Origin of the sequence: Pantoea sp. 1B4 (assembly GCF_016925765.1) — a bacterium.
Classification (GTDB): domain Bacteria; phylum Pseudomonadota; class Gammaproteobacteria; order Enterobacterales; family Enterobacteriaceae; genus Pantoea; species Pantoea agglomerans.
Genome location: NZ_JAEUWZ010000001.1, coordinates 3,171,083 through 3,228,753 on the forward strand (window position 1 = coordinate 3,171,083; position 57,671 = coordinate 3,228,753).

39 protein-coding genes, 3 tRNA genes and 11 pseudogenes (2 of these 53 running past the window's edge) are annotated in these 57,671 nt (G+C 56.8%); 17 read left to right on the plus strand and 36 right to left on the minus strand.

What is annotated here, in order from left to right; genetic code table 11:
- On the minus strand, positions 1 to 418 hold the 5' portion of the coding sequence (rlmD, locus tag JNO11_RS15225) for a 23S rRNA (uracil(1939)-C(5))-methyltransferase RlmD (protein WP_325177468.1). The gene continues 899 nt to the left of window position 1, outside the view; 418 of the gene's 1,317 nt are visible here — the first part of the coding sequence; it begins with the start codon at positions 416 to 418; its stop codon lies off the left edge, out of view.
- A gap of 94 nt (positions 419 to 512) precedes the next feature.
- Between rlmD and barA the strand changes: the two genes are divergently transcribed.
- A complete protein-coding gene (barA, locus tag JNO11_RS15230) occupies positions 513 to 3,242 on the plus strand; it encodes a two-component sensor histidine kinase BarA (protein ID WP_010248580.1) in 2,730 nt (909 codons plus the stop codon).
- A gap of 54 nt (positions 3,243 to 3,296) precedes the next feature.
- On the opposite strand, the pseudogene JNO11_RS15235 reads toward barA, so the two are convergent.
- The 6 genes and pseudogenes from JNO11_RS15235 to JNO11_RS15260 all read right to left on the minus strand — a co-directional run bounded on the left by JNO11_RS15235 (position 3,297) and on the right by JNO11_RS15260 (position 10,279).
- Positions 3,297 to 4,437, minus strand: a pseudogene (locus JNO11_RS15235) (glycerate kinase).
- A gap of 75 nt (positions 4,438 to 4,512) precedes the next feature.
- Positions 4,513 to 5,397 carry a 2-hydroxy-3-oxopropionate reductase gene (gene garR, locus JNO11_RS15240; protein ID WP_060680910.1) on the minus strand — a complete coding sequence of 295 codons (885 nt, stop codon included), beginning with the start codon at positions 5,395 to 5,397 and terminating at the stop codon, positions 4,513 to 4,515.
- Positions 5,398 to 5,416: 19 nt separating this feature from the next.
- Positions 5,417 to 6,187 carry a 2-dehydro-3-deoxyglucarate aldolase gene (gene garL, locus JNO11_RS15245; protein WP_010248585.1) on the minus strand — a complete coding sequence of 257 codons (771 nt, stop codon included), beginning with the start codon at positions 6,185 to 6,187 and terminating at the stop codon, positions 5,417 to 5,419.
- A gap of 45 nt (positions 6,188 to 6,232) precedes the next feature.
- Complete coding sequence (gudD, locus tag JNO11_RS15250) at positions 6,233 to 7,564, minus strand: glucarate dehydratase (protein ID WP_325177469.1); 1,332 nt, start codon at positions 7,562 to 7,564, stop codon at positions 6,233 to 6,235.
- 10 nt (positions 7,565 to 7,574) lie between these two features.
- Positions 7,575 to 8,921 carry an enolase C-terminal domain-like protein gene (locus tag JNO11_RS15255; RefSeq protein ID WP_111535032.1) on the minus strand — a complete coding sequence of 449 codons (1,347 nt, stop codon included), beginning with the start codon at positions 8,919 to 8,921 and terminating at the stop codon, positions 7,575 to 7,577.
- Positions 8,918 to 10,279, minus strand: a complete 1,362-nt coding sequence (locus tag JNO11_RS15260; protein ID WP_010248591.1) for an MFS transporter — start codon at positions 10,277 to 10,279, stop codon at positions 8,918 to 8,920. The genes JNO11_RS15255 and JNO11_RS15260 overlap by 4 nt, the downstream gene beginning before the upstream one ends.
- Before the next feature lie 574 nt (positions 10,280 to 10,853).
- Here JNO11_RS15260 and garD point away from each other — a divergent pair.
- Positions 10,854 to 12,413: a galactarate dehydratase gene (gene garD / locus JNO11_RS15265; protein ID WP_010672140.1), complete on the plus strand. Its 1,560-nt coding sequence runs from the start codon at positions 10,854 to 10,856 to the stop codon at positions 12,411 to 12,413.
- A gap of 77 nt (positions 12,414 to 12,490) precedes the next feature.
- Here the strand turns inward: garD and JNO11_RS15270 are convergent, their stop codons facing one another.
- From JNO11_RS15270 to syd, 4 genes and pseudogenes are all read right to left on the minus strand, one after another.
- Positions 12,491 to 12,937, minus strand: a complete 447-nt coding sequence (locus JNO11_RS15270) for a flavodoxin (protein ID WP_010248594.1) — start codon at positions 12,935 to 12,937, stop codon at positions 12,491 to 12,493.
- A 12-nt stretch (positions 12,938 to 12,949) separates the two neighbouring features.
- Positions 12,950 to 13,729 carry a tRNA pseudouridine(65) synthase TruC gene (truC, locus tag JNO11_RS15275; protein ID WP_325177470.1) on the minus strand — a complete coding sequence of 260 codons (780 nt, stop codon included), beginning with the start codon at positions 13,727 to 13,729 and terminating at the stop codon, positions 12,950 to 12,952.
- A pseudogene (locus tag JNO11_RS15280) lies at positions 13,729 to 14,060 on the minus strand (YqcC family protein). Before JNO11_RS15280 ends, truC begins: the two are co-directional and overlap by 1 nt.
- Positions 14,061 to 14,648: 588 nt before the next feature.
- A complete protein-coding gene (gene syd, locus JNO11_RS15285; protein WP_010672142.1) occupies positions 14,649 to 15,197 on the minus strand; it encodes a SecY-interacting protein in 549 nt (182 codons plus the stop codon).
- Between the two features lie 62 nt (positions 15,198 to 15,259).
- On the opposite strand from syd, the gene queF reads away from it, so the two are divergent.
- The 3 genes from queF (at position 15,260) to xni (ending at position 18,429) form a co-directional block, all read left to right on the plus strand.
- The gene (queF, locus tag JNO11_RS15290; RefSeq protein WP_061901167.1) at positions 15,260 to 16,105 is read left to right on the plus strand and encodes an NADPH-dependent 7-cyano-7-deazaguanine reductase QueF; all 846 of its coding nucleotides are present in this window, start codon (positions 15,260 to 15,262) and stop codon (positions 16,103 to 16,105) included.
- 169 nt (positions 16,106 to 16,274) lie between these two features.
- Positions 16,275 to 17,639, plus strand: a complete 1,365-nt coding sequence (gene ppnN / locus JNO11_RS15295; RefSeq protein WP_010672144.1) for a nucleotide 5'-monophosphate nucleosidase PpnN — start codon at positions 16,275 to 16,277, stop codon at positions 17,637 to 17,639.
- Between the two features lie 34 nt (positions 17,640 to 17,673).
- Positions 17,674 to 18,429: a flap endonuclease Xni gene (gene xni / locus JNO11_RS15300; protein ID WP_031594509.1), complete on the plus strand. Its 756-nt coding sequence runs from the start codon at positions 17,674 to 17,676 to the stop codon at positions 18,427 to 18,429.
- A gap of 24 nt (positions 18,430 to 18,453) precedes the next feature.
- Here xni and rlmM read toward each other — a convergent pair whose 3' ends face one another.
- From rlmM to JNO11_RS15320, 4 genes and pseudogenes are all read right to left on the minus strand, one after another.
- Positions 18,454 to 19,554 carry a 23S rRNA (cytidine(2498)-2'-O)-methyltransferase RlmM gene (gene rlmM / locus JNO11_RS15305; protein ID WP_325177471.1) on the minus strand — a complete coding sequence of 367 codons (1,101 nt, stop codon included), beginning with the start codon at positions 19,552 to 19,554 and terminating at the stop codon, positions 18,454 to 18,456.
- Positions 19,547 to 19,944: pseudogene (locus JNO11_RS15310) on the minus strand (DUF423 domain-containing protein). Before JNO11_RS15310 ends, rlmM begins: the two are co-directional and overlap by 8 nt.
- Before the next feature lie 50 nt (positions 19,945 to 19,994).
- A complete protein-coding gene (locus JNO11_RS15315) occupies positions 19,995 to 20,912 on the minus strand; it encodes a transcriptional regulator GcvA (RefSeq protein WP_325177472.1) in 918 nt (305 codons plus the stop codon).
- 334 nt (positions 20,913 to 21,246) lie between these two features.
- Positions 21,247 to 21,471 (minus strand): YgdI/YgdR family lipoprotein, encoded by a 225-nt coding sequence (locus tag JNO11_RS15320; protein WP_010248613.1) that lies wholly within the window; start codon positions 21,469 to 21,471, stop codon positions 21,247 to 21,249.
- A gap of 209 nt (positions 21,472 to 21,680) precedes the next feature.
- Between JNO11_RS15320 and csdA the strand changes: the two are divergent.
- Together csdA and csdE are read left to right on the plus strand one after the other, a co-directional pair.
- Positions 21,681 to 22,890 (plus strand): annotated as a pseudogene (gene csdA, locus JNO11_RS15325) (cysteine desulfurase CsdA).
- Between the two features lie 2 nt (positions 22,891 to 22,892).
- Positions 22,893 to 23,348 carry a cysteine desulfurase sulfur acceptor subunit CsdE gene (gene csdE, locus JNO11_RS15330; protein WP_045139661.1) on the plus strand — a complete coding sequence of 152 codons (456 nt, stop codon included), beginning with the start codon at positions 22,893 to 22,895 and terminating at the stop codon, positions 23,346 to 23,348.
- Here csdE and tcdA read toward each other — a convergent pair.
- Positions 23,327 to 24,139 carry a tRNA cyclic N6-threonylcarbamoyladenosine(37) synthase TcdA gene (gene tcdA, locus JNO11_RS15335; protein ID WP_010248618.1) on the minus strand — a complete coding sequence of 271 codons (813 nt, stop codon included), beginning with the start codon at positions 24,137 to 24,139 and terminating at the stop codon, positions 23,327 to 23,329. The two genes, csdE and tcdA, sit on opposite strands and share 22 nt — an antisense overlap.
- 48 nt (positions 24,140 to 24,187) lie before the next feature.
- Positions 24,188 to 25,336: a murein transglycosylase A gene (gene mltA, locus JNO11_RS15340; protein WP_010248620.1), complete on the minus strand. Its 1,149-nt coding sequence runs from the start codon at positions 25,334 to 25,336 to the stop codon at positions 24,188 to 24,190.
- A gap of 204 nt (positions 25,337 to 25,540) precedes the next feature.
- On the opposite strand from mltA, the gene JNO11_RS15345 reads away from it, so the two are divergent.
- From JNO11_RS15345 to JNO11_RS15355, 3 genes are all read left to right on the plus strand, one after another.
- Positions 25,541 to 25,617: transfer RNA gene (locus JNO11_RS15345), tRNA-Met, on the plus strand.
- 65 nt (positions 25,618 to 25,682) lie between these two features.
- Positions 25,683 to 25,759, plus strand: a tRNA-Met gene (locus JNO11_RS15350).
- A gap of 54 nt (positions 25,760 to 25,813) precedes the next feature.
- Positions 25,814 to 25,890 (plus strand) — tRNA-Met (locus JNO11_RS15355).
- 111 nt (positions 25,891 to 26,001) lie between these two features.
- On the opposite strand, the gene amiC is transcribed toward JNO11_RS15355, so the two are convergent.
- Positions 26,002 to 27,246, minus strand: coding sequence for an N-acetylmuramoyl-L-alanine amidase AmiC (gene amiC, locus JNO11_RS15360; protein ID WP_010248623.1), 1,245 nt, complete (start codon positions 27,244 to 27,246; stop codon positions 26,002 to 26,004).
- 232 nt (positions 27,247 to 27,478) lie between these two features.
- Here amiC and argA point away from each other — a divergent pair, with 232 nt between their 5' ends.
- Entirely contained in the window at positions 27,479 to 28,807 is a 1,329-nt protein-coding gene (gene argA, locus JNO11_RS15365; protein ID WP_010248624.1) for an amino-acid N-acetyltransferase, read from the plus strand.
- Here the strand turns inward: argA and recD are convergent.
- The 12 genes and pseudogenes from recD to rppH all read right to left on the minus strand — a co-directional run bounded on the left by recD (position 28,768) and on the right by rppH (position 47,376).
- A complete protein-coding gene (gene recD, locus JNO11_RS15370; RefSeq protein ID WP_325177473.1) occupies positions 28,768 to 30,702 on the minus strand; it encodes an exodeoxyribonuclease V subunit alpha in 1,935 nt (644 codons plus the stop codon). The genes argA and recD overlap by 40 nt on opposite strands.
- A pseudogene (recB, locus tag JNO11_RS15375) lies at positions 30,699 to 34,243 on the minus strand (exodeoxyribonuclease V subunit beta). Before recB ends, recD begins: the two are co-directional and overlap by 4 nt.
- A pseudogene (gene ptrA / locus JNO11_RS15380) lies at positions 34,240 to 37,132 on the minus strand (pitrilysin). The pseudogenes recB and ptrA overlap by 4 nt, the downstream one beginning before the upstream one ends.
- 108 nt (positions 37,133 to 37,240) lie before the next feature.
- Positions 37,241 to 40,620: pseudogene (gene recC / locus JNO11_RS15385) on the minus strand (exodeoxyribonuclease V subunit gamma).
- 101 nt (positions 40,621 to 40,721) lie between these two features.
- Positions 40,722 to 41,048: a prepilin-type N-terminal cleavage/methylation domain-containing protein gene (locus JNO11_RS15390; protein ID WP_325177474.1), complete on the minus strand. Its 327-nt coding sequence runs from the start codon at positions 41,046 to 41,048 to the stop codon at positions 40,722 to 40,724.
- Positions 41,008 to 41,412: a DUF2509 family protein gene (locus JNO11_RS15395; protein WP_033769930.1), complete on the minus strand. Its 405-nt coding sequence runs from the start codon at positions 41,410 to 41,412 to the stop codon at positions 41,008 to 41,010. Before JNO11_RS15395 ends, JNO11_RS15390 begins: the two co-directional genes overlap by 41 nt.
- Positions 41,409 to 41,936 (minus strand): prepilin peptidase-dependent protein, encoded by a 528-nt coding sequence (locus JNO11_RS15400; RefSeq protein WP_325177475.1) that lies wholly within the window; start codon positions 41,934 to 41,936, stop codon positions 41,409 to 41,411. Before JNO11_RS15400 ends, JNO11_RS15395 begins: the two co-directional genes overlap by 4 nt.
- On the minus strand, positions 41,933 to 42,403 hold the full coding sequence (locus JNO11_RS15405) for a prepilin-type N-terminal cleavage/methylation domain-containing protein (RefSeq protein WP_010248641.1): 471 nt from the start codon (positions 42,401 to 42,403) through the stop codon (positions 41,933 to 41,935). Before JNO11_RS15405 ends, JNO11_RS15400 begins: the two co-directional genes overlap by 4 nt.
- Before the next feature lie 187 nt (positions 42,404 to 42,590).
- A complete protein-coding gene (thyA, locus tag JNO11_RS15410; RefSeq protein ID WP_033772525.1) occupies positions 42,591 to 43,385 on the minus strand; it encodes a thymidylate synthase in 795 nt (264 codons plus the stop codon).
- Positions 43,382 to 44,263, minus strand: a complete 882-nt coding sequence (gene lgt, locus JNO11_RS15415) for a prolipoprotein diacylglyceryl transferase (RefSeq protein ID WP_010248645.1) — start codon at positions 44,261 to 44,263, stop codon at positions 43,382 to 43,384. Before lgt ends, thyA begins: the two co-directional genes overlap by 4 nt.
- Before the next feature lie 326 nt (positions 44,264 to 44,589).
- Positions 44,590 to 46,836, minus strand: coding sequence for a phosphoenolpyruvate--protein phosphotransferase (gene ptsP, locus JNO11_RS15420; protein ID WP_010248647.1), 2,247 nt, complete (start codon positions 46,834 to 46,836; stop codon positions 44,590 to 44,592).
- A gap of 12 nt (positions 46,837 to 46,848) precedes the next feature.
- Positions 46,849 to 47,376, minus strand: coding sequence for an RNA pyrophosphohydrolase (gene rppH / locus JNO11_RS15425; protein WP_009087042.1), 528 nt, complete (start codon positions 47,374 to 47,376; stop codon positions 46,849 to 46,851).
- Positions 47,377 to 48,063: 687 nt separating this feature from the next.
- Here rppH and mutH point away from each other — a divergent pair.
- The 4 genes and pseudogenes from mutH (at position 48,064) to JNO11_RS15445 (ending at position 51,070) form a co-directional block, all read left to right on the plus strand.
- Positions 48,064 to 48,741, plus strand: a complete 678-nt coding sequence (gene mutH / locus JNO11_RS15430; protein WP_050680486.1) for a DNA mismatch repair endonuclease MutH — start codon at positions 48,064 to 48,066, stop codon at positions 48,739 to 48,741.
- Positions 48,742 to 48,840: 99 nt separating this feature from the next.
- Entirely contained in the window at positions 48,841 to 49,551 is a 711-nt protein-coding gene (locus JNO11_RS15435) for a TerC family protein (RefSeq protein WP_010248654.1), read from the plus strand.
- 118 nt (positions 49,552 to 49,669) lie between these two features.
- Positions 49,670 to 49,888 (plus strand): YgdI/YgdR family lipoprotein, encoded by a 219-nt coding sequence (locus tag JNO11_RS15440; RefSeq protein ID WP_003853956.1) that lies wholly within the window; start codon positions 49,670 to 49,672, stop codon positions 49,886 to 49,888.
- A gap of 140 nt (positions 49,889 to 50,028) precedes the next feature.
- Positions 50,029 to 51,070 (plus strand): annotated as a pseudogene (locus JNO11_RS15445) (NADP(H)-dependent aldo-keto reductase).
- A gap of 40 nt (positions 51,071 to 51,110) precedes the next feature.
- Here JNO11_RS15445 and JNO11_RS15450 read toward each other — a convergent pair.
- The 5 genes and pseudogenes from JNO11_RS15450 to JNO11_RS15470 all read right to left on the minus strand — a co-directional run bounded on the left by JNO11_RS15450 (position 51,111) and on the right by JNO11_RS15470 (position 55,544).
- Positions 51,111 to 51,563, minus strand: coding sequence for a GNAT family N-acetyltransferase (locus JNO11_RS15450; protein WP_325177476.1), 453 nt, complete (start codon positions 51,561 to 51,563; stop codon positions 51,111 to 51,113).
- Positions 51,560 to 52,288: an FCD domain-containing protein gene (locus JNO11_RS15455; RefSeq protein ID WP_325177678.1), complete on the minus strand. Its 729-nt coding sequence runs from the start codon at positions 52,286 to 52,288 to the stop codon at positions 51,560 to 51,562. Before JNO11_RS15455 ends, JNO11_RS15450 begins: the two co-directional genes overlap by 4 nt.
- 140 nt (positions 52,289 to 52,428) lie before the next feature.
- Positions 52,429 to 52,746 (minus strand): PTS sugar transporter subunit IIB, encoded by a 318-nt coding sequence (locus tag JNO11_RS15460; RefSeq protein ID WP_010248665.1) that lies wholly within the window; start codon positions 52,744 to 52,746, stop codon positions 52,429 to 52,431.
- 15 nt (positions 52,747 to 52,761) lie between these two features.
- Positions 52,762 to 54,188, minus strand: a pseudogene (locus JNO11_RS15465) (glycoside hydrolase family 1 protein).
- Positions 54,185 to 55,544, minus strand: a pseudogene (locus JNO11_RS15470) (PTS transporter subunit EIIC). The pseudogenes JNO11_RS15465 and JNO11_RS15470 overlap by 4 nt, the downstream one beginning before the upstream one ends.
- Before the next feature lie 178 nt (positions 55,545 to 55,722).
- On the opposite strand from JNO11_RS15470, the gene JNO11_RS15475 reads away from it, so the two are divergent.
- Positions 55,723 to 56,031 (plus strand): PTS lactose/cellobiose transporter subunit IIA, encoded by a 309-nt coding sequence (locus JNO11_RS15475; protein ID WP_010671044.1) that lies wholly within the window; start codon positions 55,723 to 55,725, stop codon positions 56,029 to 56,031.
- A gap of 32 nt (positions 56,032 to 56,063) precedes the next feature.
- On the opposite strand, the gene lysA is transcribed toward JNO11_RS15475, so the two are convergent.
- On the minus strand, positions 56,064 to 57,320 hold the full coding sequence (lysA, locus tag JNO11_RS15480) for a diaminopimelate decarboxylase (protein ID WP_010248673.1): 1,257 nt from the start codon (positions 57,318 to 57,320) through the stop codon (positions 56,064 to 56,066).
- 102 nt (positions 57,321 to 57,422) lie between these two features.
- Here lysA and JNO11_RS15485 point away from each other — a divergent pair.
- Positions 57,423 to 57,671, plus strand: a pseudogene (locus JNO11_RS15485) (LysR family transcriptional regulator) (it continues 673 nt past the right edge of the window).

The window sequence follows — 57,671 nt, forward strand, 5'->3', positions numbered from 1 at the left end:
CCAGACGGGCGCGACGACGATAGCCCCAGGGCTGACCGGCGATTACCTCATCCACCGCCACGTCTTGTGCGGCGGCCTGGCGCAGCATCCGGCTCAGCGCCTGGGCTTTGCTCTGCTGTTGCAGCGCCACATCGGCATGCTGCTGCTGGCAGCCGCCGCAGCGTTCATAATGTGGGCAGCGCGGCGTGACGCGCGCCGGACTGCGGCTAATCAGTCGTGTCACTTTCGCCCGGGCAAATTGACGTTTATCCTCTGTCAGCATGACCTCCGCCTGTTCCCCAGGCAGGGCACCGGCGACAAAAAGGGTTTTGCCCTTGTGACGCGCCACCCCTTGTCCGAACGGATCGAGCGCCTCAATGGTGACGGTGATCCGTTGTTGCGTCGTCACGCGCTGTTTTGCAACGTAAAATTGCGCCATAGTGTTATTAATTCTCTTTATCGAAAACGACCTGCATTGTTTTTGTCGACAGCATGCACAGGGACGTTAATGCCGGAGTAGCCAGGCGACTATTATGACCAAATACAGCCTGCGGGCGCGAATGATGATTTTAATTCTGGCACCCACGCTGATGGTTGGCCTGCTGCTCAGCTCATTTTTTGTGGTGCACCGCTACAATGAACTGCAGCGCCAGGTTATCGATGCCGGAGCCAATATCATTGAACCGCTGGCGATCTCCAGCGAATACAGCATGACCTGGCACAATCGTGACGCCATGCGTGAACTGGTCAGCCTGCTGCACCGCCGCCATTCGGGCATCGTCCGGGCGATCTCGGTGTTTGATAATCACAACCAACTCTACGTCACCTCCAATCACAAGCAGAACCTCAGCCTGCTGCAACAGGATGATATCCGCGCCCTGCCCGACGATGTCTCCATGGAACGTCACGGTAACGTATTGATTCTGCGCACACCGATCACCACAGAGCGTTACGATGTGGATGAATTGCCGGACGAAGATGCCAAGCCGTCGGGCAATCCGCTGGGCTACGTGGCGATAGAGCTGGATCTGCAGTCGGTGCGCCTGCAGCAATATAAAGAGGTGTTTGTCGCCACGCTGATGCTGCTCTTCTGTCTCTGCCTGGCCATGCTGTTTGCCTATCGTCTGATGCGTGATGTCACCGGCCCTATCCGCAATATGGTCACCACCGTTGACCGCATCCGTCGTGGCCAGCTCGACAGCCGCGTTGAGGGATACATGCTGGGTGAGCTCAGCATTCTGAAAAACGGGATTAATGCGATGGCGATGTCGCTGACCGCCTATCACGAAGAGATGCAGCACAATATCGATCAGGCGACCTACGATCTGCGAGAGACGCTGGAACAGCTGGAGATTCAGAACGTTGAGCTGGATTTGGCGAAGAAACGCGCCCAGGAAGCGGCGCGCATCAAATCTGAGTTTCTGGCCAATATGTCGCATGAGCTGCGTACGCCGCTTAATGGCGTGCTGGGCTTTACCCGGCAGATGCTGAAAACCCAGCTGCGCACCACCCAGCGCGACTATATGCAGACCATTGAACGTTCAGCCAATAACCTGCTCAGTATTATCAATGACGTGCTCGATTTCTCGAAGCTGGAAGCGGGCAAACTGATGCTGGAGGCGATCCCCTTCCCGCTGCGTGCCACACTGGATGAAACGCTGGTGCTGCTGGCCCCGTCGGCGCATGACAAAGGGCTGGAGCTGACGGTGGTGTGTGACAGCAGCGTGCCGGACAACGTGATTGGCGATGCGCTGCGCCTGCAACAGATTCTGATTAACCTGATCGGTAACGCCATCAAGTTTACCGAGAAAGGGTATATCGGCCTGCGCGTCGGACAGCGGGTGATTACGCAGTCGCGCGTCGAGCTGGAGATCCAGGTTGAAGATAGCGGCATCGGCATCTCTGAGCAGCAACAGACACAGCTGTTCCAGGCGTTCCGTCAGGCTGACGCCAGCATTTCGCGCCGTCATGGCGGCACCGGGCTGGGGCTGGTGATCACCCAGAAACTGGTGCGGGAGATGGGCGGCGAAATCACCTTCAGCAGTCAGCCGGACAAGGGCTCCACCTTTGTGATTCGCGTGCAGCTGGATCTCAATCCCAATGCGCCCGGCATGCCACGCGTGCTCGATGCGCTTTCACATGCGCGCATTGCCTATGTGGAAGCGGATGCTAACGTTGCCAGCGCAGCACTGGAGATGTTGAGCGCCACACCATTGCAGATCGATTACAGCGAAACGCTGGAGGGTTTAAAAGCGTCTCACTATCCGCTGCTGCTGATGGCGATGCCGGTCGACATCAGTCAGCCCGAGCTGCTCAATGAACGCATGATTAATGCGCTGCTGGATCGGGCCGACAACGTGCTGATGGCGCTCCCCAGCCCGATGATGTTGCTGGCGGATGAACTGAAGGTACGCGGCATTGACGGTTGCATCGCTAAACCGATCTCCCTGACGCGACTCCTGCCGATGTTACTGGATCTGCATACCCGTCAGATCAGTGAACTGCCGCTTTCACCCCGGCTGCCGCTGACGGTGATGGCGGTGGATGATAATCCCGCCAACCTCAAGCTGATTGGCGCGCTGCTGGAGGAGCAGGTGCAGAACATCCTGCTGTGCAGCAGCGCCGAACACGCCATCCGTGAGGCACGTCAGCAGTCGCTGGATGTGATTCTGATGGATATTCAGATGCCGGATATCGATGGCATTCGCGCCAGCGAAATTATCCGCAGCATGCCGCATCATGCCAGTACACCGATTGTGGCGGTCACCGCCCATGCGATTGATGGCGAGCGTGAACAATTGATCAAGGCGGGCATGAATGACTATCTTGCCAAACCGATTGATGAGAGCAAGTTAAGACAGCTGCTGGCGCGCTATACGCCACCACCGGTGGTCACCGTGCCGGAACTGCTGCCAATATTACCCACGCTGGACTGGCAACTGGCGCTGCGACAGGCGGCGAACAAAGCCGATCTGGCGCGCGATCTGCTGCGGATGCTGCTGGAATTTTTACCGGAAGTGCATGCGAAGATGGCGCAGTTTATGTCGACCAATGAGGTCAACGCCCTGCGTGAGATTATTCACAAGCTGCACGGCAGTGCCAGCTACAGCGGCGTGCCGCGCATGAAGCAACTCTGCCATCAGCTGGAAAGAGAGCTGCTGGAGGCCAGCGATATCGCTGCGCTGGAGCCGGAACTGCTGGAGCTGCAGGATGAGATGGAGAACGTCGCCCGAGAAGCCCGCCAGCTGTTAGGGATTGGATAAGGCTGGCGGTTAGCTGAACCCGGCCGATGTGGAGTGGCCGGGTAATGCTGGTGGTTAGTTAAACCCGGCCAGCTTTAACGTGGCTGCCACATTACGCGCCGTCATCTCAACATTTTTTCCGGCGCTGGCGAGTGCCTCATCCAGGGTACAGATGCTGTAGAGCACGCTGAATACCGCATCGATCCCGTGCTGATGCACCACGCCGACATCGGCCGTCAGGCTTCCGGCGATGCCAATCACCGGCTTATTAAAGCGCTTTGCCACGCTGGCGACGCCGATCGGCACCTTGCCACTAATACTCTGGCTGTCGATACGCCCTTCACCGGTAATTACCAGGTCCGCATCTTTTACCTCTTCCGCCAGCCCCAGCGCTTCAGTAACAATCTCAATGCCGCGCCGCAGCTCCGCATGACAGAAGGCGTGCAGCGCCGCCCCCATACCGCCCGCGGCGCCGCCGCCCGGAATATGCAGCACATCAATATCGAGATCGCGGTGAATAATCGCGGCGTAATGGGCCAGCGCCTGATCGAGCTGCTGCACCAGCGCCGGTGTCGCCCCTTTCTGCGGGCCGAAAATGGCCGATGCACCCTCTTTGCCCGTCAGCGGATTCGTGACGTCACAGGCCACTTCAATGCGGCACTGATGAATGCGGGCGTCCAGCGCGTCAATATCGATGCTGGCAAGATCGGCGAGTGCACCGCCACCGTGACCGATCTCGCAGCCCTGGTCGTCCAGCAGCCGGGCGCCCAGCGCCTGCATCATGCCGGCTCCGCCATCATTGGTGGCGCTGCCGCCGATACCAATGATGATGTGGCCGACCCCCCTTATCCAGCGCATGTCTGATCAACTCGCCGGTGCCAAATGAGGTCGTTATCAGCGGGTCACGCTGGGATGCAGGCACCCGCTCCAGTCCACTGGCCGCGGCCATTTCAATATAGGCGGTGGACTCATCGCCGGACAGGCCATAGAAGGCGTCGACCTCTGTTCCCAGCGGCCCCGTCACCTTCAGCCTGACGATTTTTCCCTTCGTCGCCGCCACCATCGCTTCTACCGTTCCTTCACCGCCGTCGGCGACCGGTATTTTCACGTAATGCGCATCGGGAAAGATGTCACGGAAACCCGCTTCAATCGCCGATGCCACATCCAGGGCGGATAAACTCTCTTTATATGAATCCGGTGCGATTACGATTTTCATAGGCAATCCGAGCGCAGTTGAGTAATTGAAACGGCTCTGAACCAGTCCGGTTTCCGCAGAGACCGACACCGGGTTTTAGCGGGCGATTTCAACCTTCGCTAACTTCTCATAATAGCAGGCCAGCGCGCTGTGGTCGGCGCTACCCTGTCCGTCGTTACGCAGCGCCTGCATCATCTCCATCACCGCCGCCGTCAGCGGCAGATGCGCGCCGATGCTGTGCGAGGTATCCAGCGCGTTCGCCAGATCTTTGATATGCAGGTCAATGCGGAAGCCGGGTTTGAAGTTGCGATCCATCACCATGGGCGCTTTGGCATCCAGTACCGTACTGCCGGCCAGGCCGCCACGAATCGCCTGATAGACCAGATCCGGATTCACACCCGCTTTGGTCGCCAGTGATAACGCCTCGGACATCGCCGCAATATTCAGCGCCACAATCACCTGGTTGGCCAGCTTAGTCACGTTACCCGCACCGATGTCGCCGGTATGCACCACCGATCCCGCCATCGATTTCATGATGTCGTAGCAGGCATCGAACACCGCTTTATCACCGCCGACCATCACAGAGAGCGTGCCTTCGATCGCTTTGGGTTCACCGCCACTGACCGGCGCATCCAGCATTTTGATCCCTTTTTCTGCCAGCGCATCGTGGACTTCACGGCTCGCCAGCGGCGCAATGGAGCTCATGTCGATGACCACCAGGCCTGGCTTCGCCCCTTCGATAATGCCATTTTTACCCAGACAGACTTCAATGACCTGCGGCGAGTTGGGCACCATGGTAATCACCACATCGCACTGCTCAGCCACCTCTTTTGGCGATTTCGCCACGGTCGCGCCCAGTTCAGTCAGTTCCGCTTCGTTGTCAGCGTTATGATCGCGCACCACCAGCGAATAACCGGCTTTCACCAGATTTTTACTCATTGGTTTGCCCATAATACCCAGGCCGATAAATCCAATTTTCATTGCGTTTCCCCTTGATTGATTAGCGCTTAAATTTGTCGCATAACGCCTGAGAGGCGTTGCGGAACATACCGACATCGCTGCCGACGGCGACAAAAGTGGCACCCCACTCCAGATAACGACGCGCGTCCGCTTCCACCGGTGCCAGAATGCCGCTCGGCTTACCGGCAGCTTTGGCGCGTTCAAAAATGTGTTTAATCACTTTCAGCACTTCAGGATGGGCGGGCTGACCGAGATAGCCCAGCGCAGCAGAGAGATCGCCCGGCCCGACAAAAATACCGTCGACACCGTCCACCGCCGCGATGGCGTCAATGTTGTCGACCGCCTGCTGGGTTTCGATCTGCACCAGCACCGTGATGTTGTCATTGATGGTGCTGTTGTAATCCGGCAGGGTGCCGTACATGTTGCTGCGGTGCGAAACCGAGACACCGCGAATGCCGGCTGGCGGATAGCGGGTTGAGGCGACGGCACGCACTGCTTCCTCTTCGGTCTCGACAAATGGCACCAGGAAGTTGTTAAACCCGATATCCAGCAGACGCTTAATAATCACCGGCTCGTTGCAGGGCGGACGTACCACGGGCGCACTGTGGCTGCCTTTAAGCGCCATCAGCTGCGGCACAAACGTGGTGATATCGTTGGGCGCGTGTTCGCCATCCAGGACCAGCCAGTCAAAACCGGCCAGCCCTAAAATCTCGGTAGAGATCGGGCTGGCAAGCGCACACCAGCTGCCGATCAGGGTTTCACCCGCTAACAAACGACGACGAAATCCATTTGGCCAGGCTGCATTACTCATGGTTAAACTCCTGTGACGATGGCTCCCCGTGGGGAGCCGAAAAGGTTAACGTACCAGGCAGGGACGTTTGTTGTCGTAGGTCCATCCCGGCACTAAAAATTGCATCGCTTCGGCATCGTCACGCGCGCCCAGCCCCTGCTTCTGATAGAGCGCGTTGGCCTGCATCACCTGATCCATATCCAGCTCGACGCCGAGACCGGGCTTCTGCGGTACCTGCACCATGCCGCCTTTGATCTGGAATGGCTCTTTGGTCAGGCGCTGATTGCCCTCCTGCCAGATCCAGTGGGTATCAATGGCGGTGATCGCGCCCGGCGCGGCAGCGGCGACGTGGGTGAACATCGCCAGCGAAATGTCGAAGTGGTTATTGGAGTGCGAGCCCCAGGTCAGGCCGAAGTCGTGACACATCTGTGCTACCCGCACCGAACCCTGCATGGTCCAGAAGTGCGGATCCGCCAGCGGAATGTCCACCGACTGCAGCGACAGGGTATGGCCCATCTGACGCCAGTCGGTGGCGATCATATTGGTGGCGGTTGGCATGCCGGTGGCGCGACGGAACTCCGCCATCACTTCACGGCCGGAGTAGCCCTGCTCCGCGCCACAGGGATCTTCTGCGTAGGCGAGCACATCTTTGAGCTGTTTGCCGAGCATGATCGCCTCGTTGAGCGACCAGGCCCCGTTGGGATCAAGGGTGATACGAGCTTCAGGAAAACGCTTAGCCAGCGCTGTGACCGCTTCGGCCTCTTCGCCGCCGCGCAATACGCCACCTTTGAGTTTGAAATCGTTGAAGCCATATTTCTCATACGCCGCTTCCGCCAGCCGCACCACCGTCTCCGGGGTTAGCGCCTCTTCGTGGCGCAGGCGATACCAGTCGCAGGGATCGCTATCCTGGCTCTGGTAAGAGAGGGACGTTTTGCGGCGGTCGCCGATGTAGAACAGATAGCCGAGCATCTCAACGCGGTCGCGCTGCTGTCCGTCGCCCAGCAGCGAGGCCACATTAACTTCCAGATGCTGACCCAGCAGGTCGAGCAGCGCCGCTTCAATGCCGGTCACCACATGAATAGTGGTGCGCAGATCGAAGGTCTGGGTGCCGCGCCCGCTGGCATCGCGGTCGGCGAAGGTGCTGCGCACCAGGCTGAGAATGTTTTTGTATTCGCCCACGGTTTTGCCAATCACCAGCGACGCCGCATCTTCCAGCGTCTGGCGGATTTTTTCGCCGCCCGGGATTTCGCCGACGCCGGTGTGTCCGGCGTTATCTTTGATAATCACAATGTTGCGGGTAAAGAATGGCGAGTGAGCGCCGCTGAGGTTCAGCAGCATGCTGTCGTAGCCTGCGACCGGAATAACCTGCATGGCGGTGACTTTCGGTGTTGAACTCATCTCCTGCTCCTTATGCTGTTGCACGGCCAAATGCCGGGCGTTTGCGATCAAATGTCCAGCCGGGGACCAGATATTGCATCGCCGTAGCGTCGTTACGCGCACCGGCGGGCAGTGACTGATAAAGCTGATTGGCTTTGTTTACCTGCTCCCAGTCGAGCTCAATGCCCAGACCCGGCGCATCCGGTACCGCAATTTTCCCGTTGCGGATTTGCAGCGGATTTTTCGTCAGGCGCTGATCGCCCTCCTGCCAGATCCAGTGGGTATCAATCGCGGTAGGATTACCTGGCGCCGCCGCACCCACATGGGTGAACATCGCCAGCGAAATATCGAAGTGGTTATTGGAGTGGCAGCCCCAGGTGAGGCCCCACTCATCGCAGAGCTGCGCGACCCGCACGGCACCGCTCAGCGTCCAGAAGTGAGGATCCGCCAGCGGAATATCGACCGCATTGAGCATCACCGCGTGATTCATCTCGCGCCAGTTGGTGGCGATCATATTGGTGGCCACCGGTAAGCCGGTTGCGCGCCGGAACTCGGCCATCACTTCACGTCCCGAATAGCCCTGCTCCGCGCCGCACGGATCTTCAGCGTAGCTCAGCACATCCTGCATCCCTTTACACAGCGCTATCGCCTCGTCCAGCAGCCAGGCGCCGTTCGGGTCGACCGTAATGCGGGCGTCGGGAAAGCGCTGCTTCAGCGCCGCCGCGGTGGCAATCTCCTGCTCGCCCGGCAACACGCCGCCTTTGAGCTTAAAATCTTTGAAGCCATATTTATCCGCAGCCGCCTCAGCCAGCCGTACCACGGCATCGCTGGTCAGCGCTTCCTGATGACGCAGGTGATACCAGTCGTGGCTGGCCTGCTCACCACTCAGATAGGGCAGATCGGTCTTGCGGCGGTCACCGAGATAGAACAGATAGCCCAGCACCGTCACTTCATCACGCTGTTTACCTGGCCCCAGCAGTTCAGCCACCGGTACGCCCAGACACTGTCCCAGCAGATCAAGCAGCGCCGCTTCCAGCGCAGCTACCGCGTTGACCCGCAACTCAAAAGTCCAGGCACCGTTGCCGAAGGTGGTGAAGTCAGCCAACTGATTGCCTTTGTGCACCTGTTGTACCAGACGGTTCATTCGCGCAATCTGCTGGCCTTTCACCTGCGGAATCGCCTCTACCAGCGTCTGATAGATGGTGTCGCCGCCGGGGGCTTCACCGACGCCGGTGTGACCGGCGCTGTCAGTGAGAACCACAATATTGCGGGTAAAACAGGCGTTGTGCGCACCGCCAATATTGAGCAGCATGCTGTCATAACCGGCGACCGGGATAACCTGCATCTCAGTAATCACCGGCGAACTTTGCGTATTCATAATGCATCCTTACCGGGCCAGGTTTTCAGTTCGACACGTTTGATATCGCCCGCGATCACCAGGAAGCTGAATGCGGCGACAAAGGCGTGAATACCGACATAGATCAGCGCGCCTTCAAAGGAGCCGCTGGTGGCGATGATGTAACCGATGGCGATAGGCGTCACGATGCCAGAGAAGTTACCGAACATGTTGAACAGACCGCCGCTCAGGCCACTGATCTCTTTCGGCGCAGTATCTGCCATCACCGCCCAGCCCAGCGCACCGATGCCTTTACCAAAGAACGCCAGTGCCATGAAGAACACCACCACCCATTCGGTATCGGTGTAGTTACACATCACCATCGAAATAGAGAGCAGCATGCCGAGCACGATCGGTGTTTTACGCGCGATATTCAGCGAGCCGGTTTTACGCATCAGCCAGTCGGAGATCACCCCGCCCAGTACGCCGCCGAGGAAGCCGCACACCGCCGGAATCGAGGCAATAAAGCCCGCTTTGAGAATCGACATGCCGCGCGCCTGTACCAGATAGACCGGGAACCAGGTGATAAAAAAGTAGGTTAAGGCGTTAACGCAGTACTGACCGAGGTAGATACCCAGCATCATACGTGACGTCAGCAGCTGTTTGATCTGGAACCACTTCTCGCTCCAGCTCACTTTGCGGCTATCCTTTTTGACATCCATGTTGATCAGCGCACCGCCCTGCTCCATGTACTCCAGTTCGGCTTTATTCACGCCAGGGTGATCGGTGGGATCGTGGATCACTTTCAGCCAGATGAAGCTGAGGATGATGCCCAGGCCGCCCATAAACCAGAACACGTGCGCCCAGCCCACGGAAGAGACCAGCCAGCCCATGATGGGCGCGAAGATAACGGTGGCGAAGTATTGGGCCGAGTTGAAGATCGCCACGGCCGTGCCGCGCTCCTGCGCCGGAAACCAGGCCGCGACGATGCGGCTGTTGCCAGGGAAAGAGGGCGCTTCGGCCAGTCCCACCAGGAAGCGCAGAATAAACAGCGACATGATGATGCCGAAGCCGCTGAACAGATCGACGAACCCTTGCAAAAAGGTAAAGAGCGACCAGGTAAAGATGCTCCAGAAATAGACGCGTTTTGAGCCGAAGCGGTCAAGCAGCCAGCCGCCCGGAATCTGACCAATAACATACGCCCATGAGAAGGCTGAGAAGATATAGCCGAGTCCGACCGAATCGAGGCCAATATCTTTTGACATCGCCGAACCGGCAATCGAAATCGTTGCGCGGTCACCGTAGTTGAATGAGGTGACGATAAATAACATCACCACAATCCAGTAACGGGCATTGGTGCGTTTCTGCACCGTTTCCGCGGTCTGGCTGAAACTATTCATGATGCACTCCTGAAATATAGCGTGAGCTACATTCGCTCTGACTGCATACACATCGCGTTGGGTATCAGAGAGAAGTTGGGTTAAACACGGCGATCTTTTTGTTTTGGCAAACTTTATTTATCCATCCGGCGTCTGGCAGCCGCGGCCGGTAATAACTCCAGGCAACCTCTTTCGGATGAATAATACGTCGTGACAGATAACCTGACTTTGGCTAACGGAACTCAGTATAAGAACAGCCTGAGGCGATCACATTGGCGCATCGCCCTGGAATAATCGCCTTATTGAAGTGATTGTCTGGCGAATGCACAAAAGCCTGCGGTATAGCTCACGAAAGTGGCAAATACCCGTGCAAAATCCGCCCCGGATAACGCTTTCCCCCGCTGTTTGTGAGGGTCTTCACTTGCTTTTGGATAATCGACCCAAAACAGCGAGAAGAATTGCCTTAATGGTGGTCATTTGCACAATGCGCGACCCGCCCCGCCTCCCTATACTGAAGCTGGCAAACAAGGGCGTGACAGGTCAGATCATTACAGCGTGCCGCACAAGTACGGTACGACAGACGGGAAGGTGAGCGATGAACCCAAAAACAGATGAACAACCGCTCTATATCAAAGTCCATGAGCACGACAATGTGGCGATTGTGGTTAACAGCCTCGGTCTGCCAGCCGGTACGCAGTTTGCGGATGGCCTGACCCTCACAGAGCATGTGCCGCAGGGCCACAAAGTGGCGCTGAGCGCGATTAATCAGGGTGCAGAGATCGTGCGTTATGGCGAAGTCATTGGCTATGCATTGCGGGATATTGCCCAAGGCAGCTGGATTGATGAATCACTGGTTGCGCTGCCGGAAGCCCCTCCGCTGGAGAGTCTGCCGTTAGCCACTCAGGTTCCGCCTGATTTGCCGCCGCTGGAGGGCTATACCTTTGAAGGTTACCGCAATGCGGATGGCAGCGTAGGCACGCGTAACCTGCTCGGCATCACCACCAGCGTCCACTGCGTGGCCGGTGTGGTGGATCATGTCGTACAGATCATTGAACGGGATTTACTGCCGCGCTATCCGAACGTGGATGGTGTGGTTGCCCTGAACCACCTTTATGGCTGTGGTGTGGCGATCAACGCACCGGCGGCGGTCGTGCCGATTCGCACCATTCATAACCTGGCGCTGAATGCGAATTTCGGCGGCGAAGTGATGATCGTCAGCCTCGGCTGTGAAAAGTTACAGCCAGAGCGTCTGCTGACTGGCACCCCCGACGTGCAGGCGATTTCGCTGGACGATCATGACATCGTACGTCTGCAGGATGAAAAGCTGGTGGGCTTTGGCGCGATGGTCAATGAGATTCTGCAGGTGGCGGAGCGTCATCTCCAGCGGCTGAATCAGCGCCAGCGCGAAACCTGCTCCGCAGCAGAACTGATTGTCGGCATGCAGTGTGGTGGCAGCGATGCGTTTTCGGGCGTGACGGCAAATCCGGCAGTGGGCTTCGCCTCTGATCTGCTGGTGCGTTGCGGTGCCACCGTGATGTTCTCGGAAGTCACTGAAGTGCGTGATGCGATTCACCTGCTGACGCCGCGGGTGATTAATCAGGAAGTCGGTAAGCGCTTACTGGAGGAGATGGCCTGGTATGATAATTACCTCGACCAGGGCCAGACCGATCGCAGCGCTAACCCGTCGCCGGGCAATAAAAAAGGCGGGCTGGCGAACGTAGTGGAAAAAGCGCTTGGCTCGATCGCAAAATCGGGACGCAGCGCCATTGTTGAAGTGCTCTCGCCCGGCCAGCGGCCCACGCGACGCGGATTGATCTACGCAGCCACGCCCGCCAGCGATTTTGTCTGCGGTACGCAGCAGCTGGCATCCGGTATCACCCTGCAGGTGTTTACTACTGGTCGCGGTACGCCTTACGGTCTGGCCGCAATTCCGGTGATCAAGATGGCGACGCGTAATGCGCTGGCAGAGCGCTGGCACGATCTGATGGACATCAATGCCGGGACGATTGCTACCGGTGAAGAGAGTATTGAGCAGGTGGGCTGGCGACTGTTTGAGTTGATTCTGGATATCGCCAGTGGCAGGAAGCAGACCTGGTCCGATCGCTGGGGCATTCGTAATCAGCTGGCGGTGTTTAACCCGGCGCCTGTCACCTGACAGTGCACTCAACGGATATCGCCGTGCGCACACTACAGGCTTATCTCTGTAAGGCAGAGATAAGCCTGGCCTTGCAATCAGAGCTGCGCGCCCCAGGCTTCAACCCACGGCGAGGTTACCGCCTCCGGTTCCGGATTTTCAGTGGCATCAACCAGTAACACCTCACCAACCCGCTGAGCGCCCTGCTCCTGCAGCAGCGCGTCAAAGGTTTTACCCGCGCCACAGAAATGGTCATAGCTGCTGTCACCCAGCGCAATCACGCCATAGCGCAGCGCGGGCTGATGACCGAGCTGATCTTTAATCGCATGGAACAGACCTGAAATCGTGTCGGGAAAATCGCCATGCCCGGTAGTAGAAGTGACAATTAACGCCACGTCGCTGGCATAGTTTTGCCAGTCAGCCAGCGTCGGATCGTCAAACACCGTTACGCTGTGCCCCTGCTGCTGCAGAATGGGCTCTGCTTCTTCCGCGACCAGTAGCGCATTGCCATATACCGTACCTACAAAAATGCCAATCTTTGCCATCTGCTTTCTCCCTTATTCTGAAACGTTATCCTGTCCTGGCGCTGCGTCAAACTCAACCCGCGGCACCTCAGGAATGCGATCCTGCCAGCCAAACTGGTTCATCAGATTCTGCCAGACGCCATCCAGTCCGGCGCGAAGCAGCAACGGTTCACCGGTCACCGGGTGAGTTAATGCCAGGCTGCTGGCGTGCAGCATCAGGCGGTTAGCGCCAAAATGTTCGGCAGCACCCCGGTTCTGACGCAGATCGCCGTGCGCCGAATCGCCAATAATCGGATGACGCAGGTGTGACATATGACGACGCAGCTGATGCTTGCGACCGGTTTTAGGAGCCAGTTCAACCAGGCTATAACGCGAAGTGGGATAACGGCCAATGCCGACCGGCATCTCGACCGTTGCCAGTGACTGATAATCGGTGACCGCGGGCTGTGCGGTGCGCGCTTCCGTGGCGTGTTTATCGGCAATCTTATCCAGCTCTTCCAGCAGCGGATAATCGAGCGTCCCGCTGCTCTCCAGCCAGCCGCGAACCACAGTGTGGTAGGTTTTCTGCATCTGGTGCTGTTCAAACTGCTGGGAAAGCAGACGTCCGACTTCACTGGAGAGCCCCATCAGCAGTACCCCTGACGTGGGCTTGTCGAGACGATGCGCCGTAAACACATGCTGCCCAATCTGATCACGAACGGTCTGCATCACAAACACCGTTTCATGGCGATCCAGCCAGCTGCGATGAACCAGCCAGCCGCTGGGCTTGTTGACGGCAACCAGCCACTCATCCTGATAGAGTATCTCCAGCATCAGTGGGCAGCATCCGTGATTAACGCATCAAGTTGACGCAGGGTCAGTAACAGCGGCGCAATACCCGGCTGGTCAGGCACCAGAGCCACCTCATAATAGGGGGGCCACGGCAAAATTTTGTGGTAACGGATGTCGGGCCGCAATCAGGGCATGCATCCGCGGGACTAACACCCACTGGAGCCACTGCAGCGGCTCCAGCGTATCCAGGCAAAAGGGTTCGCGGCTCTCGAGCGCCCCCCTCGGCCGGCGGGGTACTCTGCCAGAGATGATGCTCACGCATCACCGCTTCCAGTTGTTCCAGCCGTTGCGTAATCAATTGTTCAGGCGTCATGCGCCACCTCCGCGAGCAGTCAAAAATGGGCGGCAAGCATATCACTTGTTGGCACAGGCACAAAAAAAGGGAGCACTGTATAAACAGTGCTCCCGGTTCGTTTGCAGCCATCCCGCCACGTTAATGCTCCCTGCTCTTCCATGACAACTTGTCCAGTGCGAACTCCTGTCGCGCATCGTCCTGATGTATCCTTAGCATCCTGGCCCACCACCTCTTCTGAGGGGGGTTCTCATTCTCCATCCTGGAGGTGTCCCTTGCTCAATCCTGAGCGATCCTGTTTCGTCCTGAAACCTTCCGTGTGTCGTAAGCTCCGTTACGTTCCTGCCTCATGGCTTATCATCATCCTGACGATATCTTTTTCCTGAGCTTCCTGCAGTGCGAAACATTTTGACAGAACTCGTTACGCGCACAAGGTACTCACAGCAGAACTTTACGAAATGTGCGGCGTAAATTCAGATAAACGCCATTAAGTTGATGATTCACAATATTTTTACATCTCAGCCTTCCGGAAGGCTCACCTGTTATATAGCGATCTCTCACAGCAAATGTAAGAGATGTCTCACAAGGTCAGAGGCAAATCACTGCAACTCAGATGATAACCGGTTGTAATGACTTAAGAAATATCTCAAGCGTTTCCGCTAATTTCACACGCTGTTTACCGCCAGGCTGCTCCAGAATCACTTCGCCGCTGAGATTAGAAAGCGAGATGATCTCCTGTTCTGACTCGGTGGTGGCGATAAACAGCGTAGGCGACTGTTTAAGGCGGCGCTGCATCACCAGATGCCCGATCAGATTCTCCTGTAAACGCAGGAAATCATCCTCACTCCAGACCTGTAAGAGTGTCAGCTGATTCTCACCAAAACTGGCCTGCATATCGCCGGCAAACTGCGTGGTATAGAAAGCCGTGATCTGCGGCTGGAGCTGGATGTCGATCGCCCGCTCAACTGCATCCAGCGTCTGTGGCAGAGTAAAAGGCTGCGGCTGCCAGACGACTCGCTGATCGCGATCCTCCAGGGCACAGGGCGAAGGTACGCCAAAGAGATCGCTGCTGGCCGGCGCATGCCCGGCCTGCTGAAGCCAGTGCTGGCAGTATCGGGTGGTAAAGTCGCGCAACGCGGCGGCAGTTTGCTGCATCATTCATATTCTCACTTCTGATGGGTTACACTTAGCCACTTTGATTAATTTTGGTGGTAACCGCAATGACTACTCACGAACAGGATCAGGCACTCAGCAACCTGACGCTGGGCAAACCCACAGCCTATCACGATCATTATGACAACAGCTTACTGCAGGCGGTGCCGCGCAGCCTGAATCGTGAACCCCTTGGCCTGTTTCCCGACAGTCTGCCCTTTACCGGCAGTGATATCTGGACCCTGTATGAACTCTCGTGGCTCAACAGCAAAGGTCTGCCACAGGTTGCCGTTGGCGAAGTGGTGCTCGATGCACAGAGCCGCAACCTTATCGAGTCAAAAAGCTTCAAGCTCTACCTTAACAGTTTCAACCAGACCCGCTTTGCCGACTGGGGCGAGGTTCGTCAGACGCTGGAGCGGGACCTGAGTGCCTGTGCTGAAGGTGAAGCGCGGGTCGCGCTGTTCCGTCTCAATGAAGTGGAAGGTCAGCCCATCGGCCATTTTGAGGGGGTTTGTATTGATGAGCAGGATATCGCCATAGAGGATTACCGCTTCAATGCTGACTATCTGGCCGATGCGGCGGGCAGCGAAATCGTTGAAGAGACGCTGGTCAGCCACCTGCTCAAGTCAAACTGTCTGATTACCAATCAGCCCGACTGGGGCTCCGTGATGATTCGTTATAAAGGCCCGCGTATCGACCGTGAAGCGCTGCTGCGCTATCTGGTCTCATTCCGCCAGCACAACGAATTTCACGAGCAGTGTGTCGAACGTATTTTTAATGATTTGATGCGTTTCTGCCATCCGGAAGCGCTGACGGTGTATGCACGCTACACCCGTCGTGGCGGGCTGGATATCAATCCATGGCGCACTAATGTGCCCTTCTCGCCCGGTTTTTCGCGGCTGGTCCGTCAGTAGTTTGCGAGACTTCTCGCAGGCTGCGTGCACTAAGCGCAGTTCCGCTTGAGCTGTGCGGGCCGACAAGGCTACTCTGGTGATGAAGGCTACCTGCGGGTGGCCGACCAGGGATTTTCGTCACTGCCGTTGCAGTGCCAACACGCACCCAGGCGGGTGTAAAGGAGTTCATTTGATTACCCATATCAGCCCTCTTGGCTCAATGGATCTGCTTTCACAGCTGGAAGTCGATATGCTCAAGCGCACAGCCAGCAGCGACCTCTACCAGCTGTTTCGCAACTGCTCTCTTGCCGTGCTTAACTCCGGCAGCCAGACTGACAGCAGCCAGGAGCTGCTCTCCCGCTTTGAAAATTTCGACATCAATGTGTTGCGCCGTGAGCGCGGCGTCAAACTGGAGCTGATCAATCCACCGGAAGAGGCGTTTGTGGATGGCCGCATCATCCGTTCACTGCAGGCTAACCTGTTTGCGGTGCTGCGTGACATCCTGTTTGTCAGCGGTCAGCTCAACATGCCGGGTCGGTTCACTGCGGCTGAAGAAAATGACTCCGCCACTATCACCAACACCGTGTTTTCCATTCTGCGTAACGCGCGGGCACTGCACATCGGCGAGTATCCCAACACCGTGGTCTGCTGGGGCGGTCACTCGATCAACGCCGTTGAGTACCAGTATTGCCGCAATGTCGGAACTCAGCTTGGACTGCGTGAACTGAACATCTGTACCGGCTGCGGGCCGGGCGTGATGGAAGCGCCAATGAAAGGGGCTGCCGTAGGCCATGCTCAGCAGCGCTATCGTGACAGCCGCTTTATCGGCCTGACCGAACCCTCCATCATTGCAGCTGAACCGCCGAATCCGCTGGTGAATGAGTTGATCATCATGCCGGACATCGAAAAACGTCTGGAAGCTTTTGTGCGCATTGCCCATGGCATTATCATTTTCCCGGGCGGCGTAGGGACCGCAGAAGAGTTGCTCTATCTGCTGGGCATCCTGATGAATCCGCAGAACAGCGATCAGGTATTACCGCTGATCCTGACCGGGCCGGAAGAGAGCGCCGACTACTTCCGCGTGCTGGATGATTTCATCGTTAACACCCTGGGCGAACAGGCGCGTAAGCATTATCAGATCATCATCAACGATGCAGCCGAAGTAGCGCGTCTGATGAAGAAAGCGATGCCGCAGGTAAAAGAGAATCGTCGCGAAACCGGCGATGCTTACAGCTTTAACTGGTCGATTCGCATTGAACCCGATCTGCAGGTGCCGTTCCTGCCAACCCATGAAAACATGGCGAATCTCAATCTCTACACCAATCAGCCACCCGAAAAGCTGGCTGCTGACCTGCGCCGCGCCTTCTCAGGTATCGTAGCCGGTAACGTCAAAGAGATGGGCATCCGCGAAATCCGTGAGAAGGGACGCTACAAACTGCATGGCGACCCCGACATCATGCACCGCATGGATGAGCTGCTTCAGGGATTCGTTGCACAGCAACGCATGAAACTGCCAGGCACCGCCTACATTCCCTGCTACGAAATTATCAAATAAACCAGGAGGCAGCCCCCGGGCTGCCCATACTCTCATGGCTCTTCATCTTGTTATTGTTGACGCGTTGAATCTGATTCGCCGTCTGCATGCGGTACAGGGCTCACCCTGTGTCGAAGGCTGCTTGGCCGCGCTGCGCCAGATACTGGGTCACGCCCATCCGACTCATGCGGTGGCGGTATTTGATGGCGAAGCGCGTCATCAGGGCTGGCGTCATCAGCTGCTACCCGATTACAAAAGCGGTCGCCCGCCGATGCCAGACGATTTACAGGCAGAGATGCCGGCGTTACAGGAGGCCTTTCGCGCCGCAGGCGTAAGCTGCTGGATAGCGGGCGAGGATGAGGCGGATGATTTAGCGGCGACGCTGGCGGTGAAAATGGCTCAGGCCGGACATCAGGCCACCATTGTTTCAACCGACAAAGGCTACTGTCAGCTGCTGGCACCCGAGATCCGCATCCGCGACTACTTCCAGAAACGCTGGCTTGATCTGCCTTTTATCGAGGCTGAATTTGGTGTGGCGCCACAGCGGTTACCCGACTACTGGGGGTTGTGCGGCATCAGCAGCAGTAAAATTCCGGGCATCACCGGCATCGGTCCGAAAAGCGCGAAACAGCTGCTGACAGAGTTTCACACGCTTGAGGGGATCTATCAGCAACTGGATCAGGTGCCGGCCAGATGGCGGGAGAAGCTCGCTGAGGGTCAGCAGATGGCAGAGATCAGCCGTCAGGTCGCAACTCTGAAGCGGGATCTGGTGTTGCAGGGGAATCTGAATACGCTGCGTTATACCGGCTGAGTGCCCTTGCACTCAGCCCGGCGATTAACGTTCGTCGCGACGACCACCGGCAGCCGCCCAGATTCGGCGCACATGTACGGTCACCTCTTCGCGGTCATGGTAAAGCTGACGAGCGCGAATCTGCACGTTAATACCATTATCATCAAATCGTTCCTGCATCATGGCCAGATTCTGCGTCACCTCTTCATAGCGCTTTTTCATGGGCAACTTAAGGTTGAAGATCGCTTCACGGCACCAGCCGTTGACCAGCCAGTCGGTCATCAGGTTAGCCACGCGCACCGGCTTCTCCACCATGTCACACACCAGCCAGCTGATGTTGGTGCGTGGCGGACGGAATTTAAAGCCATCCGCTTTCTCGTGCATCACCTGGCCCGTATCCATCAGGCTCGGTGCCATCGGTCCGTTGTCCACCGCATATACCATCATGCTGCGCTGCACCAGCTGATAAGTCCAGCCGCCCGGACAGGCACCGAGATCCACGGCGTACATGCCGCTGGCTAAACGCTCATCCCACTCATCCGCAGGGATAAAGACGTGAAACGCCTCCTCCAGCTTAAGGGTGGAACGGCTTGGCGCATCGGAGGGGAACTTAAGGCGTGGAATACCCATGTAAAACGGCGAGCTGTTTTCCCGGATGGAGTAGCCGACGTAGCAGGTGCCCGGCGCGATGAAAAACACATGCAGGACCGGGCGTTTCGGGCTCTCATAATTCAACAGGATTTTGCTTTCACGCAGTGCCGAGCGCAGCGGCACGGTGAACTTGCGGCAGAACTTAGTCAGCTCCTTGGCTTCGTTGGTGTCTGGCACTTCAACACGCAGTTCGCCGCCCTTTTCCACTACGCCGGTCAGCATGCCGACAATCGGGGTAATGCGATCTTCCTGCGGCAGGTCACGCAGCATTTCGCCGACGACCAGCATCTGACGGGCAAAAATCAGCTCGTCAAATGGCAACTCACGTGCCAGCCGCTCGGCATCTTCAAACTGATAGCACTCAAACAGCACGTAGCCAGAGTCATCTTTAACCCGTGGAAAGCCGTAGATTTCACGTTCAGCCGCTTTGGCGCTGATTTCCGCCGCACACTCTTTTTCAAAACCGGGACGACAATAGAGTAAAACTTTATTCATGGCGTTCTGCCTTTCGTTTAAGACGCAGCGCGCCAATCAACATCAATACCCAACCGGCGAGGAAACAGACCCCGCCCACGGGGGGGTGATAAAAACCCAAAACTTCAGATGTGACAGCGCCAGACAATAGAGGCTGCCACTAAACAGCACGGTGCCGAGCGCCATCAGCGCACTGCTCCAGTAAAACCAGATATTGGCGCGGCGTAACATCGCAGCACCCAGCCCCATCACCGCTAAGGTGTGATAAGCCTGATATTCCAGCCCGGTATGAATCCAGGCCATTTCAGCCGCACCAAGCGACTGACTCAAAACGTGGGCACCAAATGCGCCAAAAGCCACCAGCAGAAATCCGCTGATAGCCGAAAAAACAAACATGGCACGACTGGACATTAACCGATCCTCAGAGTCCTTTTGCATCTGAATGCAAATAAATCAATACGTTATTGTTGATAGCGAAAGCGGAATTTTTCTTGTTCGGTTGCAGCTTTTTCCAGGATCCACTGCCGGAAGGCGGCTATTTTACCCAGTTCTGCCTGACTGTCATGACAAACCAGATAAAAAGCGTTTTTACTGACTAATACATCATTGAACGGGCAGATTAATCGCCCGGCTTCTATTTCGCTCTGCGCCATGACGTTATTCGCCAGCGCCACGCCCTGACCATGAATCGCCGCCTGCAATACCATGGCGCTGTGGCTGAAGATTGGCCCCTGCTGCACATTGATATGCTGCAGGCCCAGTTGCCGGATATAAGATTGCCAGTCCCGACGGGAAGCATCATGCAGCAGAGTAAAACGCGACAGATCCATCGGCGTTTTCAGCGGATTATCCCCGGTCATCAGCGACGGTGAACAGACCGGCAGCAGATATTCGGCGTAGAGTTTTTCAACCCGCAGGCCGGGCCAGTTACCCCGGCCGTAAAAAATCGCCACGTCGACATCGTCGGCCAGTTTCTCTTCGTCGCGGTCAACCGCCTGGATACGCACGTCGATTCCCGGATAAGCCATATTAAAGCTGGAGAGGCGGGGAACCAGCCACTGAATGGCAAAGCTCGGCAGTAAACTAACGGTCAGCGCACCCTTGGCACTGCGCGCCTGCAGTTTGCGGGTCGCTTCGTTGATTGCCGAGAAAATCTCTTTGATATCGAGATAGTAGCTTTGTCCTTCTTCGGTCAGTAATAGCGAACGATTCCTCCGGCGAAATAGCTTTAACCCCAGAAAATCTTCCAGAGATTTAATCTGATGGCTTACAGCAGCCTGGGTGACAAACAGCTCTTCTGCGGCTTTGGTAAAGCTTAAATGGCGTGCAACTGCATCAAAAACACGCAGTGCGTTGAGAGGAGGAAGGCGTTTCGACATGGTTTTCCGTATCCGGATCGGCAAAAAATACGCTGGCTTATACAAAGCGTTTACGTATTAGAATTTTTAATCCGAGGCATTATAATTTGTCCGTTGAGGAACCTCCAGCAAATACCTATAGTTGCCGCACTTCCTGAGCCGGAACGAAAAGTTTTTAGATTTGTGAGTGAGTTCGCAGATTTTCTGAAAGCTTTTGGCTTGTGGTCGTGATGTTGTGTTTGCAATTTTTGATCCGACGATTGCGGATCGAACTCTTAATTCCTGTAGATTTACCCTGTCTGTCCATAGTGATTTTTAAATAGCACCGCAAATTGCGGTGCTTTTTTTTTGCTGCTTAGTTGCCAGACTCTACCATCTCTTTGACATCAGAGCGGTTGATTTGCTGCTCGTTGCCATTCGCATCTTTATAGCTGATCATGCCGGTATCGTTATCGACTTTAGGCTTGCCGGCAGCCACAATGGTGCGACCATCATTGGTATGCATCACGTAATTGCTTGAACAGGCACTCAGGGTAAAAGCCAGGGTACACACGGCCAGTACTGCGGTTAATTTTTTCATCTGCTATCTCCTTGTAGATTGATTGCATCAAACCACCCGCGTTACGCTAACCAGAGGCAGCCGATAAGTGAGATCGACTAGTAAACGTCCGATCGTTATGCGGGTTTGGTTCAAACCTTGCAATATTCAGCATAACGCGCTTTTCCAGCTTTGCCAGACGCAGACCATTCTTTCAGTGTGGTCCTAATTTTTCTTATCATGGACCAGGCATGACCGCATTTAATCCCACCGCATTTCGCCAGCAGTTTCCCGCACTCGCCGACGCAGGCGTTTATCTCGACAGCGCAGCGACCACGCTGAAGCCGCAGGCCGTCATTGACAGCACGCAGCAGTTTTACAGCCTCAGCGCGGGTACAGTCCATCGCAGCCAGTTTGCCGCCGCCCAGGCCTTAACCCATCGCTATGAGCAGGCGCGCAACCAGGTTGCCCGCTGGCTTAACGCCGCTGACGATCGTGAGATTGTCTGGACGCGCGGTACCACCGAAGCGATAAACCTGGTGGCGAACAGCTGGCTGCGCCCGCGCTTACAGCCTGGTGATGAGATTGTGGTCAGCGAGGCAGAACACCACGCCAACCTGGTGCCCTGGCTGATGGCTGCGCAGGCGTGCGGTGCCCGCGTCGTAAAATGGCCGTTAGGCGCGGATCGCCTGCCGGATATCAGCCAGCTGCCCGCCCTGCTCAACAGCCGTACCCGCCTGCTGGCGGTCGGACAGATGTCGAACGTCACCGGCGGATGTCCCGCACTCGCTCAGGCGATCCCGCTCGCTCACGCCGTGGGCGCGAAAGTGATGGTCGATGGCGCACAGGGCGTGGTGCATTGTCCGCCTGACGTACAGGCGCTGGATATCGACTTTTACGCCTTTTCCGGACATAAGATTTACGGCCCGATGGGCATTGGCGCGTTATATGGCAAAGCGGAACTGCTGGAGGCGATGGAGCCCTGGCAGGGCGGCGGTAAGATGATAACGGATGTCGATTTCAGCGGATTCACGCCGCAGCCGGTGCCGTGGCGTTTTGAGGCTGGCACCCCGAATGTGGCGGGCGTGGTGGGCCTGAGTGCAGCACTGAGCTGGCTGGCGCAGTACGATCTGCCCGAAGCGGAGCTCTGGAGTCAGCATCTTGCGACGCTGGCGGAAGAGCAGCTGGCGGAATTACCCGGTTTCCGCAGCTTCCGCTGTTCAAATGCCAGCCTGCTGGCATTTGAATTCGCTGGCCTGCATCACAGCGATCTGGTGACGCTGCTGGCTGAGCAGGGAATCGCCCTGCGCGCTGGCCAGCACTGCGCGCAGCCGTTGCTGGCGGCGCTGGGCGTCAGCGGCACGCTGCGGGCCTCTTTTTGCACCCTATAATAATCTGCAGGATGTTGATGCGCTGGTGCGCGCTATGAAGAGCGCCATCTCGCTGTTATCGGAGTTTTGATTATGCATTCATCGCCGTTAGCGCCACACCCGTTTGGCGAAGAGATTACCGTTGCCAGCCTGAAAGAGAGCTTTGGCCGCTTTCATCAGTGGGAAGATCGTTATCGTCAGCTGATCCAGCTGAGCCGCCAGTTGCCTGCCTTACCCGGGGAACTAAAAACAGCAGAAATTGAACTGAGCGGTTGTGAAAATCGGGTCTGGCTGGGCAGCCAGTTACGCGAAGATGGCACGCTGCATTTCTATGGTGACAGTGAAGGACGTATTGTGCGCGGCCTGCTGGCCGTGCTGCTGACCGCCGCTGAGGGCCAGACGCCGCAACAGCTGCTGGCGATGGATCCCTTAAAACTGTTTGATGAACTGGGCCTGCGCGCCCAGCTCAGTGCCTCCCGCAGCAGCGGCCTGCAGGCGCTGGCCGCCGCAGTGGAGCACGCCGCGCGTCAGGCGCTGACGGCGTCCTGACGGGCAGCACGCGCCAGAAACTTCTTCAGCGCATGCGAGACGGCAACAAAGCCGAAGGTGGCGGTTACCATGGTGGCCGCGCCAAAGCCGGAGGTGCAATCCATTCTCTTCGGCCCCTCCGCTGTGCTGCGTGAAGCACAGACGCTGCCATCAGCCTGCGGATAGACCAGCGCTTCGGTAGAAAAGACGCAGTCGATGCCAAGTTTGCCCTTGCTGTTTTTCACCACGCCCAGGCTTTTCAGTCGTTCGCGCAGCTTAGCCGCCAGCGGATCCTGGATGGTTTTCGCCAGATCGGCGACCTGGATCTGAGTCGGATCGATCTGCCCACCCGCGCCACCGGTGGTGATCAGCGGGATCTTATTCCGGCGGCACCAGGCGATCAGCGCCGCTTTCGGTCGCACGCTGTCGATAGCGTCGATCACATAGTCGAAACCGGCTGCCATCAGTTCGGCGGTGTTCTCTGGCGTAATAAAGTCATCAATGCAGATCACTTCGCAGTCAGGATTAATCGCACGCAGCCGTTCTGCCATCACTTCTGTTTTGGCTTTGCCGACGTTGCCCTGCAGCGCATGAAGCTGCCGGTTAGTGTTGGTAATACAGACATCATCCATATCAATCAGGGTGATTTTACCAATCCCGGTGCGCACCAGCGCTTCCGCCGCCCAGGATCCGACACCGCCAATACCGATGACGCAGAAGTGTGCGTCAGCAAAACGTTGCAGCGCATCCTGGCCATAGAGACGCGCCGTGCCGCCAAAGCGCTGATGCCAGGCGTCATTTAACACTTTCATAGTTGAACCTGTTACGTCGTGCGGGCCCGAAGGCCCGCAGAGAAGAAATTAGTTAGCGCCGAGAAGCAGTGAACCATTATTACCGTTTTGCGGGCTGGAGAACAGCGGCTGTCCGGCACCCGGCGCGGCTTTAATTACCCAGACGCGTCCGTAGTGATTATAGAAGCCCGCCAGATGCGCAGCGTCGGGGCCGATACCCTGATAGATATCAAAGTGCTGGCCTTTAATCGCGCCACCCACGTCGAGTGCCACCATCAGGCGCATCTCATATTTGCCGTTGAATTTGCCCTTCTCATTTAACTGCGGCACTTCAGCCAGCAGTACGGTGCCCGCCGGAATAATTGAGCGGTCAGACGCAACGGAGGCTTTCGCCACCAGCGGAACTGCGCTGGCACCGCGCACCGGCGTAAATGGCTCAGCTTTAAAGAAGACGAATGATGGGTTGGTTTCCAACAGCGCACGGACCTCCTGCGGTGAGTGCTCCTGCGCCCACTGACGAATCGCCTGCATCGACATATCTTCGCGCTTCACTTCACCGCGATCGATCAGCTCTTTGCCAATGCTGTGATAACCCCAGCCATTTTTACCGGCGTAACCAAAGAAGGTCATCGGGCGGCCATCGCCAAAGTCGACATAACCACTGCCCTGCACATCCATCATGAAGTTATCAATCAGTGAATTGCTGTAGGCGATGATGTAGCGGTCATCGAGTCCGCCACTATAGATAGAGGCGCGGCTCGGTAATTTTTCTCCGCGTTTGCGCGGCGGCATACGGTAGATGGGATACTGGAATTCACCCTGACGGGTGTAGCGCGCTTCTACTACCGGCGTGTAGTAACCGGTGAACTGCACGTTACCGTAGTTATCCGTTCCCTCCATCTGCCAGGCGTTAAGCCCATACTGACGAAGCTGTCGGGTATCGGCACCCGCCATCAGCCAGCTCTCAATCGCGCTATAGGTGCCGTTCTGACGGCTATACAGGGCGGATGAGGCGGACTGAATCTGACGGACCTGCTCGCCAAAGTCTCTGCCATTAACCGGTGCGCCTTTGGCATTGGGCTGATTCACCAGCGCCAGCGGTTGTTCCAGTTTGCCATCTTTATATTGCTGACCGCGATCGGTCGGTTTGGAGCTACAGGCCGCCAGCAGCGTTATTAACGCGCCAGTGAGTGCATACTTCACCCAATGTGATTTCATTATCTTCTCTTTTTATAACTGTTCGCCCCGCGACGATAGCAAAGCCCCCGACAGAATGAAATGCATCCGCTCAGACGTCACGTATATCAGTTTAATAATTAACCAGATGGTTGAATCCTTCAGCAACTGGCTGTTAATTTGGCTTTTATCTGCAAAAAAGGGGTTGCATGAATTAGCGCGGAGAGTATAGTGCGCTTCCACGGACGCGGGGTGGAGCAGCCTGGTAGCTCGTCGGGCTCATAACCCGAAGGTCGTCGGTTCAAATCCGGCCCCCGCAACCAATACTTCTGCAGCAGTTTTACAGAAGTCACAATGTGAGAAGTAAAAGTAATAGAAGCAATACGGACGCGGGGTGGAGCAGCCTGGTAGCTCGTCGGGCTCATAACCCGAAGGTCGTCGGTTCAAATCCGGCCCCCGCAACCAATACTTCTGCAGTTGTTTTACAGAAGTCACAATGTGAAAAAAGTATGATACGGACGCGGGGTGGAGCAGCCTGGTAGCTCGTCGGGCTCATAACCCGAAGGTCGTCGGTTCAAATCCGGCCCCCGCAACCAATCATTTAAACACCTGAAAGGGTGTTTTTTTTGTTTCTGACGTTCCCAAAAGCCGCTTCAGCCTCTCTCTGCCCTGAAAAGCGCGCGGATAGCCCGGCTACCCGCACTCCCTTACCGATGGGCCAGCGCCGCCCCACTCTCCACATACGCTTTGATGCCGTTCAGAATCGCCTCTGCCACCTGATGCTGGTAACGGGTGGTTCGCAACTTGCGCTCCTCCTCCACATTACTGATAAACGCTGTCTCTACCAGAATTGACGGGATATCAGGGGCTTTCAGCACCGCAAATCCGGCCTGATCCACGGTGCGTTTGTGCAGATGGTTGATGCGCCCCATGCGATGCAGCACCTCTTTGCCGAATTTAAGGCTGTCATGAATCGTCTGACGCTGCACCATATCGAACATGGTGTGATCGAGATAGCGGTCACCGCTTTTGCTGACGCCGCCAATCAGGTCTGATTCATTCTGAGTCTGAGCCAGGAAACGAGCCGCCGCCGAAGTGGCACCGCTGGTTGATAAGGCAAACACTGAAGAGCCGCGTGCCGCGCGGCTGGTAAAGGCATCCGCATGGATCGACACAAAGAGGTCGGCACGCTGTTTACGGGCTTTGGCAACCCTGACGCGCAGCGGAATAAAGACATCTTCATTGCGCGTCATATAGGCTTTCATATTGGACTCTTTATCGATCAGCGCTTTGAGTCGCCGTCCAATCTTCAGCACAATATCTTTCTCGCGGGTCTTATATTTGCCGTGCGCGCCCGGATCTTCCCCGCCGTGACCGGGATCGATCATGATAATGATTGGACGATCGCGCCCCGCTTTGCCGGGTAAGGGCGCCTGCACCCCTTCATCTTTCTCCAGATCGCCCTGGTTATAATCTTTCAGCAGAGCCAGCAGTGGATCATCCTCAACCTGGTTCTGGCTCGGATAGAGATCGACCACCAGCCGGTGATTGATCCCGGCGACCGGCGAGAGATTAAAGATCTTCGGCGCGACGTTGCGCTTTAATTCCAGTACCACGCGCACTGTGTTGCTGTCGAACTGGCCGACACGGGCATTTTTAATAAAGGGATCGTCGACCCGAACCTGCTTATCTACCCCTTTCAGAACCGGATTGAGATGCAGCCCCTGAATATCAATCACCAGGCGTTCGGGATTGCTCAGCGCAAACTGCTTGTACTTCAGCGCGACATTGGACTCCAGCGTCATCCGCGAGTAGGTCGATGAGGGCCAGATACGCACCGCCACAATGTGGTTCTTCGCCGCCAACCCTGTCCGGCTGACGCTTAACAGCAGTAAGGCGCCCGTCCCCTGTAAAAATCGTCTGCGTGAAAAATGGGAATTAACGTCTGACATGCCGCTCCAGCTGCTGTGTAATGTCTAAAAAAGCGCCAGTTACTAAAATGGCGGCGAAAACTTTATCCAATCCGCAGCATGATGTCACCCCGGAAACCCTAAATAATGCAGGCTGTTAGCGGCTTTGACACCCAGAAAAACGTAAATTTTCGTCAGGATTAAGACTTGCAAAACCGGGCGTAAAAGCATAAAAATACAAAAAATACGAATAAACATTCACTGAGGGTTGGCCGTGAAGGAACGTAGTACCGAACTGGTTCAGGGTTTTCGCCATACCGTTCCCTATATCAATGCCCACCGGGGTAAAACCTTTGTCATCATGCTGGGTGGCGAAGCGATTGAGCATGAGAACTTCTCTGGCATCGTTAATGATATCGGCCTGCTGCACAGCCTGGGCATTCGCCTCGTCGTGGTGTATGGCGCACGCCCGCAGATTGATGCCAGCCTGGCTCAGCAGCAGCTGGAGCCGGTTTACCATAAGTTTACCCGGGTCACCGACGCGCAATCGCTGGAGTTAGTGAAGCAGGCCGCTGGCCGACTGCAGTTAGATATCACGGCCCGCCTCTCAATGAGTCTCAACAACACGCCGCTGCAGGGCGCGCATATCAACGTGGTCAGCGGCAACTTCATTATTTCACAGCCGCTGGGCGTGGATGATGGCGTGGATTACTGTCACAGCGGCCGTATCCGTCGTATTGATGAAGAGGCCATTCATCGTCAGCTGGATAACGATGCGATTGTGCTGATGGGCCCGGTTGCGGTTTCTGTTACCGGCGAAAGCTTTAACCTGACTTCGGAAGAAGTGGCTACCCAGCTGGCGATTAAACTCAAAGCGGAAAAAATGATCGGCTTCTGCTCTGAGCAGGGCGTGCTGAACAGCGAGGGTGAAATCATCTCCGAGCTTTTCCCGAATGATGCGCAGGCCCGTATCGATGAGATTGAAAAGGAAGGCGATTATCTTTCCGGGACTGTCCGCTTCCTGCGTGGGGCGGTGAAAGCGTGCCGGAGTGGTGTACGCCGCAGCCATTTAATCAGTTATCAGGAAGATGGCGCGCTGTTGCAGGAGCTCTTCTCACGCGACGGTATCGGTACCCAGATCGTTATGGAGTCGGCAGAGCAGATCCGTCGCGCCAATATCAATGATATCGGCGGCATCCTCGAACTGATCCGTCCGCTGGAGCAGCAGGGTATTCTGGTGCGTCGCTCGCGCGAGCAGCTGGAAATGGAAATTGATAAGTTCACCATCATTCAGCGCGATAATCTGACCATCGCCTGTGCAGCACTCTATCCGTTTATGGATGAGAAGATTGGCGAAATGGCCTGTGTGGCGGTTCATCCTGACTATCGCAGCTCTTCACGCGGTGAGATGTTGCTGCAGCGCGTGGCACTTCAGGCACGCCAGATGGGGCTGGAAAAACTGTTTGTGTTAACCACCCGCAGCATCCACTGGTTCCAGGAACGCGGCTTTACGCCGGTAGATATTGAGTCCCTGCCCGAGAGTAAAAAAGAGATGTATAACTATCAGCGCCGTTCAAAAGTGTTGATGGCCGATCTCACCTGATTCAATCCGTAAGGGACAGGCACCCCCCCCGCGTGGTCTGTCCCCTCTCTTCTCAGCCAGATTCCCCCCAGTCGCTCCACCAGACCGCTGCGTCGCTGCGTTTGCAGCTGCACGGCACGCTGAAATACGCCGGGTTCGCTGTAGATGGTCAGTTGCCGCCGTGCACGTGTAATCGCGGTATAGACCAGTTCACGGGTCAGCACCGGCAGAAACTGCGTGGGCATCACCAGCGCGGTATGATCAAACTCCGAGCCCTGTGATTTGTGCACCGTCATCGCCCAGGCCGTTTCATGTGAGGGTAACCGGCTCGGCTGAATCGCCTTGATCGATCCATCCGGCAGCGGGAAAAAGACCTTCAGGTTGCCCTCTTCATCCCGCATCGTCATGCCGATATCGCCATTAAACAGGCCGAGCGCGCTGTCATTTCGGGTGATCATCACCGGACGCCCTTCATACCAGCGGCTGCCCATGCCAGGACGACGGATGCGCTGCAGCTGCATCAGTCGCTGCTCAATACGCTGGTTCAGACCCTGCACGCCAAATGGCCCGTCACGTAATGCACACAGCAGCTGATAACGGCCAAAAGCGGCAATCACTTCTGCGGGCGGCGCCTGCTGTCTGATGAGCTGCAGGAAGGGCTGATAACCCTGGGCTACCTCATCCAGCATCGCCTGATACGCGTCAGCGCTGTTCAGCGGCTGGTAACTGATATCCTGATAAGCCGCAGCAAACACCGCCCTGACCTGCTCTGCATCGCCACGGTTGATCGCTTTTGCCAGCTGGCCGATGCCTGATGAGTCATCAAAACGATAACTCTTCTGCAGCAGACAGATACTGTCGCGGACTGCGGGTGCCTGCACATCATCACTGCCCTGCAGTGTGCAGCCGGTCAGCAGGCCGAGCTGTTCTGCCCGCGCCAGGCTGTAGCCGCTTTCGGTGCAGCGGCAGATGTCGCCCAGCACCGCACCGGCTTCAACCGAGGCCAGCTGATCGCGATCGCCCAGAAACACGACGCGGGCATGGGCAGGCAGCGCGGCGATCAGTTTTGCCATCATTGAGAGATCGACCATCGACGCTTCATCAACCACCAGCACATCAAGATGCAATGGGTTACCGGCATGGTAGCGCAGCCGCTGAGTGTCGGGCTGAGCGCCCAGCAGGCGATGCAGCGTGGTAGCTTCGGCAGGAAAACGCCGGCGTTCTTCGTCGCTGACCGCCAGTTCCTGCAGTGCGCTGCCCAGTGACTCGGTCAGCCGCGCAGCGGCTTTGCCGGTCGGTGCCGCCAGCTGAATCCGCAGTGCACCGGGATTCAGGCGAATCAGGGCAGCGAGGAGTTTCGCCACAGTGGTGGTTTTACCAGTACCCGGCCCGCCGGAAATAACCGCAGTCTTGCGGGTCAGCGCCACGGCCGCCGCAATTTTCTGCCAGTTCTCCGGCTGGTCGTCAAACAGGCTATTCAGCACGTCGCCTGCAGCATGCATATCAAACGCAGTTTTTACTTCCTGCGCAGCGAAGAAGTCGGCGACCCGGCCTTCGCTTTGCCACAGCCGATGCAGATATAAACGCTGATTGCTCAGCACCAGCGGCGTAACCAGGCTGCCATCACTGACAGCCGACCAGTCAGCAAAGCGTGCTGTCCAGTCTTGCGGCGCACCAGCAGCGTGCCAGATCGCCTGAGCCAGCGCAGGCTGGCGACCAGCGAACAGATTCGCTTCGCAGAGGTTGCTCAGCGGTAAACAGACGTGCCCCTCACCCGCGTCAGCGCTGACGCAGGCCGCAGCGAGCAGCAGCCCAGGCTGTGATTCCGGGGCCACCAGTTGGGCAAACTGTATATCCAGCGGCCGCAGGAGACGCTTCTCTACCGCCTGCAGCAGCAGACTCAGCATGTCACTCATAACATCTCCCCGGTTTCACCAAACAGTGCATCAATTTCTTCCACAAAGGCTTCAGCAGGTCGGGTGGCGAAAATGCCGTTGTCCGGCGAGCTGCCATCCATCCCGCGCAAAAACAGATAAAACACCCCACCAAAGTGACGCTGATAGTCGTAGTCCGGCAGGCGATGCTGCAGATAGCGATGCAGCGCCAGCGTATAGAGCTGATATTGCAGATCGTAGCGGTGGCCAATCATCGCCTGCGCCATCGCCTCTGGCGTGTAAGCGGCGTGGCTATCCCCCCAGCCAGTTCGATTTGTAGTCGAGCAGATAATATTTTCCCTGCCAGCGGAAGACCAGATCGATAAAGCCCTTCAGCATGCCCCGCACCTGACGAAAATCCAGGGGGGGCGGCCTGCTGAGAGAGACTGTCGTGCCGGCGCAGCAGAGCGTCAAGATCCGCCGCAGTCAGCAGATTGTTGATCGGCAGATAGAACTCCATCTCGATCAGGCGTTCGCTGCTTTTTATCGCCGACAGCGTCAGCCCCTCAGCATTGAGCGGAGTATGTAAGACCCGGTCAATCCACTGTTCCAGAACCGGCAACCAGCTCAGCGGATAGCCATTATGCTGCAGCTGATCTTCCAGCCAGACGCTGTCCGGCGGTTCGGTAAAGTCGATCGACTCAAACAGACCGTGCAAAAACGTACCAGGTGCCGCTCCGCGCGGAAAGTGGTGGGGTGTTAATGCAGCCTCTTCACCCTTCTCTTCTTCGCCCGCGGCATCAATATCAAAGTTGGGCATCGCATCCAGCAGCGGCGAGCTGTGATGCTGTTGCAGGCCTGAATAACTGGTTACCCGCCAGACGTCAGCCAGCGCGCGCGTAATGTCGCGGCTGCTTAAAACCTCATCGCCCTGCTGCGCATCCTGCCACATTTCTCCCGGCAGCAGAGCCTCTTCAACCAGCGCAATCCCTTCACCGGTTAACGCATTCAGTCGCTGACTGAGCTGCTGCGCATCCGCCGCCTCGCCCTGCTGCACCAGGTAGCCCAGCGCGCTCTTGTGCAGATCGCTTTCGCCCTCTTTTTTGCGGGTGCCTTTGATCAGTGGCGCAATGCCGACGCTGCAGTGATAGACCGAACGGGTCAGCGCCACGTAGAGCAGACGCAGATCCTCCGCCAGGCGCTCCTCTTCGGCCAGCGCCAGACTTTGTGCATCACCCTGCACATCCAGCAGTGCCGTGAACGTGTCGCGATCGTGATAAAGCGCGCTGGCCGCCTCGCGGAACCCGGCAGCAAATGGCAGCCAGACCAGCGGATATTGCAGTCCTTTCGATTTATGGATGGTGATGATCTGCACCAGATGGCGGTCGCTTTCCAGACGCAACTGCTGGCTGGAGGCCTGGCTGTTTGGCCGGGCAATCTGCTGCGCCAGGAAGCGCACCAGGGCGTGCGGACTCTCCAGCTGCACCGAAGCCTCCTGCAGCAGTTCACCCAGATGCATCAGGTCAGTCAGGCGACGTTCACCGTTCTCCGAGGCCAGCATATTCTCCGCCAGTTGCCGCCTGATCATCACATCACGCAGCATCGGTAACACGCCGCGCTGATGCCAGAGCTGCTGCCAGACGGCAAACTGCTCCACCAGCGCATCCCACTCGCGTTCATTCTGTGTCAGCGCGTCGAGCGTTGCTGCATCGATGGCAAAAATAGAGGTCGCCAGCGCGCTGCGCAGCAGACGTTCCTGCTCGGGTGCCTGTATCGCCTGCAGTAACCAGAGCAGTTCGCGCGCTTCCGGCGTGGTGTAGACGCTGTCCCGGCTGGAGAGATAGACCGAAGGAATCGACAGCGCATTCAACGCGTCGCGGATTAAACCGGCCTCATTGCGACTGCGCACCAGCACGGTGATATCGGAAGCCCGCACCGGCTGCAGCGCCTCGCCTTTGCCCAGGCGGGCGCGCCCCTGCTGTCCGGCCACCAGCCAGCGGCTGATATCGGCCGCACACTGCTGTGCCATAAACTGCTGGTAATCGCTGTTACCCACGCCCTCGCCAGGCTGCAGCCAGAACCGTAAAGCCGGTTGCTGCTGCTCGTCAAAAATCAGTTTCAGCGACTGATTGGGCGCAGCAGGCTTAACTGGCTGAAAGGGGATCGCCGAGAACAGAAAAGGCGAATCGAGCTGAGAAAAGAGGCGGTTGACGCTCCCGACCATCTCAGGTGATGAACGCCAGTTGGTATCGAGCGTGTAGTGAGCGCTGACTTCGTTTCTGGCCCGCAGATAGGTAAAAATATCCGCACCGCGAAACGCATAGATCGCCTGCTTGGGATCGCCGATCAGAAACAGTGCCTGTTCAGGCTGATTAATATAGAGCGTGCGGAAGATGCGGTATTGCTGCGGATCGGTATCCTGGAATTCATCAATCAGGGCCACCGGGTAACGCGCCCGGATGGTTTCTGCCAGCAAAACGCCACCTGGCTGCTGCAACGCTTCATCCAGTTTACTAAGCAGATCGTCGAAGCCTAACAGCGCACGTAACCGTTTCTCGCGCTGCACCGTGGCGCGCACATCGGTCAGCGCCTGCGCAATGATGACATCCCGCAGCGACAGCGGTTCTGCCAGAAACTGATCGATCGCCTCAAAAAAGCGAATGACGCGGCGCTTCACCCTTTTTTAGTTTTCTCCTCCAGCACCTGCTGTCCAAAGCGCTCCAGCTCTTTGGGCAGCTGATAATCCAGCGTGTCACTGCTGGCCCACTGCGTGACGCGGGCGACCCAGTTGGGCAGATGTTTACTGCTGTAGCTGCGCTTATCAACGCCAGATGCAGTGATAATGCCCTCAACATCGGCGCTGAGCGCCTGCCACTGCTGCTTGATGGCCTCGATGCGCGCCAGATTGCGGGCGTGCCGTGATGCCAGCGTCTCATCGGCGGCAGGCGGATGTTTCAGCCCCGGGGACTCCCCCCTGTAGCCAGGGGCGCAGCGTGGCCAGCAGACTGTCCGGCCCGCTCCACTCTGCGGCGATGACCCGCGCCACATCCAGACTCAGTGGATAGCACTGACGACGCCAGAAATCGGCGGTCGACTGCTTCAGCAGCGCCTGCTCATCTTCAATCAACTCCTGCTCGAACAGCATACCCGACTCAAAGGCATTGAGATTCAGCATCCGCTGACAGAAGCCGTGAATGGTAAAAATGGCGGCTTCATCCATCTGCCGCTCGGCAGCCAGCAGCTGCGCGGCGGCCTGACTCAGATCCGGCATCTGCTCCAGCAGTAACTGGTGCATCGGATTGCTGCTTTTGCCGCGGATACAGGCCAGACGTAGCTGATGAATATTCTCGCGGATGCGCCCGCGCAATTCGGCGGTCGCGGCCTCGGTAAAGGTCACGACTAAAATTTCTTCGACAGAGAGCGGCCGGCTGTAGGCGTTTTCACCGCCCAGCCCCAGCAGCAGGCGCAGATAGAGCAGACCAATGGTAAAGGTTTTTCCGGTGCCCGCTGAGGCCTCAATTAGCCGCTCGCCTCTGAGCGGCAGCGTTAAAGGATTCAGCGATACGGGAGGTAACTGCGTCATTGGGTCTCACTCTTTACCGGCAGCGACTGCTGCAGTTGTGCCACTTCACTCCAGGTTTTCCAGCCAGGCTGACGGGCAAACTCAACTTTGCCATTGCCGGTGCCTGCAATCTGCGAGGTCATCACCATGCCCTTATGTTCGATCACGGCCTGCCGGAAAAAGTCTGCCAGGCTGGCCGGGGTTAACCGCTGAACCTGCTCTGTCATTTTTTGCCGGGTATCAAATTGATCATTCTGCCGATCAAAGTCGCGGCTAAAGCGATCCGCTTCCTCAAAGAGCGTCTGAGGACGCTGCTGCAAATCATTGATCATCGCCTGCTGATACTGGGCAAAGTCTGCCTGGCTCATACTACGCAGACGTTTTTCCGCCTGCGGGTAGAAGGCCTGATAGCGCTGCAACAGCCAGCCCGGTTGTTTGCTGTTACTTTGCAGCAGGAAGCCGATCCCCCACTGGCGACCCACTGGCATCTGGAAGGCAAAAACCGCGTAGCCGAGCTGCTCTTTAGTGCGTAACTGATTGTAGAACCACGGCTGCACAATCTGGCTCAGCATGGAGCTGTGCGCCATGCTCTGATATTCACTGTATCCCAGTGGAACATAGAGCGCGGCAAGGGCGGAGTCGGTGCTGCTGCCTTTTTTGTTGCAGGTTGGCTTTCAGCGGTTTTTTAATCGAGACATACTGGCTGTGCCAGTCGCGGATCGCATGACTCTGCATCTGCTGTTTAAGCTCATGCCCCAGCTGCGTCACGCTGTCAGCACTGAGGTTGCCCACCACCAGCATCTCCGGCGTCGCGTCGCGGAACAGCGTATCGCGATAGTCAGTGACATCCTTAAGTGAGAGTGTGCTTACCAGCTTGCGGCGAGCCTCGCGCTGGGTATATGGCAGCTGCGACAGCAGTTGCATTGGCTGAATCGCCTGTTCAAACGCTTTGCCCTTTTCCGCCGCGTCCAGCCGCTCCAGATACCAGGATTTCGCCTGCTCCAGCTGCTGTTCTGTCGGCTGGAAAGTGGCATAACCTTCCACCAGTTTCTTCAGCAGCGTCGGCAGACGCTGGGTGAAGCCGTTGGCGCTGAACACCAGCCCTTCATCTTCACCCGTTGAGAAGCTGATGCCGCCCACTGAAGCCTGTGAATTTAGCTCGTCCAGCGCCAGGCTGGAAAGGTAGTCATTCAGGCCAAACAGCACCTGCTGACGGGCATCACTGATGGTGTGCTTATTGCGTAACGCCAGGGTGATCGCCGCTTTTGGCTCGCTGGCGTAATAACGGCTGGGCATCCAGTAAATGCGCATATCGTCCTGGTTATCCAGTCTCACCGGATGCTGATACGTCTTGCCGTCTGACGGTAACAGGGTGAAGTCGTCCGGGATATAGGGGTTCAGCACGGGCATCGCCAGCGTAATCTGGCTGGCGCGCTGCTGCCAGTCTGCAAAGGTTTGTGGGGTGATCTTCTCAACCTGATAAGGCGCATCCACAAAATAGGCTTTTTTGTTGTGCGGCTCCTGCGGGCTGATATACCAGATACGCGCATGCTGCGGGGTCATCTCTTCCAGCCGGGCATTAATCGCGGCGGCATCGTACTGATCCGCCAGATAGGGTGCATCCAGCGTATGTTCAACCGGTACGCGCAGCATGGTGTCGGCCAGCCATTCAATGTAATCCATATCGCGGGTAATTGAGGGATAGCGGAAGTCGAGCGCCAGCACATGCGAAACTTCATCGAAATAGCGCTTATCATCCCCCTGCTGACGCAGCAGATTGATGTAGCTGAATATCGCCGCCACGACCTGGTCGCGCTGCGCCAGACCTTTATCAGTCAGTGACGCGGTAATCGCAAACACGCCGCTGTTGCGCTCGGTCATCGGGTCAGCACCCGCATTCACCCCGTCGGCCAGCCCCTGTTTTTGCAACCAGTCAGTCAGCGTGTTTTTGCTGCGGTTACTGATTAAATAGCTTATCAGCGTGTCGGTTTTACTGCGGAACCGATCGCTGTTGTTGGCAATGCGGAATTCAATTTTGAGCTGCTTGCGCGGCTGAGCCGGAACGTAATGGATGATGATGCCCTGCTGCGCATCGGTCACCACCGGCATCGTAATCTCCGGCACGCTGGCGTCATGATTTTGCACCCGGCCAAAGGTTTTAGCCGCAATCGACGCCATCTCCGGCAGCGGTTTGTTGCTGTAGATCACCGCTTTCATCAGATTGGCGGAGTAATGCGTATGATAAAAGTTCTGCAGCGCCTGGTGCAGTTTGCTGCCTGGCTTATCTTTCAGGGTCTCAAGATTGCCGCCCGAAAAACGTGACGCCGGATGCGCCGGGTTCAGGGTTTCTGCGCCGACCTGGGCCATACGCAGGCCATCGCGCGAGCGCGCCATGGTCAGCTCGGCATTCACGGCGTGGCGCTCGCGGTCAGCGTTAACCGGATCCAGCAGCGGCTCAGCCACCGCATCCGCCAGGCGATCAACCGCCGGTTCCAGCGCGTCATTTTCCACTTCCAGATAAAAGGCGGTGCGGTAAGAGGCTGTGCTGGCGTTGTGGCTGCCGCCATGCTTTTTCAGGAATTCGGCCAGGTTGTCGGGCTGCGGGTAGTGCTTTGAACCCATCAGCACCATATGCTCAAGGTAGTGCGCCAGTCCCGCCTGCTGATCGGGATCGTCCAGCGATCCTATCGGCAACGTCAGCGCCGCCAGCGATTTCGGTGCCACAGGATCGGAAACCAGTAATACCGTCATCCCATTATCAAGCCGGATAGCCTGATAGTGGCGGGGATCCTGTTCACTTTTGCGAATAGTGTCGTTAACCGGCTGCCAGCCTGATGATGCCTGCGCCGGCGCTGTGCAAGCCACCAGGCTTAACATTAGCGCCGCTATCCAGCGTGCGTGTACCCGCATGTAAACCCCTCTCGTTTCCCGATAAACCGCCAATGTCGGACGCGGCGGCTCAAAGCAGAGCAAAATTTCTGTGTAATGAGTCAGTCAGCAAAAACGCCTTCTGATCGGCTATTCATCATCCTGATGTGCAGCCAGCACCGGTAAATACCAGCGCTGTGCCGCCTCAGTTATCTGCTGTAGTTGTGGCTCATCCAGCACCCGGCAAAGACGTTGCAGATAGGGATCGCTGCCTTCGCCCTCAAGCTGATAGTTGCCTGACCAGGCCGTCAGCAGGCGATTACGCGCCTTAAGCTGGGTTGCCTCATCGGTCAGTAACTGCTGACTTTTTTTGTCGTAGCTGGCGGTCAGCCATGCGCCGCCACTTTTGTTAAGCAGCATCAGCGGCTGACGCATACCCGCGAGATATCCCGTGACATACTCATTCAGCGCAGTAATCGCCTCTGCCTGTGACACGGCAAGGAAGCACCAGCGGCTCTGCTGCCGGCCAAACATCCGGCTGCTGCCGGTGCCGCCCAGCGCGCAGTAGACCAGATGTTCCAGCCAGAGTAGCAGTCCGTCGTTCATGTTGAGTACGCCAGGCCGCCAGCGCAGCAATCCATCACTCTGAACCTGCGTCAGCCACCCGGTTAAGCTGACCTGCTCCAGTTGCAGATTCACTTCCCAGCTCTCGCCGTCGCTGCGCTGGGTGACCACTTCTGCCGCCACTTCCTGCATCTCATCGCGCTGCGCCTGCCAGAACAGCTCACCGAATGCGCCATAAGGCAGATTACCGGCCGCACGATGGTGCGCATAAAGCCGCTGAGTATCCTCGCCTTCGACCAGGGCATTCAGCAACTGCGCGTTGATCTGATAACGCTCAAGGTTGTCGAGCGCAAACGGCTCGCTGTCGGGCAGTTCGTTCTCCTCCAGCCAGAAACTCACGCCAAGCCGCTGGTGGAACCAGGCCCGGACCGGATGTCGCCAGAAGCGCAGGAACGCCTCCAGCGTGAGCGCATCAATTAACGGCGCCTCCAGCGGCTGCACAAAATCGGGCTGGGGCTGCCCCGCACCCCGCGCGGCAGGCAACCACTCACGGGCGAAACTTTGCAGTCTGGCAGCAGGCTGGAAGTTTTCGGCAGCAAACGGCATCCGGCTGTGCAGGTGCTGCAGGTGCATCCGCACTCGTTCGGCACTCTCATCCAGTTCAAGATGGCCATCACCGTCCAGATAAAAACTCTGTCCAATGTAATCCAGCAGTTCTGTGACCAGCACCGAGGGGTAGCGTTCCGTATTATCCTGAATCGCCCGGCCGATATAACTGATGTAGAGCTGCTGCTGCGCCGAGATCATCGCCTCCAGGAAGAGATAGCGGTCATCATCGCGGCGACTGCGGTCGCCTTTGCGGGACTGCTGCTGCATCAGATCAAAACCTAACGGCGCTAAGGTCCGTGGATAGACGCCGTCGTTCATGCCCAGCAAACAGACCAGCTGAAAAGGAATGGAGCGCATCGGCATCAGGGTACAGAAGTTAATCTGCCCCGCCAGGAAACGCTGACTGATGCGCTGTTGATCAAGCCGGCTACGCAGATCATCACGCAACAGCGCCACCGGAATCGCCTCTTCAAACCGCGCATCCATGCCATATTCAATCAATTGCTGCCACTGCTCTTCCACCAGCAGTAAGGCGGCCTCGGTTTCTGCATCGGGGCTGAAAAAGGCATTGAGCAGTTCCCGGCACATGGGCAGCCAGGCCGCCAGTGGCCGGGGTTCGGCAAGCAGCTGCCGCCAGTGATTAAGCCGGGAGAGCAGCTCAGCCAGATGTCCCGCCAGCTCCCCCCACCAGACCACCCGACTCGTCATAAGGCAGAATTCCTTCCCAGTCACCGTTGTGGCTCTCCATCGCATAACCCAGCAGCATACGCTGCAGGCCAAAGCGCCAGGTGTGCTGGCCGGTAACCGGAAGTGACAGGGCTTCTACGCTGGCATCATCCAGCCCCCCAGCGTACCCCCGATTCGCTGACCCAGCGCCGCAGTAAACGCAGGCCGCTTTCATCAATGGCGAAGTGGGAAGCGAGCGCCGGGACATCGAGCAGCGCCAGCACATCCTCCGAGACAAAACGGCTGTCCGGCAGTGCCAGCAGATGCAAAAACGCCACAATGGCCGGATGAGCCTGACTGGCACGGCGATCTGAAATCGCAAACGGCAGATAGCGATCGGCAGGTGCATTGGCGAACACCGCCTGAATAAAAGGGGCGTAGGCGTCGATATCCGCCACCATGACGATGATGTCACGCGCTTTCAGCGTCGGATCGGCCTCCATCATCGCCAGCAGATGATCCTGCAACACTTCAACTTCGCGCTGGGCACTGTGGCAGACCTGCACCGCAATTGATCGATCCTCCGGATCAAGGCAGCGCTTCTGATCGCTGTGTGCCAGTTCCGCCGCATTCAGTCCGATGATGGCGTTATCCTGCAGATTGAGAAGATCGTGCTGCATACAGTGCAGCAGGTTGTCCGGCTCCACATCGACAAAAGCATCGATGTCGTCGTTTGACTCCATCTGACTGAGCAGAAACAGGTTGTCACGCCCCAGCTTGCCCCAGGAGGCGAGCAAAGGGTTGGTCAGTTGCTGTTCACCAGCGTCGTTAAACAGCGCCGGTGCCTGCTCTGCATCCCGGAAGAGTCCGCGTGATTCATCAGCACCATGGCGGCGGCGCTGACGACTTTGCAGTTTCGCCAGAAACGCATAATCCTGAATATCGCCCCAGTAATCGCGGCAGGGATTGGTGAACAGCAGATGGATGTCGATGTGACGTCCCAGCGCCTGCAACGCCTGCAGATAGACCGGCGGCAGCGCAGAGATGCCACAGATAAAGACCCGTTTGGGCAGATTTTCCGGCGTGCTTTTCGCCTGATCCAGCGTCTGGATAAATCGCGCATAGAGGTTGGCGCGGTGCCATTCAGGCTGGCGCAGGGCCTGGGTATAACTCACCAGATCGCGCCACAGTGCGGCCTGCCAGCGCTGCGCCTCGCCCAGCCCCTCAATGGTTTCGCCACGCTCCCAGCTGTTGAGCCAGTCGGCACGATAGACCAGATACTGGTCGAACAGATCGGCCACGCGGGAGCTGAGCTGAAACAGTTTACGCTTGTCGCCGTCGTCATGGAGATAGTGGCGCAGAGAAGCAAACTCTTCATGCTTCAGCATCTCCGGCAGCCGGTGCATCAGCTTCCAGCCCATGCTGGCCTTACTGAAAGCACTTTCTACCGGGATATCGGGCAGTACGCGGACGAACATCTCCCAGATAAAACTGGCAGGAAGCGGGAATTCGATATTGGCAGCAATTCCAAAAGTTTGCGCCAGCTCCATCTGCAGCCACTGCGCCATACCCGGACTCTGCACCAGCACCATTTCTGAGGCGAAAGGATCATCAAGAGGGTCATGTTTAATCACCGCAGCCGCCAGAATCTTCAGCACATCAAGCTGATTTGAGTGATAAACGTGAAACATGAAAACTCCTGTGATAACTCAGAACGTGACTGCGGTATTGCGGCTCTGTCACTTTACCGCGTATCGCGGTTGAAACCCATCAAAAGGGCGACCGGGGAGAGTTAACATCGCAGCCGCGTCAGGGTGGCACGGCGCTGATAAGGTCCCGTCACGTCAGCCCGATCCAGGGTGCAGCCTGAAGGACCGCTCTGCTGTTGCAGTATTGAGGTCCAGCCGGGGCTCTCATGTCCCATCAGTTGCTGCTCAGCCACCCGCCATGCCTCACGCTGATACCACTGCTGGCTGAATCCCAGTGCCAGTGCGCGATGATAGTGCAACAGCGTGCTGCTGCTTAATGCCATTAACAGCAGAGCAAACAACACTTCCGGCAGGCTGAATCCACCGCGCTTACTGGCAGGTGGCCGGGGGCGTAAGCGGGCAGTAGTCAATCCAGCCGTGCGGCAACGCGGTAATCTGATTGCCCCGTAACCGCACCCACTGCCAGACTGCCATGCCACTGCCGCTGGCCTCCCCTTTAAGCAGACCTTCATCCTTTTCACCTCGTTGTAAACAGCTGCGCCAGCCCTGGCGATCATCCTGCTGACAGCTGGCCGCCTCACTGGCTGACCAGCTCAGGGAGAAGCCCCATTGCAGCGCAGACTGCGCCCGCCAGAAACCCTGAATAAACTGCTGCTCATCCGCCAGCAGTCGCATTCCCTGCTCAGACATCTTACGGCTGGCATGCAGCGTAAAGCTGCCGATGACCATAATCATCAACACCATGCCCAGAGCGCTGCTGCCTCGCTGCTTCACAGGTTCTCTGCCTCAACCCAGCTCTCCATCGTTTCAAGCCAGCGTCCGGCCCGTGCCTGCAGCACTATCCTGACCTGCGTGCCCTGCTGGCTGACGCTGAACTGCTCCAGCGTCATAAACGCGGGATCGGAGAGCCGCTCCCAGCCCGCTGACTGACACTGGTCAACACCTCGCTGCATCTCAAGCTGCTGTTGTCGCAGGCGATAACCGTAATAGTCACTCTCTGCATGGCTCACCCCTTCCCATTTACCGTTGCTGTTCTCATCCCAGCGCAGCAGCAGGCAGTTCTCTCTGATTTGCAGCGCCCCACTGCCACACTCACCGTGACAATAACCGGCACGCCGCACCGCTTTTTCCAGTGTCGCCATCATCTGCTGTAACTCCTGACGCAGCTGCGCCCGTTGCATCACGCCGGCGTTCTCTGCCAGCAGCAGCGGCAGAAAACGGCCAGCACTTAACATCACGACGGCGCTGATTGCCAGGGCGATCAGCATCTCCAGCAGGCTGAATCCGGCCATTTTCAACGGCACGTCTCCTCATCCGTCATGCAGAGGCGAATACGGGCTCTGGCCGAGATAATCAGCCGCATTCGTCCGGCGCTGTTACCCAGCTCAATGCTACCCGCCCGGGCCACATTACGTCGGCCATAGAAGCCCGGTTCACCCCGGATGCCATAGAGCGAAACGCCAGCGTGCGGCGCCACGAATTGCAGCCGTTTTCGGCTATCACACCCTGCAACGGGGAGGCTTCCGGCACCGATGCACCAGGGATCGCCAGGCCGTGACCATAAAACCAGATCGCTATTTTGCCGGTTGGCCTGGGCACGCAGCCGAAGCAGGAATCCCTGCAGTTGCTGGGCGCTGTCGCGCAGTTGCTGCCGCTGTTGCCAGCGCTGCCAGCCATGCAGCGCGGCAAGACTCAGCATGCCGGCAATCACCATCACCAGCAGCAGTTCCGGCAGGGTAAAACCGCGTAAGTGTGCTGTTTTCATAGCGTCAGAATGCGGGTGATGAACAGATGAAACAAGGCGCGGTTTGGCAGGCTGGAAAGCACGTCGCAGAGAATCTTCCCCAACAGCATGAATTGGCAGAAGCGTGCGAGCGTTGCCGCAGATTTACCGGTTTGCGGGCAAAAAAAAGCCCCGGCGATGAAGCCAGGGCGTTATCTTTTATCGCGAATCAGATGGCGACAGGGGCTTTGATCGCGGGATGCGGATCGTAGCCTTCAATCTCAAAATCTTCGAACTGATAGTCAAACAGCGACGCCGGTTTGCGTTTGATAACAAGTGATGGCAGCGGACGCGGTTCGCGGGTCAGCTGCAGGCGCGCCTGCTCCAGATGGTTACTGTAGAGGTGGGTATCACCGCCGGTCCAGACAAAGTCGCCCACCTGCAGATCGCACTGCTGCGCCACCATATGTACCAGCAGCGCATAGCTGGCGATGTTAAACGGCAGGCCCAGGAAGATGTCGCACGAGCGCTGATAGAGCTGGCAGGAGAGTTTGCCGTCCGCCACGTAGAACTGGAAGAACGCGTGGCAAGGAGCCAGCGCCATCTCGCTCAGCTCGCCGACGTTCCAGGCAGAAACGATAATCCGGCGTGAGTCGGGATCGCGCTTCAGCTGCTCCATCACCTGGCTTAGCTGGTCAATCTCCTGGCCGCTGGCCGTTCCCCAGCTGCGCCACTGTTTGCCATACACCGGGCCGAGATCGCCATTCTCATCCGCCCACTCATCCCAGATGGAGACGTTGTTATCTTTGAGATAACCGATGTTGGTATCACCTTTCAGAAACCACAGCAGCTCATGAATAATCGAGCGGATATGACATTTCTTGGTGGTGACCAGCGGAAAACCATCCTGCAGGTTGAAACGCATCTGGTGACCAAAAATTGAAAGCGTACCGGTGCCGGTACGGTCAGCTTTTGGCGTGCCTTCGTGCAGCACATGTTGCATTAAATCCAGATACTGTTTCATTTTTCCTCGCGAAATTGTGGCTGCGGGCGACGACGATACGCCCAGATCATCATAATAATACCGGCAATAATCATTGGCACAGAGAGGATCTGTCCCATACTGATTCCGCCTTCAAACAGGCCAAGCTGGGCATCCGGCTGGCGGAAAAACTCAACGATAATACGGAAGGCGCCATAGCCAATCAGGAACAGGCCAGAGACGCTGCCCATCGGGCGTGGCTTACGAATAAACAGATTCAGGATGATAAACAGCACTATCCCTTCCAGCACCAGTTCATAGAGCTGCGAAGCATGACGCGGCAGCACGCCGTAGGTGTTGAGCAGCGCCTGGTATTGCGGATTGGTGGCGGCCAGCGCGACATCTTCGCTGCGGGAGCCAGGGAACAGCATGGCATAGCGGAAGCCCGGATCGACACGGCCCCAGAGCTCACCGTTAATGAAGTTGCCGAGACGACCGGCACCCAGACCGAACGGGATCAGCGGCGCGATGAAATCAGCCACCTGGAAGAAATTACGTCGGGTGCGGCGGGCAAAGACCAGCATGACGACAATCACCCCGATGAGGCCACCGTGGAACGACATGCCGCCATCCCAGACTTTAAACAGATAGAGTGGATTTTCCAGGAACAGCGGTAAGTTGTAGAACAGCACATAGCCGATGCGTCCACCCAGGAAGACCCCCAGGAAACCGGCATAAAGCAGGTTCTCCACTTCCTCTTTTTTCCAGCCGCTGCCCGGCTGATTGGCGCGGCGGACAGCCAGCCACATGGCGAAAACAAAGCCCACCAGATACATCAGACCGTACCAGTGAAGCGAAACCGGTCCAATCGAGAAGATCACCGGATCGAACTGCGGAAATGCAATATAGCCGTTATTCATCATTCACCGTCTATTTTTCAACCCTGAAAAGGGGCGTTGTCAGGCACATAAATTAAGGCTGCGCATCATAGCACAGCCGGTTTTGTGAATTGTCCCGCAAATGTAAACGCGGATAACGCCCAGAGTCTGACCCGTCAGGCGTATATTGTTGCAGCCAGACTGGTCACGGACAGCGCGCAACAACCGGAGCGTACACATAGTACGTGAGGATTACTCGCTGTGCTCGCCCCTTCAGGGCCGCCCTGACGGGCGTTCAGGTTGCTAAAGCAGCCTGTGTGAGCACTGCCCAGGGCCAGAATGGCAAATAAAATAGCCTGAAGTGGCGCTTAGCGACCGCCGCGGATTAAACCGCCCAGCCCGCGACGCTCCATAAAGGTCGAGACCAGATGACGAACCTCGGTGGCGGTATGAGCATTCATACCCTGCTCGCTGAGTTGCTGCGCTTCTTCGTGATCCAGATGGCGCAGCAGGTATTTCACCCGTGGTACGTTTTTGCCGTTCATGCTGAGATGGTGATACCCCAGCCCGACCAGCAGCGCCACGCACATTGGATCGCCGGCCATTTCACCACACAGGCACAATTCCAGATTGGCCAGACGGGCTTCCTGCGCAATCGTATTCAGTGCGCGCAGCATCGCCGGATGCAGCGAGTCGTAGAGATTGGCCACGCGGGTGTTGTTGCGATCCACCGCCAGCAGATACTGGGTCAGATCGTTGGTGCCAACCGAGACAAAATCGACCCGTGACGCCAGATGCGGGATCATAAACAGCATCGACGGCACTTCAATCATGATGCCGATGCGTGGCGCGGGGATCGTATAGCCCAGCATCTCTTCGACTTCGCGTCCTGCGCGATCGATCAGCTTTTTCGCTTCGTCGATCTCATCGATATGGCTGATCATCGGCAGCAGAATACTGAGGTTGCCGGATGCGGCGTTGGCACGCAGCATCGCGCGCACCTGCACCAGGAAAATTTCCGGCTGGTCAAGCGTCAGGCGGATGCCGCGCCAGCCCAGACAGGGATTCTCTTCACTGATAGGCATGTAGGGTAGCTGTTTATCTGCCCCCACATCCAGGGTACGCAGCGTCACAGGCTTGTTGTGAAACAGCTGTAACATGCCCTGATACTGCGCCACCTGCTCCTCTTCCGACGGGAAGCCGTTCTGCAGCATAAACGGGATTTCGGTGCGGTAGAGACCGATGCCATCCACCCAGTTGCCCAGCGTCTGCTCATGCTCCGGGCTTAAGCCGGCATTCAGCATCACCTGCACGCGCTCGCCGCTTTTCAGCTCACCGGGCTGATCGACCACGCCTTCGGCCATTTTGCTCAGCGCATTCTCTTCGCTGATCAAACGCTGGTACTCCTGCACCAGCACCGGCTCGGGATCGATCAACAGCTCACCGCGATACCCATCGACGATCAGCAAACGTTTGTTGAGCTGATGAGGCTGGATGTCAGCGCCCATGACCGTCGGGATCCCCATCGCGCGGGTCAGAATCGCCGCATGGGAGTTGGCTGCGCCGTCACGCACCACCACGCCCGCCAGCCGCTCATGCGGCAGCTCAGCTAAGGTGGTGGCGGTCAGCTCATCGGCCACCAGCACAAAGCGTTCCGGCCAGGCATTGGTCCCGACCAGCGTATCGTCAAGGTGAAACAGCAGGCGCTGACCCAGCACCCGCAGATCGCCTGCACGTTCACGCAGGTAGGTGTCCGTCAGGCTGGCAAACTGTTCAGCAAACTTCTCGATCACCTGTTTCACTGCCCATTCGGCGACCGATCCGCGTTCGATCTCGTCGAACAGATCTTTTTTCAGTCGGGCATCGGTTAACAGGTGAGAGTAAAGGTCGAAAATGGCCGCACTCTCTTTCTGAGCGCTGGCGCTGAAGCGTTTACTGAAGCGACGAAATTCACTGGTGGCTTCGCTCATGGCGAGCGACAGACGCTCACGTTCGCGATGAACATCCAGCGTTGAGGCAGCCGAAACCTGATCGAGCAGTGGCTGCGTCTCATCCACCCAGCCCGGTGCCACCGCCACGCCAGGCGCAGCTGCAATTGCGCGCACCCGCGTCTGCCGGAACTGACCAAACAGCTGAGCCATCTGCGACTGCGACAGCAATGCCGCCATCTGGGTGGCAAGGGTGACCAGAAACGACTCTTCGCTTTCATCAAACTGACGGTGCTCGCGCTGCTGTACCACCAGCACGCCCAGTAACTGGCGACGGCTGATAATCGGCACGCCGAGGAAGGAGCGGTAGCGCTCCTCTTTCACTGCGGGGATATATTTAAAGCTGGGATGACTCTGGGCGTCAGCAAGGTTAATCGGTTCGGCCAGACGCCCCACTAAACCGACGATCCCCTCGTCAAACGCCAGGGTCACGGTGCGGCCACGCGGTTTTTTAAGTCCGCGCGTCGCCATCAGGTAGTAGCAGTGACGATCGTGGTCGGCGAGGTAAACGGAACAGACTTCCGTATCCATCGCCAGACAGATCTCATTAACCAGGATGTCGAGTGCTTCATTGAGACGCGGCGCACTCGCCACTTTTTCTACAATTTCGCGCAACTGAGTGAGCATAAAGGGCGTGGCCTATCCTCTCTTACGTCGATGGGCAGGATTATTTCGCTGCCCCGCACTCTCCTGCATAGACATCACCACGCCAGCGAATTCCTTCATCACCCGACGATAAACGTCGCGCTTAAAGGAGACAACCTGACGCACCGGATACCAGAAACTGACCCAGCGCCAGCCATCGAACTCGGGCGTGCTGCTGTGCTGCACATTGATATCCGCGTCATTACACATTAACTGCAGAAGAAACCACTTTTGTTTCTGGCCGATACATACCGGCTTTGTGTCCCAACGCACCAAACGTTTTGGCAACTTGTAACGTAACCAGTTACGGGTAGAAGCAAGTATTCGAACATCTTTCCGGTGTAATCCGACCTCTTCGAACAGTTCGCGATACATCGCCTGTTCTGCGGTTTCACCGGGATTGATGCCTCCCTGAGGAAATTGCCAGGAGTGCTGTCCAAAGCGCCTGGCCCATAACACTTGTCCCTGCCGGTTACAGATTACGATACCAACATTCGGGCGGTAGCCATCATCATCGATCACCGGACTACCTCAAAGCAAAATTTGAATGAGCTGATTGTTTCACACTCCTTACAGGCGGTAAACCACTGGATTCATGGGGGGGTTAAGCCATCATCGCCGGGATAACTCACAGAAAATGGCAAAGTTATAAACAATGACCGAGAAAAAGATCGATCTTATTCACCTTTTCTGTGGATAGCTTTGTGCAGAACGCGGGAGTTATCTGAATAACCTTTTCCGTGCACGCTGAAGAGCCAAAAAAGAACCAACAACACATCCGTATGATTTTTAATGAAATTAAATCGAAAACCTTACCGGTAAATCTTTTATAAACAGTGAATATTTTCATGGTAACTGACAATTGCTTAAAATATAAGCACACTGCTTTTTATCCACAGATAATCGCTCAGGGTTAGGCCAGAGCGGCGAAATTATGGCCAGATCGTGAAAAGTCAAGGCTGTAAATGGAACCAGTACCGCACTCAGACGGTGGTTATCCCATTTTTCTGTGGATAACCGGGCTGGAGATCCTGTTCATTGTTGCGGGTAAGCTGGGATAACCCTGAAGCACCTGGGGCGGCGAGCGTGCAATCCGCTAAAAAAAAGCACGATCTATCATGTTATTATCGATCCCTGACGCGGATTATTTATGTGAGAAACGTGACTCACCCGCTGCTGTACAAATTTTAATCATTGCGAGTGTTCACCATGAGTTACCAGCCAGGACCACCTGAAGATGAAGCCAGCCTGCTGGCACGCGCGCAGGATTTAGCCGGTTTAACCCTGGAAACCCTGGCCGCGCGCGCCGGTCTGCCCATGCCTGCGGATCTCAAACGCGACAAGGGCTGGGTCGGCATGCTGCTGGAGTGGCATCTTGGTGCCAGCGCAGGCAGCAAAGCGGAGCAGGACTTTGCCCATCTGGGTATCGAACTGAAAACTATCCCGATTGATGCGCAGGGTAAGCCGCTGGAAACCACCTTTGTCTGCGTGGCACCTCTGACCGGCAACAGCGGCGTGACCTGGCTCACCAGCCATGTGCGCCACAAGCTGGCGCGGGTATTGTGGATCCCGGTTGAAGGCGGACGTGAGATTCCGCTGCGGGAACGCCGTGTCGGCGCGCCGCTGTTATGGAGCCCCAATGCGGAAGAAGATGAGATGCTGCGGCAGGACTGGGAAGAGCTGATGGATATGATTGTGCTGGGTCGCGTAGAGCAGATTACCGCGCGACATGGTGCCTGGCTGCAAATCCGGCCCAAAGCCGCCAATAGCAAAGCGCTGACAGAAGGAATCGGCGATCAGGGCCAGCCAATCATGACGCTGCCGCGCGGTTTCTACCTGAAGAAAAGCTTCACCGGGCCCCTGCTGGCGCGTCATTTTCTCCTCTGATTGTCGCCACCCGCGTTGATGTGTCGCAATTTTGTGGGAGATCGGCGAAATGAATGCGTATAATCGCCGTTTACTTTTCGTTTAGGATTAAATGTCGGTATGTTTGAGTGGATTTCCGATCCCAACGCCTGGCTGGCGCTGGGCACCCTGACCATCCTTGAGGTGGTGCTGGGTATTGATAACATCATTTTCCTGTCGCTGGTGGTCGCTAAACTGCCAAAACACCAGCAAGCCAGCGCACGTCGCATTGGTCTGATGGGCGCGATGCTGATGCGTCTTGGCCTGCTGGCTTCTATCGCGTGGGTAGCCCGTCTGACTAACCCGCTCTTTACGCTGATGGATCATGCGTTCTCGGCGCGCGATCTGATTCTGCTGTTCGGCGGACTGTTCCTGCTGTGGAAATCGAGCATGGAGATCCATGAAACGATCGAAGGCAGCGAAGGCGAACACAACACCCGCGTCCATTCCTTCCTGGGTGCGATTGTGCAGATCATGATGCTCGACATTATTTTCAGCCTCGACTCGGTGATCACGGCCATCGGCCTCTCCGATCATCTGTTCATTATGATGGCGGCGGTGGTTATTGCCGTGCTGATGATGATGTTCGCTGCGCGCGCGATCGGTGAGTTTGTTGACCGCCATCCGTCAGTGAAAATGCTGGCTCTCTCTTTCCTGATTCTGGTCGGTTTCACCCTGATCCTGGAGAGTTTTGCGGTCCACGTACCAAAAGGTTACATTTATTTCGCTATGTTCTTCTCAATGGCGGTTGAGTGTCTTAACCTGATGCGCAGTAAGAAAAAGCACGCCTGATAAAGTCAAGGGCGAGCCTGCTCGCCCGGTTATTTTCAGATTCATACGATTAACCCTGCCGGCAAAACCATTTATTACTACACTGTTTGCACTTGACCATTTGTGAGGATTAGGCGTGATGAAAGGGTTGGCAGGAGTAGCACTGGTGATGGTAACCGCCGCATTCTTAAGTGGATGCAGTTCTGATTATGTCATGGCGACCAAAGATGGCCGGATGATCATGACCGAAGGCAAGCCGAGCATTGATAAAGAGACCGGCCTGGTGGAGTACACTGACCAGACGGGTCATATGGTGCAGATTAACAGCGATGAGGTTTCTACGATCATTGAACGTTAAGTGCCCGATTTAATCACCTGCCACCGATTCCCGGCTGGCAGGTGATTTCCCCGACTTTTCCCCCTTCCTTCCCCGCCATTGCTCGCGCTATAGTCCCTGAGGACACAACATTCCATTCCATAAAGAAAAGGAAGCTGGCAATGCACTATCATCGTATTCCCCACAGCACGCTGGAAGTGAGTCAGCTGGGGTTGGGCACCATGACGTTTGGCGAACAGAACAGCGAAGCCGACGCCCATGCTCAACTGGATTTAGCTATCCGTTCCGGCATCAACTTTATTGATACTGCCGAGATGTATCCGGTGCCCCCCGCGTCCGGAAACCCAGGGTCTGACCGAACAATATATTGGCAGCTGGCTTAAACAGCGCGGCAGCCGCGACAAAATCATTCTGGCCAGTAAAGTGGCCGGGCCTTCACGTGGCAATGATGCGTCGATTCGCCCGGATATGGCGCTGGACCGTAAAAACATCCGCGCAGCACTCGATGCCAGCCTGAAACGCCTGAATACTGACTACCTTGACCTCTACCAGCTGCACTGGCCACAGCGTCAGACCAACTATTTTGGCAAGCTCGGCTATCAGTACAGCGAAACCACTGCTCAGGTGACGCTGCTGGAGACGCTGGAAGCGCTGACCGAACAGGTGCGCGCTGGTAAGATCCGCTATATCGGGGTGTCGAACGAAACCGCGTGGGGCGTGATGCGCTATCTGCAACTGGCGGAGAAGCATGAGCTGCCGCGCATTATCAGCATTCAGAATCCCTACAGCCTGCTGAACCGCAGCTTTGAAGTGGGTCTGGCCGAAATCAGCCAGCATGAAGGCGTAGAGCTGCTGGCATATTCCAGCCTGGCGTTTGGAACGCTGAGCGGCAAATACCTGAATGGCGCGCAGCCTGCGGGCGCACGCAACACGTTGTTCAGCCGCTTTACCCGCTACAGCGGCGAGCAGTCACAAAAGGCGATTGCCGAATATGTGGCACTGGCTCAGCAGCATCAGATTGACCCGTCGCAGATGGCCCTGGCCTATGTACGTCAGCAGCCGTTTGTGGCCAGCACGCTGCTGGGCGCCACTACGCCTGAACAGTTGCAGATCAATATCGACAGCTTCAATCTGACTTTAAATGCAGAGATCCTGGAAGGCATTGAGGCGATCCACCATCGTTATACCTATCCGGCTCCCTGAGCGCTCTGTTGCCAGCTGCCGCGATGGCGGCTGGCATCTCTTACAGGTCGCGATAATAGAGTTTTACCGGCTTAGCGGGATACTCCAGCGCTTCGCCCTGTGGCAGCCAGCCATAACGTTCGTAGTAGCCCCCAAACGTTGACCATAACCATAACCGTGGATAGCCTTGTGCCTGCGCATAGGCGATGACATGCTGCTGCAGCGCCTCACTGACACCTTTGCCGCGCACCGACTCATCAACATAGAGCGCCGCCAGCCAGGGGAAAAGATCCTGACGGCTGATCAGGTCGCAGCGCCAGAATCCCACCGTGCCGACTGCCCTGCCCGCCTCCACGGCAACGAAAGTCACCGGAAAATCAGCACCGATAAGGCTGCTGTTCACCACACTGGCAAAGAACGCCCGGCTGGTGGCTTCACCAAATGCGTGCCACTGCCAGTCGATGATCTGATCGGCAAATTGGGGGGCATCGCTGAGCGATACAATCTCAATCACATCAGTTTCCCCTGAAAGATCGGGACTGAATCAAACAGGTAGCCATCAAAGTCAGGCGCATCGGCGTCGGAAAGCTCCAGCAGCGTATTCTTGACGTTCTCAAGGTGCTGCCAGGTGGATTGCCAGGCCCCCATCACATCACGCCGACGCAGAGCAGCCAGGATTGTCTGGTGATCGCCAAGCCACTTCAGGCGATAGGCGCGGGTTTCAAACTGCGGGCGCAGCTGCTGCCAGAGCGGGCTACTGTCATGATGTCGCCAGATGCTGGTGACGGTATCGAGCAGCATCTGGTTCTGACTGGCACCCGCCAGCAGCAGATGAAACAACTTGTCGTTGTCCTGACTGCTGTCGTTGGCGGCGATAGCACGCTGCTCCTGTTCCAGCGTTCGGCGCAGATTTTCAATGTCCGCTTTGGTCGCCATTTTTGCGGCAAAGGCTGCAATATTGCTCTCCAGCAACTGACGTGCCTGTAGCATTTCAAACGGGCCAACGTCGCTGCGGAAGAAGGCCTCTTCTTCATCATCACTGGCGGAAGGAATACGCATCACATAGACGCCGGAGCTCTGGCGGATATCCACCGTACCTTCCAGCTCCAGCATCAATAATGCCTCGCGCACGATGGTCCGGCTGACGCCCCAGGTTTCAGCCAGCTGACGTTCAGGCGGCAGGCGCGATCCCACCGGATAGTGCCCGTCACAGATCTGCTGACGCAGGTGCTGACCAATTTCCTGATACTGCTTTTTTCTTGCGGCGCTTCGGCTTTGTCCACACTGTCACCCTTTGCAATCAATGCGCTAACGGCATTGCCGCGGTTCCCTGCGCGACAATGCCCGCGAACCGGAGAGGCTGGCTCGCAAACTGGGGCTCAGTGTATCAAAGCCAGCGCCTGATCGAGTACCTTTGCACCATTCAGCGTGCCGTAAGCAACCGTATCGATCACCGCGATGGGCAACTGATAGCTGTCGGTGAGTTTTCTGTTCTCCTCCAGTTTGAAGCGCACCTGTGGCCCGAGCAGCACGACCACCACCTCGTTGCCGTAGTTTTGCAGCTCTTCACGCAGGTTTTGCTCCGGAATGGCGTAGATCTGAAATGCCAGTCCGCGAGCGGCAGCCTCCTTTTCCATCCGCGTCACCACCATTGAGGTCGACATGCCCGCAGCACAGGCCAGAACAATTCGTTTCATGCTCGTTTCCTCGCGTTATTTCGGCTCATCATCAAGCCACAGGGTAAATTGCTGCGTGTCGCGCAGCGTACGGAACCAGTGGGCAGATTTCTTCATACGGCGCTGACGCTGCTTATCTAAGTCGATTTCGATAAGACCATAGCGATTTTTAAAGGCATTCATTGGCGAGACATTGTCGGTAAACGCCCACAGCATGTAGCCCTGACAGTTAATCCCCGCCTGACTGGCGCGTATCGCCTGATGCAGGTGCTCGCTGATAAACGCGATGCGGTAATCGTCCTGAATCTCCCCGTCGGCATTTTTGAACTGCGCTTCGTTCTCTATTCCCATACCGCTTTCCGCCACAAACCACGGGATATTGCCGTACTCATCGCGCATCCGCTGCGCCATATCCCAGATAATTTCAGGCTGAATTTCCCAGCCGCGTGAACGGTTCATCCGCCGCCCCGGCAGTTCAAAGTGTTCGTAATACCAGGCGGGATGAAAGGGCGTCTCGGGATGCCAGGCGCGGGATGGTGCCTTCACGCGATGCGGATAGTAGAGATTAAGCCCGACTTCATCGACGGTATTGGCGGCAATAATCGCCAGCTCTTCCGGGGTGGTTTCCCACTCAATCTGATGCTTATCAAGCAGCGCCAGCAGCTCCGCCGGATACTCGCCTTTAATGGCGGGATCGAGAAACACCCGGTTGTAGAACAGGTCATAAATATGCGCCGCCTTCTGGTCGTGCGGGGCTGACGATCGCGGATAGGTGACTTCCGGATTGAGTATGGTACCAATGCGACCGGCATAGCCTGCCGCGCGGAACAGCTTCACTACCCGGGCGGTAGCAAGATTTTTGTGGTGGTTCCACTGCATCCATTTATGGGTGTTCTGCTCATAAGGCCAGCGCAGCGCGTCGAGATAGACGCGGGTCTGCACCACAATCGGCTCGTTAAACACAAACCAGCGCGTGACCCGACCGGCATAGCGTTTAAACACCTGTTCGACATAACGGATAAAGAGTTCAACGACATGCTTTGACTGCCAGCCGCCATACTGCTCCAGCAGCGTGGCGGGCAGCTCGTAATGCTCCAGACAGAGCATCAGTTCAATGCCCTGGCGCTGCATTTCATCAATCAGCCGGTCATAGTAAGCCGCGTATTCCTCATCGACCGTAGCGGTTTCGTAATCGATCAGGAAACGCGACCAGTTGATTGAAGTGCGGTAGTGGGTCAGCCCGCTGGCCTTCATTAGCGCCACATCCTCACTAAAGCGGTTGATAAAGTCGGTGGCAACCGCCGGGCCGTAGCCGTTGTGCCAGACTTGACGATCCTGCTGATACCAGGCGTCAGGCCAGGAGTCCTGCCCCGCTTTTTTCCGCTCCAGCCTTCCGTCTGCCAGGCGGAGGCAGCAGCTCCCAGAATGAAATTCTCAGGTATGTGGACAGTCTGACGACTCATAACACCTCCGTTCGGTTAGGGTTCAGCTCAGGTTGCAGGCTCTTTGCTTCCGCTGCTTCTGCTGCATCCGCGCGGCGGGCTGCGACTTTCACAAATGGCAGATAGATAAGTACTGACACCAGAATGCAGACGATCTGCGTCACCACCGCACCCATCGATCCGGCCGTTGACAGCCAGGCATTGATAATCGGAGGCGTGGTCCATGGCACCATCACCACGGCTTTCCCGGCAAATCCCATCACCGTAGCGAAGTAACCGATAGAACCTGTCACTAGCGGTGTGATGATGAAAGGGATAGCCAGGATCGGGTTAAGCATAATCGGCATACCAAATATAACCGGCTCGTTGATATTGAAAATGCCTGGCCCGAACGACAGTTTGGCGATTTCACGCATCTCTTTGCGTCGCGTTGCCAGCATCACGGCGGTGAGCAGCCCGATGGTCAGGCCGGAACCGCCGATGCTCATATAAACATCCCAGAACGGCATGGTGATGATGTTCGGTGCCTCTTTTCCCTGCTCAAAAGCGGTCATGTTGACCATAATCGCGCCCAGCAACAGCGGCTCACGGATCGGCTTCACCATCTGGTTGCCGTGAATACCAATCACCCAGAACAGCTGGGCGACGAACATCAGAATCAGAATGCCCCACAGGCTCTGCACCACCGACTCCAGCGGCTGCTGCACCACCTGGTATACCGCGTCGTAAAGGTACATGCCGGTGACGCGATGGAAGATAAAGCCAAAAGTCGCTATCAGCGTCACGGTGATGATTGAGGGGATGAGCGCGGAGAAAGAGGCGGCCACGTTGGGCGGCACGGTGTCGGGCATTTTGATTTTCAGCCGTTCAACCTGTTCGAGGCGGCAGTAGATCTCTACCGACAGAATGGCGATAAACATGCCGAGAAACAGGCTTTTGGTATCGGAGAATTGTTTGGCCAGCACGTCGGTGACCAGGTGCATCTGCCCATCGACCATCATCTGTAAGGTGGTCGGCGTCACGGATACAAAGCAGATGATCGCCAGCAGGCCGGGAAACAGCGTTTTTATACCGTTGATGCGCCCAAGCTCAATACCAATCAGGAACACCGCACCAATGTTGAGAAAGCTGAGCGTGGCGTAATTGATACTGCTGGTGATGGGCTTGAGGTCAGCTAAAAAAAGCCAGGGCGGCAAAGCTGGCAAGGCCATTTTTGCTGTCCAGCACCATGTTAGAGATCAATACCGAGAAGGCGCCAACAATGATCACCGGCATCAGGGTAATGAACGAGGCTTTAATCGCCATGATGTAGCGATAACTGTTAAAGCGGGTGGCAAAGCTGCCCAGGGAATCGATAAGGCGGTCCTGTAGAAACATGATCAACCCTCAGAGATGTAAGATCGGTATTCCTGTAATCGTCGTGGTCTTCCCTGTTAGTGGCATACCAAAATGACGAATCTCCTCGGTTTTTTCTGTGACGAACCTCCCGGAAACGTTTATTGGCATTCCAGTATGATTAAAACGGCCAATTTGGCATACCAATAGCGGAGGCGTTATGGATTACGAACAGACCATGATGGAATTGCTGATCAATGCAGGGGAAGCCCGTTCGTCGGCGATGATGGCGATTCAGTGTGCGCGCAAACGCGACTGGACCGGGGCTGACGCGGCGCTGGCTGCTTCAGATACCGCGGCAAAAGCGGCACATAAAATTCAGACCGCGTTGATTGGTGCAGACGAGGGAAGCGGAAAATTGCCGGTCACGCTGATTCTGGTGCATGCGCAGGATCATCTGATGAATGCAATGCTGTGCCGCGAGCTGGCAGAGGAGCTGGTCATGCTGCGCAAAGAGATCTATGGCTGACAGGCGGCGCGCCGGCCGCCTGAGCGAGGTGATTAGCTGATTTCCAGTGCCAGTAGCGACTCAATAGTCTGCGCGCGGCGGATCTCGCGCGGCTGGCCCTGCTCAAACAGCACTTCCGGGATCAGCGGACGGCTGTTGTAGTTAGAGGACATGGATGCACCGTAAGCACCGGTGTCGTGGAACACCAGGTAATCGCCAACCTTTGCCGCCGGAATCGCGCGTGGTTCGACCATGCCGCCCTCCAGCTGGGTAAAGACATCACCCGATTCGCACAGCGGGCCAGCGACCACCGTGTCGATAGTCTGCTGCTCATCAATGGCCCGCTCATCGCCCGCCATCAGCGAGATATGGTGATAGCTGCCATACATGGAGGGACGCATGAGGTCACTGAAACCGGCATCGACCAGCACGAAGTGACGGCTGCCCATCGACTTAACCGCCCGTACCTGAGAGACCAGCACACCGGCCTCGGCCACCAGGAAACGGCCCGGTTCGATCTCCAGCTTTATCGCGTGACCCAGATGCTGAGCGATACGCTGCCGCGCTGCATCCCACAGGCCGAAATAGTGATCGGTATCGATCGCCTCTTCGCCATAGCGATAAGGCACAGAGAGGCCGCCGCCCGCAGAGATCGCGGTCAGATCCTGACCCGACGCCATCACCAGTTCAACCATCGCATCACAGACCTGCTGCAGATGCGCATAATCGACGCCAGAGCCGATATGCATATGAATGCCCACCAGCTGCAAGCCGTGCTGTTTAATCGCCGCCAGCGCCTCGGCTAAATCGGCATGCCAGATACCGTGCTTGCTGTTTTCGCCACCGGTATTGGTTTTCTGACTGTGGCCGTGACCAAAACCAGGATTGACCCGCAGCCACACCGCATGTCCCGGTGAGACCGCGCCGAGCTGATGCAGCATATCGATCGATCCGGCATTAACCGGCACCTTTAACGCGGTCACCCGCTCCAGTGTCGGCTGATCGAACAGATCCGCGGTAAAGACGATCTCATCACCGCCAGGCTGGTAACCCGCGGCCAGCGCACGTTCGATCTCACCCAGCGATACCGAGTCCACTTTCACGCCTGCTGCGCGCATCAGGCGCAGGATATGCGTATTCGAGCAGGCCTTCTGCGCAAAGCGCACCACATCAAATGCCTGCAGCTGGGCAATACGCGCCTGAATAATCTGCGCATCATAAGCCCAGAATGGCCCGGCGTAGCGGCGTGCCAGCGGCAGCAGGTTAGCGGCGCTGAGTGCGGTTTCGGTACTCTGTAAGGAACGTGGCATGACAATTCTCCTGTGGCAATAGCTGCATTAAGCCAGAATCGTGTCATAGCGAAAAATATCTGTTTTAATAGCATCTATGCAGAATGGATATAGGAAGGGTGCGTGGCAAACATTAACTGGCGGCATATCGAGATTTTTCATGCGGTGATGACCAGCGGCAATCTGACCCAGGCTGCGACACTGCTGCACACCTCACAGCCGACGGTGAGCCGGGAGCTGGCACGCCTGGAGCAGCAGCTGGGATTAGAGTTGTTCGGACGGGTTCGTGGTCGCCTGCAACCGACGGTGCAGGGATTACGTCTGTTTGAAGAGGTGCAGCGATCCTGGTATGGACTGGATCGCATCATGGAA

What these genes read in the sequence shown, in the direction of transcription:
- barA (WP_010248580.1), top strand. Translation starts at nt 513, where the DNA reads ATGACCAAATACAGCCTGCGGGCGCGAATGATGATTTTAATTCTGGCA.
- garR (WP_060680910.1), bottom strand. Translation starts at nt 5,397, where the DNA reads ATGAAAATTGGATTTATCGGCCTGGGTATTATGGGCAAACCAATGAGT.
- garL (WP_010248585.1), bottom strand. Translation starts at nt 6,187, where the DNA reads ATGAGTAATGCAGCCTGGCCAAATGGATTTCGTCGTCGTTTGTTAGCG.
- gudD (WP_325177469.1), bottom strand. Translation starts at nt 7,564, where the DNA reads ATGAGTTCAACACCGAAAGTCACCGCCATGCAGGTTATTCCGGTCGCA.
- JNO11_RS15255 (WP_111535032.1), bottom strand. Translation starts at nt 8,921, where the DNA reads ATGAATACGCAAAGTTCGCCGGTGATTACTGAGATGCAGGTTATCCCG.
- JNO11_RS15260 (WP_010248591.1), bottom strand. Translation starts at nt 10,279, where the DNA reads ATGAATAGTTTCAGCCAGACCGCGGAAACGGTGCAGAAACGCACCAAT.
- garD (WP_010672140.1), top strand. Translation starts at nt 10,854, where the DNA reads ATGAACCCAAAAACAGATGAACAACCGCTCTATATCAAAGTCCATGAG.
- JNO11_RS15270 (WP_010248594.1), bottom strand. Translation starts at nt 12,937, where the DNA reads ATGGCAAAGATTGGCATTTTTGTAGGTACGGTATATGGCAATGCGCTA.
- truC (WP_325177470.1), bottom strand. Translation starts at nt 13,729, where the DNA reads ATGCTGGAGATACTCTATCAGGATGAGTGGCTGGTTGCCGTCAACAAG.
- syd (WP_010672142.1), bottom strand. Translation starts at nt 15,197, where the DNA reads ATGATGCAGCAAACTGCCGCCGCGTTGCGCGACTTTACCACCCGATAC.
- queF (WP_061901167.1), top strand. Translation starts at nt 15,260, where the DNA reads ATGACTACTCACGAACAGGATCAGGCACTCAGCAACCTGACGCTGGGC.
- xni (WP_031594509.1), top strand. Translation starts at nt 17,674, where the DNA reads ATGGCTCTTCATCTTGTTATTGTTGACGCGTTGAATCTGATTCGCCGT.
- rlmM (WP_325177471.1), bottom strand. Translation starts at nt 19,554, where the DNA reads ATGAATAAAGTTTTACTCTATTGTCGTCCCGGTTTTGAAAAAGAGTGT.
- JNO11_RS15315 (WP_325177472.1), bottom strand. Translation starts at nt 20,912, where the DNA reads ATGTCGAAACGCCTTCCTCCTCTCAACGCACTGCGTGTTTTTGATGCA.
- JNO11_RS15320 (WP_010248613.1), bottom strand. Translation starts at nt 21,471, where the DNA reads ATGAAAAAATTAACCGCAGTACTGGCCGTGTGTACCCTGGCTTTTACC.
- csdE (WP_045139661.1), top strand. Translation starts at nt 22,893, where the DNA reads ATGCATTCATCGCCGTTAGCGCCACACCCGTTTGGCGAAGAGATTACC.
- tcdA (WP_010248618.1), bottom strand. Translation starts at nt 24,139, where the DNA reads ATGAAAGTGTTAAATGACGCCTGGCATCAGCGCTTTGGCGGCACGGCG.
- mltA (WP_010248620.1), bottom strand. Translation starts at nt 25,336, where the DNA reads ATGAAATCACATTGGGTGAAGTATGCACTCACTGGCGCGTTAATAACG.
- amiC (WP_010248623.1), bottom strand. Translation starts at nt 27,246, where the DNA reads ATGTCAGACGTTAATTCCCATTTTTCACGCAGACGATTTTTACAGGGG.
- recD (WP_325177473.1), bottom strand. Translation starts at nt 30,702, where the DNA reads ATGAGTGACATGCTGAGTCTGCTGCTGCAGGCGGTAGAGAAGCGTCTC.
- JNO11_RS15405 (WP_010248641.1), bottom strand. Translation starts at nt 42,403, where the DNA reads ATGAAAACAGCACACTTACGCGGTTTTACCCTGCCGGAACTGCTGCTG.
- thyA (WP_033772525.1), bottom strand. Translation starts at nt 43,385, where the DNA reads ATGAAACAGTATCTGGATTTAATGCAACATGTGCTGCACGAAGGCACG.
- lgt (WP_010248645.1), bottom strand. Translation starts at nt 44,263, where the DNA reads ATGAATAACGGCTATATTGCATTTCCGCAGTTCGATCCGGTGATCTTC.
- ptsP (WP_010248647.1), bottom strand. Translation starts at nt 46,836, where the DNA reads ATGCTCACTCAGTTGCGCGAAATTGTAGAAAAAGTGGCGAGTGCGCCG.
- mutH (WP_050680486.1), top strand. Translation starts at nt 48,064, where the DNA reads ATGAGTTACCAGCCAGGACCACCTGAAGATGAAGCCAGCCTGCTGGCA.
- JNO11_RS15435 (WP_010248654.1), top strand. Translation starts at nt 48,841, where the DNA reads ATGTTTGAGTGGATTTCCGATCCCAACGCCTGGCTGGCGCTGGGCACC.
- JNO11_RS15440 (WP_003853956.1), top strand. Translation starts at nt 49,670, where the DNA reads ATGAAAGGGTTGGCAGGAGTAGCACTGGTGATGGTAACCGCCGCATTC.
- JNO11_RS15460 (WP_010248665.1), bottom strand. Translation starts at nt 52,746, where the DNA reads ATGAAACGAATTGTTCTGGCCTGTGCTGCGGGCATGTCGACCTCAATG.
- JNO11_RS15475 (WP_010671044.1), top strand. Translation starts at nt 55,723, where the DNA reads ATGGATTACGAACAGACCATGATGGAATTGCTGATCAATGCAGGGGAA.
- lysA (WP_010248673.1), bottom strand. Translation starts at nt 57,320, where the DNA reads ATGCCACGTTCCTTACAGAGTACCGAAACCGCACTCAGCGCCGCTAAC.